Genomic DNA, 40,752 nt, shown 5'->3' on the forward strand with positions numbered 1-40,752 from the left:
CGGGTCCTAAGGGGTGAGCGACGGCTCCACAGGTTGTTGCGTTTTTTTCGCCCCCCCCCCCCCCCCCCCCCCCCCGGCTGAGCTGCTCGTAAAGGCGCTTCGCTGCCTACGCGCCTTTCAGCGGGCACTGGCGGCCAAGCCCGAGGGACTTTCCGCTTTCGCAACAAACCTGAGGAGCTAGTCGTGGCCGATTCAACCAGTGACGTCCCACAAACTCTCATCAAGCTTGAGCAGTTGCGGATCCGTAGCGATATCCATTTCGCAGTTCGCCGCGCTCTGAGCGAGCGGAGTCGCGACCTCAGCGCTCACCGGAAGGAAATCGAGCAGCAAGTGCAGATCGAGGCAGAAAGCTCCAGTGGCCGCGAGGCACACATCGGCCAAGGTCGCGCCACTGGTGGCAAGACCTTAGACCAGCACCGGGAGAATCGGCTTACCGAGCTGAGGCGCCATCTGGCCGCCATTGATGCCGTGAATGCCGTCGTGGCCGCCGCGCATGAGGAATTCGAACTCACAAGCGGTGACGTGGTGGCGTTCAAGTCCGCTGAAGCTCACCTACAGAAGACGCTGTGATCCGGGCCCGCCTCTACGACGAAGTTAAGGCGCTCTATCAGGGCGTCCTCACCGTGGCGGACGAGGACGCCAGGAAAGAGCTCGAAGCGCGCCTGCTTGAGTTGGAGCGCCAGGAAGAAGCGTACATCCGCCAAGTCGCTGCCGAGGGAAAGAGCATCCCTCGCCGCGCTGACGCGAATCCGGCGGTGCTGCTGGCCGATTAGCCAGAAGGGAGGGACCAGCAGGCGGTGTCCCCAACAACACCTGCAGCCCGGACCGGCACCAGGCGGATCCGCAACCTCATGCCGGTGACCGGCGCACCGCGTTGCCCAAAGAAACAGTGCATGACGCGCGATATTTAGACCATCGCGTCACACCGAGACTGGCAAAGGCTGCAGGACAGCCAATTACATCCTATATGGGCTGCCAATTGCCCCGATGATCAGACGTCAGCGATCAACTGAGCGGGTAGCGGCAATCCGATCCTTGTGCAGCATAGAGCCAGGAGGGGTGAGACGGACCCAGAGATCATGCTCAGCTTCGAATAGTCTTCATTTGTACGAAGCGCCGCAGCCAATTGACGCTGGACGGCCGTCAAGCCAGTCCCGTATTCAATAAGCACCGCTTTACCATGGTTGTCCAACTCTTGGAGCAAACCATCTTCGCTCGACGTGTCGGCCATCCACAGCTGCAACGAGACCTTTGGCCAATGCTTTCCAATGATCTCTGATAGCATGCCAAGCTCAGCAGCAAGCCCCTTGGCACGGCAGAACAAGGCGACCAAGGGGACTAGAGTGCTGCCGCCGCCGGCCCGTTCAAAGTACCTGTCGTCCTTGCCCTTCGGATGCATTGCAAGGTCACTGTATGAAGTAAACACAGTTGGGTATCGCGTTCGAGTGACGAGGGCAAAATTCAACCGCGCTATCATCTCTCCGACAATGGCAGCTAGTCGCGAATCTTCGTTCCTGCATGCAGCCGAAAGCAGCATTACGCTACCGACGCTACCAGACTGGAAGTCTGCAATTGGAAGTACGAGAACGGGGTTCCGCTCCCAGATATCCACGGCATCTGCAAGGTAACTCGCTGCATTGCGGAACCCGGCAACCGAGCGACCCTCATCCTCCAGCCAGCGGCGCCAGAGCCCAGCTATCGCGCACCTTCCTAATAGACGATATCCAATTAGGCTGCCGTCCACAGGGCTTCTCGAACCGACTGCTCTAGCCAACCAGTCCGGCGAGCTCATCACAGGTCGGATACGGTCCTCGAAGAAAGTTTCAAAGACCTGAAGATGCATTTCCACGGATCTAGAAAAGGATTGCCTCATCTTGGCTTTAACGGGCCCACCCTCAGCCTTGCAGGCAAGTGACCACAATGTGATCAGCGAGACCTCACTAGCACGAAGCGCAGACTCCATATTACCGGCCTGTCTGCACCATGCGTAGATCATCCAGGCACACACGTTTATCTGCAGGGCGGCGCGAATTAAGCCGGCATCGTCATCGGCCGCATTCTTGATAAGTGATGCAAGTTCCTTGAAATGTTGTTCTGAGATGTCCGGGAAATCCACCATCGCGATAGACTTCTGAAGCGGACTACGGAGCGCCCTAACGATTATCGACTCACCATGATTGCCACTCATCAGCATGCCGGCCAGTCGTTCGCCATTCCACTCACTGAACTCCACACGCGCATTGCGATGCATCCGGCAGAAACCGGTAAACATTTCGCGAACCGTCTCACTCATCGCACCTCCGATGACAATGCAGACAACTACCGGATCATTCCGGTATTCGTCAGGCAGACGATTGGGGATGTAGACTTCTAAAATTTCCTCCAATGATTGCCTTACGGCCTGCGTGGACGCATTCCAGTCGGATCTCGTGAGGTCGCCGGGCTTGATGGTGAACAAGTACACTACCCGCCCCGACTCTTCTACGCGGGTTGCTCCTACGTCTACGCCTCGCTGGGCCCCTCCACGGCCTGGCCTGGAAAAAACCTCAAACCCGTGCTCAGCCAAAAGGTCAGGAAAAATTGCATCCAGCTCGTCGCGTTCGCGCAGAGACGAGAGATAGTCAAGTAGAAGAACCTTCATTGGAGCCCCCTTTTCCTACATTTCAACAGAATCATGTCCAACTTTAGAGGATCTAGGGTCAACATCCTTGGCCGCTCAAATTGAATGCTGAAAGTGTTCATCGCTATCTCCCGGTAGCCGGGATCCCCATCAAGCTGATTGAAAGACGATATGACCGACGTTCCGTAAAGAATTTGGGTCGTTGGGAAGATAGCCATTAAGGCCGAAGGCTCAACGGCATCACCGGCGGCTTGGAATGATCGCTCATCAATTTCGCGACGAATGAAGTTCATCTGCTCAGAGGGTTGCAACTCCGGCAAGTCAAGACTTTCCAAGTTCTTGAGGCGTTCTCTTTCTCCCAGGACCACCTCAGACAAGCCCATAGCTTGAGTGTCCGCCTCATCCAACCCGCAGAGCATTTCGAACACCCCACCGTAGTTCTTCAGAAACACATCGTCGAGCAGAGCCTTCGGAAGCGATTTTTCTTCTGCAGTGACCGAGTGTTTAAGCATCCATAGGAGGCAGTTGACTGCCACGAACTGATTCGTGAACAGCCATCCTGCTGCAGCATACGCTGCACGGTTCCACCGATCAGACGGGATCTCACTGAAATCCACCTTGAGCGCCGTTGCGGGTGTCTCCTCGATTCCGATGACTTCGCTCAGAGTAGAAAGAATGGCGATATCGCCATACGCGAGCCAGTCAGCGATTACACGCGGCGCATGATCTCTATTAGCCACGATGCTTGCGACGATCGACTTAAACGCAGGACGAACCTCTTCCGGGACTCCCATCGACGACAGTCGCCGGATTGACTCCCCAGCAATAGCTACAGATTTGGTGGTGGCCAGGTGAGTGAATGCCGACAGCACGGCAGGCAGGCCTGCAGGGTGGTTAGAGACAGCTGCTTCGATCACCCCGATTAGCTGTCGAGTGTGCGCGACACCTCCTCGTCGTGCATAACGCGATAGCGCTTCAGTTGCAGAGTAAAGGTCTGCGAGCGAGCCGCCCGCTTCATAGGCAGCTAGAAGCTCCGAAAGACCACTCTCGTGAGGACCTGAATGCACCGACACAGCGGCCGGGAGCAGCCTGCGCGCAATCCCATCCTCTTCCCTGCGTGAGGTTAAGGCGAGCAGCCGCCCAGCGATTTCGCCTCTAGTGCACTCAGACGGCTCCTTCCAACTAAGCGCGAGCAGGGCTCCGGTAACGACTCTATTGTCGGTCGATTGAAGCAGCCTTGCGACCAACGCGTCATCATTTGACGCGTTGATCAGCTGCGGCAGGAGCTCCAAGGCACCCGCATCGCCACCGCGCGCCATATTGATGAGTGTATCGAGGTGGCCTTGCCTTTTCGCCGCCCACTTTCCGAATGCATCTAGGACACTACTCACCACCAGGTCCGGACTTGCCTTCGAATGGAGCCCCAGAACGGCATCTTTGACAGCGTTCTGATCTGCATCTATTGATGGAAGAAACGAAGAAATTAAATGAAGGGCAAAGAAAAACTCTTGCCCCTCAAGCGCGATAGCGTCTGCCGACAGGCTCACCAGATCAAGCATTGACGCGTTATGCAACGCAGCCAGTGATTTTGCCGTCTCCGGATCCAAGAGGGATCGCCTGTCTGTCTGATCCAGCAAGGCGCGCCAGAAGTTGGGCTCTAACGCGGCGTGAAGAATCTCATCGTCACTGACTTTGCTCACATCGCTGCCTCCTTGGCCATGGTTCTAGCGAAGACGATGCGCTACTGGCGGGCCGGATGCAAATGACGGGCGTCGGTGTATTTCCGGTGTAAGGCTGCCGGAAATTCGGCGCAAATATACGCAATTTAACGATGCTAGGCCGCAGGGCAAAATTCGGAAAAACACAGCTTTTGAGCGTGTTTTCCTAGGTTAGGCAACAATTTGCAACGACATGACGCTGGATTATGAGTCCTCTGCTCTAACCGTTGAGCTATAGGCCCTTGCGGCCGCACAGTGTAGTAGAGCCGCGCCCGGCCCTGCCACTGCCTGCGGGCATGCCCCGCGACGCCACACCCCCCTCAGCCGAAGCGGTGGCGCATCGCGTCGACCTGCCGTGCATTCTCCGCTGCCAGCGCGAGCGAGGCGGGCGAGCGCAGCAGTGACGAGGCCGTCAGCCGCTGCCAGTAATCCAGCGCCACCGGCGCGGCCCATTGCAGGTGCGCGAGCTGGCCACTGCGCTCTGGCGCAACCGGCCCGAGCGGTGCGGCCGCGCGCAGCACGCCGGTGCGCGAGGGAGCCAGCGACATGGGCAGCATGTCGTAGACGGGCGCCAGCGGCAGCGGGCCGCGGTCGGCCAGATGGAAGCCGAGGTTGCCGTGGTGCATGTCGCTGTTGCCGATGAGGCGCCCGAAGGCATGCAGTCGGGCCATATGGGTGGCGGTGGCGGCCGTCACCCAGCCCTGCGCCTGCAGCTGCTCGCCCGCGCGTGCCCAGTCCTGCGTGACGTCTCCCACGAACGCCGCCGTCAGCGACATCAGGGACACGAAGCCGCGCCGGCCAAGCACGTCCGGCGTGCGGTCGAAGCGCTGCACCTCGAGGAAGGTGTGCGTGCTGGTCTGGAGCAGTTCGGAAACGGCCGCATCCACGCCCGCATCGCGCAGGCACTGCAGCGCGAGGTGCTCGCACACGAGCAGGTCGGCCCAGCGCTCGGCAGCCTCACCGGCGGTGGGCTGGGCGAACTTCACCAGCACTGCCTGGCGGTGACCGTTGTGCGTCACGGTGGCGGTGAACTTGGGCTGCTCGCCACCGGGCGAGGAGCCGACGTCTTCGCCTTCCAGCACGGCCGCCGCGCGCGCGGGATAGTCGCGGGCGCGATGGTCGGCCTGGACGCTGTCCGGCGGCGCGTCCAGTTCGGCCAGTGCCGCAGCGACGGCGTCGCCCCCCAGCAGCAGGTCGCCGACGCCGGTGCCCCCGGCGCGCACCAGCGCCTGCAGGATGTCGCCCTGCTGCCAGCGGTTGAGATCGTCGGGCACGCCGAGAGCCCGGGCGCGTCGATGGGCGAAGGTGCGGCCGAGGAACCCCTGCGGGCGCAGGTCGTCCAGGAACCACGGGATATCGGGGAACCAGCCATCGACGGTGCCGTCCGGTGCGCGGCTGAGGTTGGGCCGCGCGGTACCGACGTCCAGGTGGAAGGCATCGCCGCTGACGGCGACGAGCGTTCCCAGCTCTTCGAGGCTCGCGTCGGGGCGCAGGCGGAACAGTGGCCATTCGCTGCCGGCGCCGGTGACACGACGGGCGGCATAGGCCGTGGCGCGGCCTCGCCCCAGGCGGACCACGCGGTCACCTGCGTCGGCCACCAGGCGGCTCAATGTCATCCGGGTGGCGCCGAGGCGCTCGGCCAGCGCGGCGGCCGCCACCACCTCGCCGGCAGGAAGGTGGTCGAGCAGCGCCTGGACGGTGTGGCGGGTGGGACGGGCCATGCGGGGCATTCGGGCGAATTATGTTACGAATATATAGACGTAAATATGGCCACTCGCAAGTGGAGCCGTTTCTATCTGTTTGATATCACGGCTACTTTACTTTTGCTGCCCGCCTGCCAGTCCATTTTTATGTTACGAATTACGTTACGAACCCGCAGGGCGGTTGCCATGCTGCGCTGCGCACGCGCAGCCGACCAACGGTCGGCTCTACCGGCAGGCCGCCCATAAAAAAACCCCGCCGAAGCGGGGTTTTTTCATCTACGCACCAACGCAGACATCAATCGATGTCCAGGAAGCTGCGCAGCTGCTCGGAGCGGCTCGGGTGACGCAGCTTGCGCAGCGCCTTGGCTTCGATCTGGCGGATGCGCTCGCGGGTGACGTCGAACTGCTTGCCGACTTCCTCGAGGGTGTGGTCGGTGTTCATGTCGATGCCGAAGCGCATGCGCAGCACCTTGGCTTCCCTCGGGGTGAGGCCGGCCAACACGTCGCGCACGGTTTCAGACAGATTGATGTTGGTGGTGTTCTCGATCGGGGACTCCACATTGGTGTCCTCGATGAAGTCGCCCAGATGGGAATCCTCGTCGTCGCCGATCGGGGTTTCCATCGAGATCGGCTCCTTGGCGATCTTCATCACCTTGCGGATCTTGTCTTCCGGCATGTCCATTTCCTTGGCCAGCTCCTCCGGCGTGGCCTCGCGGCCGTACTGCTGGAGCATCTGGCGGGAAATGCGGTTCAACTTGTTGATCGTTTCGATCATGTGCACCGGAATACGGATGGTGCGCGCCTGATCAGCGATCGAACGGGTGATGGCCTGGCGGATCCACCAGGTCGCATACGTGGAGAACTTGTAGCCGCGGCGGTACTCGAACTTGTCCACGGCCTTCATCAGGCCGATGTTGCCTTCCTGGATCAGGTCGAGGAACTGCAGGCCGCGGTTGGTGTACTTCTTGGCGATGGAGATCACCAGGCGCAGGTTGGCCTCGACCATTTCCTTCTTGGCCTTGCGCGCCTTGGCTTCACCGTAGGCCATCGCCCGGCTGATTTCCTTCAGCTCTTCCAGTTCCAGCCAGGTGGTCTTCTCGATATCGATCGTGGCCTGCTGCTCGGCGATGATCTGATCCTTCACATCACGCAGGGCCGAGGACCACTTCTGCTTGCGCTTGAGGGCGTCTTCCACCCATTCCAGGTTGGTCTGGTTGCCTTCCCAGGAACGGATGAAGTCCTTGCGCGGCATGCGCGCGGTCACGGTCGCCAGGTTCAGCACGCGGCGCTCGTGGGACTTGATGTCGGCCATCACGTCGCGCAGCTGCTTGACCAGCACATCGGTCAGCGGCAACGGCAGCTTCAGGGTCACGAACACGGCAGCCATGTCGTCGCGCAGCTTGGCCAGCGGCTTGCGGTCGCCCTTGGCGGCGGCCTTCTTGAACGCGGCGTAGGCATCGCTCAGCGCCTGCATGCGGCGCGCGACTTCTTCCGGATCCGGGCCGGTCGGGCCGGCGTCTTCCTCGGCGTCGACGTCGTCGTCGTCGTCCTCGTCGGCGTCGTCGTCGGCGTCATCGCTGGTGTCTTCGGCCACGGCCGGGGCCGGAACTTCCTCGACCAGGTCGTTGAAGCCGACGATCACTTCGGCCAGGCGCTTCTTGCCATCCTTGTGCGCGTCGTAATCGGCGAGCAGGGTTTCGACCGACACCGGGAAGGTGCCGAGCGCGGCCTGGACCTGGCCCAGACCTTCTTCGATACGCTTGGCGATGGCGATTTCGCCTTCGCGGGTCAGCAGCTCGACGGTACCCATTTCGCGCATGTACATGCGCACCGGGTCGGTGGTGCGGCCACCTTCGGTGTCGAGCGCGCTCAGCGCAGCGGCGGCTTCTTCGGCCGCGGTGTCATCGACTTCGCGGTTGCCGGTGTTGCCATCGTTGAGCAACAGGGTTTCGGCATCGGGCGCAACTTCATGGACATCAATGCCCATGCCGTTGATCATGCCGATGATATCTTCGATCTGCTCCGGGTCGACGATGTCGTCGGGCAGGTGGTCATTGACTTCGGCGTAGGTCAGGTAGCCCTGTTCCAGGCCCTTGCTGATCAGAAGCTTGATGTCGTTTTGCTGGGCAGGACGTTCGTTGGCCATGTAGTGCTCGCGCCACCGGCTGGGAGAGGGAATAGAACCTAGCATTATACCAGCCCGGCGCCCCGGCTTCCCGGGCGGTGGTCCCGGGGCTAGGGTCTGAGCAGGAAGGTCACGGGACCGTCATTGACCAGGCTGACAACCATATGGGCACCGAAACGCCCGGTTTCCACCCCTGGGGCGTGCTTTTGACGGCATGTTTCGACCAACCGGTTGAATCCACGTTCAGCCTCCGCAGGCGCGGCAGCGGTACTGAAGCCCGGCCGCATGCCGCTGGCGGTGTCTGCCGCCAGGGTGAACTGGCTGACCAGCAGCAGGCCACCCCCGGTATCGAGCAGCGACCGGTTCATTTTTCCGCCCTCATCGCCAAAGACACGGTAACCAAGGAGACGATCGGCCATCCGCCGGATCTGCGCGTCGGTGTCGCCCGGCTCCATGCCGACCAGGGCCAGCAGGCCCGGCCCGATCTGCCCGACCACGGCATCGTCGACACGGACACTGGCTTCGCTGACGCGCTGGATCAGGACAAGCATGGCAAGGCTTCCGTGGCAGGGGGCGGACTACCTTAGAGCCTGGATGGGCGGTTGGCGATCCGGACCGCGGGCGCCCTGCGGGTGCCCGCGCATCGCCCAGCGGCTAGACTTCCACGTGATGAAACCGCATACCACCGCCCGCCTGGCCTATCGCGCCGCTGCCCTGTTCACCCGCCTGCCCTGGTCCTGGCTGCGCGGGTTCGCCGCCGCCCTGGCGTGGCTGTGGATCCGCCTCAACGCCCGCGAGAGCCGGGTGACCCGGCGCAACCTGGAACTGGCCTACCCCGCGCTGGCGCCGGCCGACCGGGCCGTGCTGCACAAGGCGGTGCTGCGCTCGACCGCGATGCAGGCCATCGAAACGCTGCGGCTGTGGACCCAGCCCCGCGAGCGCAACCTGGCCTGCCTGACCGAGCGCCACGGCGAGGCCCTGTACGACGCCGCGCTGGCCTCGGGCAAGGGCGTGATCGTGGCCGCCCCGCATTACGGCAACTGGGAGCTGCTGAACCAGTGGCTGGCCTCGCGCGGGCCCATTGCCATCGTCTACAAGGCGCCCGATGCAGCGGTGGGCGACGCCTTCCTGCAGCTGGTGCGTGGCGGCGACAACGTGCAGCAGGTCCGTGCGGAAGGCCCGGCCGTGCGCCAGCTGTTCAAGGTGCTCAAGGACGGCGGGGCCACCGGCATTCTGCCCGACCAGCAGCCCAAGGCCGGCGACGGCGTGTTCGCGCCCTTCTTCGGCATCGAGGCGTTGACCATGACCCTGGTCAACCGGCTGGCCGAGCGCACCGGCGCGACCGTGCTATACGGCTGGTGCGAACGGACCGGCCCGGACATGCAGTTCGCGCTGCACATCGAGGCGGCCCCGCCCACGGTGGCCGACCCGGACCCGCGCACCGCCGCCGGCGCGCTCAATGCCGGCATCGAACGGATCGCCCGCCGCGACCCCAGCCAGTACCAGTGGACCTACAAGCGCTACACGCTGCGGCCGCCGGAAAGCGGCGAAGTGGACCCCTACGCCACCGAGGAACATCCGCACTGAATGCGACGCTGTGTCGCGCCTGGGCGCGATTGGAATCGTCGCCCTCCGTCCCCACTGTGGAACCCACGATGTCCCCCACGGCCCCTGCCATGTCTGATGCTGCTTCTTCCCTGTTCGGCGATCCGGCCGCGATCCGCTGCGAACGCGCGGTGGCCGAGCTGCGCGCCGGCCGCCCGGTGGTGATCGATGACAGCCACGGCCAACGCCTGGCGTTCATCGCCCTGGACAGCAGCACCCGCAGCAGCTTCGGTGCGTTTGCCGAGGCCGCGGCCGGCCACCACTACCTGTTCCTCACCGCCACCCGCGCACGGGTGCTGGGCGTGGCCGCCGAGCACGGCGCGCGCGTGCCGCTGGCCGGGATCGATTTCGATGCGCTGCCGTCGCTGGGCTACCTGCGCGAACCGGAGGCGATGCCGCCGGGCTGGAGCGCCGGCCAGGCCCTGGACGACGGTGCGATCGAAGTGGCGCGACTGGGCCTGTTGCTGCCGGCCACGGTCGGCGTGCTGCTGGACCCGGCCGATACCCGCTTCGACGGCTGCGCGCAGGTCTCGCTGTGCGACCTGCACCAGGGCGCCGAGCAGGCCGCGCACGCCTACGAGCTGGTGGCGCGCTCGCCGGTGCCGCTGCGCGAGGTGGGCATGACCGAGTTCGCGGTGTTTCGCGGCGGCGTCGCCCAGCGCGACCAGGTGGCGATCATCGTCGGCACCCCGGACCTGTCCGGCGTGGTGCCGGTACGCGTGCACTCGTCCTGCCTGACCGGGGATCTGTTCGGCTCGCTCAAGTGCGACTGCGGCGATCAGCTGCGACGCGGCCTGCGCAAGCTCAAGGACCTCGGCGGCGGCGTGCTGCTGTACCTGGACCAGGAAGGGCGCGGCACCGGTATCGCCGCCAAGATGCGCGCGTACGGTTACCAGCACGATGGCCTGGACACCATCGACGCCGATGCGCAGCTCGGCTTCGGCGCCGACGAGCGCCGCTACGGCAGCGCGGTGGCGATGCTGCAGGGCCTGGGAGTGTCGCGGGTGCAGCTGCTGAGCAACAACCCGACCAAGGCCCAGCGCCTGCGCCATGCCGGTATCGAGGTGGTGGAGTGTGTGCCGGTCACCGGCGACATCACCGTCGAGAACGAACACTACCTGCGCACCAAGGCCGAACGTGCGGGCCACCTGCTCGATGTGGACGCGCTGATCCAGGCCGCGCAGTAACCGGGCAACCTGCTACCGTCTGCGCCACGGGCGCCGGTTGCTGACGCGGGCGTCCGGCCCTGTCCACGCCGAGCGCCCTGCCTTGACCGAGTCCATCGAACCCGTCGCGCCGCCTGCGCTGCCGCTTCCGGCAGCCTGGCAGCCGTTGCCGCTGCGCGCGGCCTCCCTTGCCGCAGCCAGCGGCGCGCTGACCGGGGCCCTGCTGCTCGGCGGCGCGCTCGGCGCCGGCTGGTTCCTGCTGGCACTGCCCGGGCGCTGGTGGGGGGTGGCCGCGATGGTGCTGCTGGGCGCACTGATCGGCGCGGTGCTCGGCTACCGCCGCCAGCGCCGCACGTCGTGGCGCCTGGATGCACGCGGGCTGGGCCTGCGTCGCGAGCTGCTGTGGCAGCAGGAAACCCACGTACCGATCTCACGCGTGCAGCACCTGGACCTGCGTCGCGGACCGATCGAGCGTAGCGCGGGGCTGGCCACGCTGGTGGTGCACACCGCCGGCAGCCGCATGAGCGCGGTCTCGATCAGCGGCCTGGACCAGGCCGATGCCGAGCGCCTGCGCGACACCCTCGCCCACCAGCTCGACCAGGACGACGACGCACTGTGAGCACCTCGCCGCCCGAGATTCCCGCACCCGAACAACGCCTGCATCCGTGGTCGTGGCTGTTCGTGCTGCTGATGCAGCTGCGCCAGTCGCTGCTGCCGCTGGTAGCGCTGGTGGTATTCGGCAACCGCGGCGACCGCAGTGAGCTGTGGCTGACGCTGGGCCCGCTGATCGTCGTGGTGGGGCTGGTGGCGTACTCCCTGCTGCAGTTCCTGACCTATCGCTACCGCATCGGGCGCGATGCCATCACCGTGCGCAGCGGCGTGATCTCGCGCAACCGCCGCGAGATCCCGTTCGCACGCATCCACAACGTGGTGGTGCACCAGAACCCGCTGCACCGGCTGTTCGGCGTGGCCGAGCTGAAGCTGGAATCGGCCGGCGGCAACCGGCCGGAAGCGGAGATGCGCGTGCTGCGGCTGGACCAGGCGCTCGCACTGGAAGCACTGGTGCGCCAGCGCGGGCAGCCGACGGTGGCCGCCACCGTGACTGGCGCGACCGAACCGCCCCCGCTCCCTGCGGACCCGGTGCTGCTGCGGCTGGGCACACGCGACGTGCTGCGCATCGGGCTGCTGTCCGACCGTGGCTGGGTCGTGGTGCTGGCCGCCGTGGGCGCCGTGATGCAGTTCGTGCCGAGCGGCACGGTCTCCGATGTACTCGACAACGGCGGGCGGCAGGCGTTTGGCTACGCCAGTCACCTGCATCCGAGCACGTGGATGTGGGTCGCGGCAGGCGCGTTCGCGCTGCTGGCGTTCTGGCTGCTGTTGCGGGTGTTGTCGGTGACGCTGGCCTTCCTGCGTTACCACGGCTTCCAGTTGAGCGAGCAGGACCGCCGCCTCACCGTATCCAGTGGCCTGCTGACCCGCCTGCGCGCGAGCGTGGCACGCCGCCGCATCCAGGCCTGGACCCTGCGCGAGAGCCCGCTGCAGCGCCTGTTCGGGCGCCGCCACCTGGGCATCGACATCGCCGCCAGCACCCCCGGCGGTGGCGAACGCCGCGACCTGCGCGAGCTGGCGCCGCTGGCCACGCCGGCCGCCTGCGATGCGCTGGTGCAGCACCTGCTGCCGCACGCGCAGTGGCCGCCGGCCACGTGGCAGCCGGTGGAACGGCGCAGCTGGTGGCGACTGTGCCTGCCGGCGCTGGTGATCGTGCCGCTGCTGGCCGCCGGCGCCCTGTGGGAAGACCAGCCGTGGGGCCTGCTGGTACTGCTGTGGCTGCCGTGGTCGGCGTTCAGCGCGCGGCGCCATGTGGCGCGCATGGGCTACTACATGGACGACACGCTGGTGGCCGTCCGCGGCGGCTGGTGGCACCGCTGGTGGCGGTTCGCCGAGGTGGACAAGGTGCAGGCGCTGCGCCTGTCACGCTCGCCGCTGGACCGCTGGCTGGGCACGGCCAGTCTGTGGCTGGACACCGCCGGTGCCGGCGGCAGCGTGGCGCTGTGCCTGCGCTACCTGCCCGAGGCCGAGGCCCGCGCGGTGCAGGCGCGGCTGGGCGACGCGTTGGCCAGGCGCCGGCTGCGCTGGTAATCGCGGCCGCGCGCAGGTGCGCGCAGGCCCAACGTCACCGTCTGGCCGGCCCCCAATAGCCCAGGTCGCGGCGGATCTGCAGGCCCCGCGTCCAGGCGCCGAACGGCTTGCGCGTGAGACGGCCCAGCGTGCCCGCGAGGAAGTCCTCGGTGGCCGCGATCACCCGCTCGCTGGACCGGCCATCGCGATAGGGATGGATGGCATCGGCGTAGCGGCGGATCTCGGCCATCAGGGCCGGCTCCGGGGCGAGCGCGCGGTCCAGCAGGGTCGGCAGCTGCGCCGCATCGTCGAAGTCGATCATGTGCGGCTGCGGCACGCGGTTGCGGAAGGTCACCACCGGTTTGTGCTGCACCACGAACTCGGACACGATCGATGAGGTGTCCGACACCAGCACATCGGCCGCCCGCTGCGCGGCCATCACCTGTTCGGGCTCGATGAAGGCGGCGTTGGTGCCGGCCAGCGCGCGGTAGCGGTCGAACAGCTCAGGCGGGCATTTGGGGTGCAGGGTCAGCAGCCAGTAGCGGTCGCCACGGGCGATGTCGGCGGCGATCGGGTCGTACAGGTGCGGTGCCGCGCTCAACCGTTCGGTGAAGGTCGAGCCGAACAGGATTACCGGACGTCCCTGCGCGGGCGCGCGCAGCGCCGCCGACAGACCGCCATCGTCGCGGAACAGCGGGTCCAGCTTGGGCCAGCCGGTTTCGGCAACGGCGAAGTGGCCGTCGCGCGCGGCCAGGTCGCGGAACGGGGTGGTGGTGGCCGGCCCCTGCGTGCAATACAGGTCGAACAGCCCGCGCACCCGGAAGTGGCCGCGCGCGCTGTCGCGCTTCTGCACGTTGAAACCGTGGAAGACCTGCACCTTGGCCCCGGCAATGAACGGCGGCACCCAGTTGGCGGCGCTGAACACCGCGCGCGGACGCAGCGCCAGCGCCTGCTTGAGGTCCACCCCGGGCACGCCCGGCAGCGTCGCGCCGGCCGCGCCGTCAACGAACCAGGTCGACACCGATTGCCCGGATGCGTGCAACGCCTCGGCCAGTGGAGCGAGAATAGGCAACGCATAGCGTTCCGTCGCAAACAGCAGGTACTCGGCCATCATGTCCTCCACGACCGCTCCCGTTGAACGGCCTCGCATCTCGGCCTGCATTATCGCGTTCAATGAAGCCGACCGCATCGGCGACTGCCTGGCCTCGCTGGCCTTCTGCGACGAGATCATCGTCGTGGACTCCCATTCCACCGATGCCACTGTGGCCATCGCCAGCGCCGCCGGGGCCCGCGTGCTGCAGCGCGCGTTCGACGGCTTCCGCAGCCAGAAGGCCTTCTGCGTCGCGCAGGCCAGCCACGACTGGGTGCTGTGCCTGGACGCCGACGAGCGCATCGACGACACCTTGCGCGCCTCGATCCAGGCCGCGCAGGCCGGGGGGTTCGCCGGCCACCACGGTTACCGGTTCGCGCGGCTGTCGGCCTACTTCGGCAAGTTCCTGCGCCACGGCAACGCCTATCCGGACCGGGTGATGCGGCTGTTCGACCGCCGCCACGGCGGCTGGCGCGGCAAGCGCGAGATCCACGAGGCGGCCAGTGTGGACGGGACCGTCGGCACCCTGCGTGGCGACCTGATCCACTACCCCTACCGCTCGCTGGAGCAGCAGCTCAACAAGACCCAGCGCTATGCGCGGATGATGGCCGAACACGAGTTCGCCCGCGGCAAGCGCGCCACCCTGGGCAAGCTGGTGCTGGCCCCGGCGTGGCGCTTCTGGCGCGGCTGGCTGTTCCGCGGCGGGTTCCGCGATGGCTGGCATGGGCTGGTGTACGCCTATGTGCGCGCCAACTACGTGCGCCAGAAGACCATCATGCTGTGGATGCTGCAGATCGGTCAGCCGGTGGCCGACCCGCCCCGTGATCCGCCGCCGGCCTGACCCCGGCGCTGGCGGTGGGCCTGCCCCTGCAGGACCGACAGGCCGGCCAGCAGGGCGACGATGGTGACGTAGAAGCTCGCGGTGATCTGGTGGGCGAACATCGACTGGGTCAGGCCACACAGGGCGTAGGCCACCACGATCATGATCCCGGCCGCGGCCGGGCCACGGAAGCTGATCTGGCCACTGCGCCGGTGCAGCCCGGCGAACACCAGCAGCGGCACGCCATACACGGCCAGCAGCAGCAACAGCCCGGGCACGCCCTGGGTGGCCGACCACTCGGCCAGGTCGTTGTGCGCATGGCCCAGGTGGCAGCGCGGCTCATCCGGGTCCTCACGGCATACCGGCAGGCGCAGCATGGCGCTGTCGAAATGGCCGATCCCCACCCCGATCAGGGGGTGGTCGAAGAAGGTCTCATAGGCCACCTGCAGGCGCTCGACGCGGGCGCCGGCCGAGGAGTCGCTGTCGCCGCGCTCCATCCGCACCACGTCGTGCTGCAGTTCGGTCAGGCGCACCTGCTCGCGCAGGCTGGGGATGGTCAACGCGAGCGTGCCGCCGATCGCCATCAGGGCCAGCAGCACCGACAGCCGCGCCCGGCCGGTCCGCCAGCGCAGGCTCATCGCCATCACTACCAGCAGGGCCAGCAGCGCCGGCCATACCCCACGGCTGCCGCTCAACACGATTGTCGCGCAGCCGGCGATCATGCCCACGATCACCCACGGCCAGCGATGGTGCGGGCGACAGAACACCAGCAGCACCATCAGCATCAGCACGATGTCGGCCAGCACGATCGCATTGGTGCTCAGCTCGGCGCGGGGCGCCCCGCCCATCACCTGCACCACCGACAGCACCAGCACCGCCAGCAGCCCCACCAGCGACCCGGCCCACAGCCAGTGCAGCGCCGGGCGCAGCGCGCAGACCCACAGGATGATCCAGGGAATCACCACGAACCGCGAGCGGTTGTCGATGTCGCGCAGGCCCTGGTCGAACAGCACCATCGACATCAGCGACAGCGCGATCACCGCCAGCATCAGCCAGCCCAGCACCACCAGCGGACGACCGGCGATGGCCCGCGCACGCCACAGCTCAAGCGGCGCCAGCAGGCTGCCCAGCAACAGCAGCAGGCCGTACGGCAGCAGATTCTGCGGCACGCTCAGGATCAGCGCCGGCAGGCAGAACAGGCCGATGTTGGCCACCCAATGCGCCACGCCAAGGCGGCCCTGCAAGGGCGGGAATGACACCACGTCGATCGTGCTGGACGCGCCTTGCTGCTTCATTGCCAACCTCGAGTACCACGCCCAGGCCGCAAGGCCCACTGACACGACCGGCGCGACCGGCGCCCACGGAGCGGATCACGGACCTGGACGGCCCGGCGACCCCGGCTATCTTCACTCATCGCCATCGATTCTGTGCAACTCGCGTTCGCGCTTCTGTTCAGCCGGCGTGGCCGTACAGGGACCGCGGATATCGCTGGCCTGCACCAACCACCAACGACGCCGATTGGCCACCCCGGCCAGCGCGGCGCTGTCGCGGTCAACGCAGCCCAGCAGCGCGTCCTCCTGCACCAGCAGCCAGCGCTGCGCAGGCGCCTGCGCCTGCCACTGCACGCCGTCGCGCAACTGGTTGTCCCAGCGCCGGTTGAAGCCGAAGGTGGTAGCCGCGCGGTCGGCCATCAGCAGGTTCTGTTCCTTCCAGGCCACCAGGCCCAGTTCCGCATCCGGCCCGATGCGCTGGCCAACCTGCTGCATCAGCCCGCGTGCGGAACTGGAATCGTTGAACAGCGGGTAGCCGATCAGCCCGTAGGCCACCCAGGCCATCGCCAGCGTGGCGATGGCCGCCAGGTGGAACCGGCGGCGCCCGCTGAACACCAGGCTCATCACCGCGCCACAGCCCAGGGCGATGCCGATCCAGGCCAGGCCGCGGGTCACGGTGGTGTCGATGCCGCGCTTGATGATGAGGCTGCGTTCGAAGCCCGGCTCGCCTCCCAGCATGGCGATGCCCGCGCCCAGCAGGGCCAGCGCCAGCACGGCGGTGAAGGCGCCCATCACCCACTGCACGTCGCGCCGCCGCAGCAGCCCGGGCAGCAGCGGCGCCAGCGCCAGACAGAACATCGGCAACGCCGGCAGGATGTAGACATCGCGCTTGCCGTGCGGGATCGAGAAGAACAGCACGATCAGCAGCCACCAGCCCAGCAGCACCAGGTAACGCGGATCGCGCCGCCGCAGCCGCCGCCACCAGGCCGGAACCGCCCACGGCAGGACCAGGAAGGCAGGCAGCCACATCGACGGCATGGTGGCCAGGAAGTACCACCACGGCTGGTGATGATCCCAGGACTGCGCGTAACGCTTGGCGGTCTGGCGGAACAGGATGTCGTCCAGGTAGGCGCGGTACTCGGCCGAACCGCTGCCCAGCGCGGTCAACACCATCGGCACGAACCACATCCCGATGGCCAGCACGAACGCCAGCGGTGCCAGCCAGAAGCGGACATCGCGCACGTGCAGCCGGACCCGCGGCCACCCGAGCAGCGACGCCACTGCCGCCGGCGCGATCATCAGCAGCGCGAGCACGCCCACGCCCTTGGTGATCACCCCCAGCCCGGCCGCGAACCAGCCCAGCCACCACCATCGCCATGCAGGCCCGCACAGCAGATGCCGCAGCAAGCCGTAGTTGGCCAGGGTGATGAAGAACACCACCAGCGGATCGATCTGCGCCTTCTTGGCCTGGAAGGTGAAATGCACCGCGAACAGCAGCGCCCACGCCGCGTACAGCCCTACCCGCCGCGTCCACAGGCGACGCCCGAGATCGTAGACGCACGCCAGCGTGCCCAGCGCCGCCAGCAGCGACGGCAGCAGGAACGCGATGCGCCAGTCGCCGATCAGGCGGTACAGGCTCGCCTGCGACCACATCAGCATCGGCGGCTTGTCCGAGTACAGCTCGGTGCCACGGTGCGGGAACAGCCAGTCGCCACTGGTCACCATCTGTTTGGCGACCAGTGCGAAGCGGGGTTCATCGGAGGGCCACGGATCGCGCAGGCCAAGACCGGCCCCCAGCACAAGCAGGGCCATCAGGGCGAGCAACCAGAACTCTCGGGACGCGCGGGATTTCAGCATGGGGCGCGATTCTAGCGGTGTTGGCCTATCCCTTCTTTAGCAGACGCGCATAGAAGAAGCCGTCAGCACCGTTTTCACCCGGCAGGCGTTGGCGCCCGGCCCAGGAGTCGTGGCCGAATGCGTCACCCAGCGGCAGGAAGCCGGCGTTGCGCGTGCGCTGCAGGAAGGCCTCAACCTGGAACTGGTTTTCCTCGCGCAGGATCGAGCAGGTGGCATACAGCAACGTGCCGCCGGGTGCGAGCATCGTCCAGCAGGCGTCCAGCAGGCGGGCCTGCAGCGCCACCAGCGCCTCGATATCGGTCTCGCGCCGATGCAGCAGCACATCGGGCTGGCGGCGGATGATGCCGGTGGCCGAACACGGCGCGTCCAGCAGGATCGCGTCGAACGGCTGGCCATCCCACCACGCGGCCGGATCGGTCGCATCGCCGGCACGCACCTGCGCATGTTCGCCAACGCCGGTGCGCGCGAAGGTCTCGCCAATGCGCTTGAGCCGGCGCGGATCGATGTCCAGCGCGAGCAGCTGCAGGCTGGGGTCACGTTCGAGCAGGTGCGCGGACTTGCCGCCCGGCGCGGCACAGGCGTCCAGCACGCGGATACCCGGGCGCAGCGCCATCGCGTCGGCGACCTGCTGGGCCGACAGGTCCTGGACCGACAAGGCGCCTTCGGCGAAGCCCGGCAGGGCCGATACCGCCACCGGGGTTGGCAGGCGGATCGCGTCCGGCGCGATCGGCGAGGCCTCGGCCGCGATGCCGGCCGCCTCCAGCCGCTGCAGCATCGTGTCGCGGTCGCCGTGCTGGCGGTTGACCCGCAGCCACAACGGCGCCGGCTGCAGGCTGGCCTCGAACACGGCGTCGGCCTGGTCCGGCCAGTCCTGTTCGATCTTGCCGGCCATCCACAGCGGGAATGCCTCGCGGGCCGGCTGCGGGGGGATGCCCTCGCGCTGGGCGCGGCGCAGCAGCGCGTTGACCATGCCGGCCTGGCGTTCGCGCCCCAGCGCGCGCGCGGCGTCGACTGTGGCCGACAGCGCAGCGTGCGCCGGCAGTTCCAATGCATCGAGCTGGGCGAACCCGACCAGCAGCAGCGCGCGCAGTTCGTCTTCGCGCACGCTCAGCGGGCGCTGCATCCACTGCGCCAGCGCCGCGTCGTACGCGTTTCGCCGGCGCAGCACCGCAAAGCACAGCGCTTCGAGCAGCGCACGGTCGCGGCTGTCATCGAGCGTGGGCAAGGCGGTGGCGAGCTCGGCCTTGAGCGAGCGGCCACGGCCGATCACCTGGGCCAGCACCTTGGCGGCCAGCACGCGGGTGGGCACGCCGGGTGCCATCGCAGCGCGCTGCGGGGCCTGTTTTTCCTGCCGGGGATGGGCCATCTCAGGCGCCCACGGTCAGGTCGCGGCGGGCATTGAGGTAGTCCGCCGCGGTGATTGCCTTGCCGCCCTCACGCTGCAGCACGCGCAGGCGCAGCGCGCCCTGGCCGCAGGCGATGTCGATGCCTTCGCGGGCCGCCGCCAGCAGGGTGCCGGGGGCCTTGCCCTGGTTGTCGGGCAGCGCCACCGCGCCGTGGATGCGCACGCGCTCGCCGGCCAGCTGCGCTTCGGCAATCGGCCACGGATTGAAGGCACGCACGGTGCGTTCGAGCTGCTGGGCATCCTGTGCCCAGTCCAGCCGGGCCTCAGCCTTGTCCAGCTTGTGCGCGTAGGTCACGCCGGCCTCGGGCTGCGGCTGGGCGATCGGCTTGATGCCGGCACGCAGCAGGCCCAGGCCATCGGACAGCACCTGCGCACCGAGCTCGGCCAGGCGGTCGTGCAGCTGGCCACCCAGCTCGCCCGCGGCAATCGGCGTGTGCTGGCGCAGCAGCACCGGGCCGGTATCCAGGCCGGCCTCCATCTGCATCAGGCACACCCCGGTCTCGGCGTCGCCGGCCTGGATCGCGCGCTGGATCGGCGCGGCACCGCGCCAGCGCGGCAGCAGCGAGGCATGCACGTTCCAGCACCCGTGGGTGGGAATGGCGAGCACGGCCTTGGGCAGGATCAGGCCATAGGCCACCACCACCATCAGGTCCGGCTGCAGGTCGCGCAGCTGCTGCTGCGCTTCCGGGGTCTTCAGGCTTTCCGGCTGGAACACCGGGATGCCGCGCGCGATCGCCTCCAGCTTGACCGGCGAGGGCATCAGCCCACGGCCGCGGCCGGCCGGGCGATCCGGCTGGGTGTACACCGCAACCACCTCATGGTGGCGGGCGGCGGCCCGCAGCGACGAGACGGCGAACTCCGGCGTACCGGCAAAGACAATCCTCATGGCGACCCCACTTGCAGAAAGAAAAACGGCGCCGGTGGCCGGCGCCGCAACACCGGAAGCGGGACGCGGTCATGCCGCGTCACCGTTTCCGCGACCATCTCAGGCAACGTGCTTACGCTGCTTGGCCAGCTTCTTGCGGACCATCTCGCGCTTGAGCGGCGAGAGGTAATCGATGAACAGCTTGCCGTCCAGGTGGTCCATCTCGTGCTGGATGCACACGGCCAGCACGCCGTCGGTGGTCAGTTCCTGGGCCACGCCCTGGCGGTCCAGGAAGCGCACCGTGATCTGGTTGGCGCGGGTGACGTCGGCAAAGATGCCCGGGACCGACAGGCAGCCCTCCTGGTACACCTGGCCGCCTTCATTGGCGACGATCTCGGGGTTGATGAACACCCGCGGGGTGTCCTTCTCTTCACTGACGTCGATCACCATGAAGCGCTTGTGCACGTCCACCTGGCTGGCCGCCAGGCCGATGCCGGGGGCCTCGTACATGGTGTGGAACATGTTGTCGATGAGCTCCTGGAAGACAGGAGTGGTCACTTCGGCGGCTTCGATCAACGCAGCCTTGGTGCGCAGGCGCGGATCGGGAAACTCAAGAATAGGCAGGATGGCCATGACAAATACCGGTAGGGGGCGCCGCTGGGAACGCGTATGGGGCGATTCTATCGCCAACGCTTGCCCTGCGCCCCGGTTTCTGGACTATAGTGCGGGCACCTGTTGGGGAATCAGGCACCACACTCATGTTTGAACGTACTCGTACGGTCGTCGCCGTGGCGATGCTGACCGTCGCTACCTATGCTACCGCCGTTGAAATGAATGGCGGGCACCCGGATACCTATGTCGTGCGCAAAGGCGACACGTTGTGGGACATTTCCGCGCGTTTCCTGAAAAAACCGTGGCTCTGGCCGGAAATCTGGCAGGCCAACCCGCAGGTCAAGAACCCGCACCTGATCTATCCGGGCGACGTGCTGAGCCTGGCCTATCTGGATCGCGTTGTCGGCCAGCAGCCCGGCCCGCGCCAGGAGGCCCCGATCAATGCGATTCCGCTGGACCAGGTGGAGCCGTTCCTGAAGCAGCTGAGCGTGGTCGATGAGATCGACTCGCTGCCCTACGTGGTCAGCCTGGAAGACAACCGCCTGCGTGCCACCACCGGCCAGATCGCCTACGTGCGCGGCCTGGACCAGGCCCAGGTGGGCCAGCGCTGGGCCGTGGTCCGCCCGACCGTGCGCTATGCCCTGCCCAAGCCGACCGAAGACCTGAACGCCAATGGCGACGTCATGCCCGGCAGCGGCAACCTCTGGAAGGACTTCACCGTCCCGACCAAGCGCCAGGCAACGCTGGGCTATGAGCTGGCCCAGCTCAACGTGGGCACGGTGACGCGGCTGGCCACCGGCAACGTGGAAGTGACCACGCTGACCCTGCAGGGCCGGGTCGACGGCCGCGAAGTCCGTGCCGGCGACCGCCTGGTGCCGGTGGAAGCCAATCCGTACGACCTGCAGTTCTACCCGCATGTGCCCGCTGCCCAGATCGAGGGCCTGGACATCCGCATCCTGGCCGTCACCGACATGTTCTCGGCCGGTGGCCCGCGCGATGTGATCGCCCTGTCCGCCGGCCGCGCCGATGGCGTGGACAACGGCACGGTGGTCTCGCTGTGGCGGCAGGGTCGCCACGTCGCGCACCGCATGCAGTACCCGAACTCCTCGCGGATGGACGACGCGCTGAGCACGGGCGCCGGGCGCGTCACCCTGCCCGACGAGTATGCCGCCCATGCGATGGTGTTCCGCACCTTCGACAAGGTCAGCTACGCGCTGGTGATGCAGGGCGTCAAACCGGTCCATGTGGGCTACGCAGCCAAGCACCCGGACGCCCTGTAGGTACCGACCGTTGGTCGGTACGCTCTTCCGACCGCTGGTCGGTACGCTCTTCCGACCGCTGGTCGGTACGCGGAACATCCCTACGCAAGACTCCGACGGCGCCCCAGGGCGCCGTCGGCGCATCCGGCCTACGGTGGGCCGATGACTGCCCCCGCCTCCTCCTCGCTGCTCACGCTCGTACTGGCCGGTGGCCCGGCCAGCCCCCGCCGCCGCCTGCTTCATGACCACGGCGATGCCGAACGTGCCCTGGCCGCAGGCCCCTCGGCCTGGCGGGCCGCCGGCTGCAACCTCGCGCAATGCGGGCGGCTGCACACGCCCGATCCCGCCGCGCGCCTGCGGGCCCTGCGCTGGCTGGAGCACGACGGCCACCACCTGCTGGCCTGCACCGACGCCGACTACCCACCCCTGCTGCGGCAGATGCCCCAGGCGCCGCTGGCGCTGTTCGTCCAGGGCCAGCCGGGGCGGCTGTGGCACCCTGGCGTGGCAGTGGTCGGCAGCCGCACCCCCAGCCCTGCGGGCGGTGAGCTGGCCGCCGAATTTGCCGGGGGCCTGGCCCGGCAGGGACTGTCGGTGATCAGCGGGCTCGCCGCCGGCGTCGATGCCCGGGCGCACGCGGCGGCGCTGGACCAGCCCGGTGGCTGCACCGTGGCCGTGGTCGCCACCGGCCTGGACCGCACCTACCCACCGCGACACGCGGCCCTGCAGGCGCGGATCGCGATGGAGGGCGCGGTGGTCAGCGAGTACCCGCCAGGCACCTCCGCCCACGCGGGCCAGTTCCCCGCCCGCAACCGCATCATTGCCGGGCTGGCCCTGGCCACACTGGTGATCGAGGCAGCCGAGCGCTCCGGGGCGCTGATCACCGCCCGGCTGGCAGCCGAGGCCGGGCGCGAGGTGTTTGCCCTGCCCGGCTCGGTGCGCAACCCACGCGCGCGCGGCTGCCATCGCCTGATCCGCCAGGGGGCCGCGCTGGTGGAAACCGTGGACGAAGTGGTCGCGGGCCTGAATCCCCTGGCCCAGACCCTCGCCCAGGCCTTGCGAACGCGCCTGGGCACCCCCACTGAACAGGCACGGGCAGGCCGCGTGAGCGCCGCCCCCTCCTCCGACCCCGACTACCAGTGCTTGTGGCAGGCACTGGACCATGACCCAACAGGTATGGATTCCTTGATCCAACGCAGCGGATTGACGGCGGCCCGGCTGTCGGCCATGCTGCTGGTCATGGAACTGGACGGAAAGGTAATGGCCATGCATGGCCGCTACTGTCGAAAACCCTAGTTTCTTCACCTCCACAGCGTCATGGACGCAGGCCGAGGGGCAATGAAAGAGAGCATTCTGGATGTCCTGCTGTACCTGTTCGAACACTACTTCAGCGAAGACGCGGACCTTGTGCGCGATCGCGACACCCTCCAGAACAGCCTGATACAGGCGGGCTTCAGCCCCGCAGAGATCAACAAAGCCTTCGATTGGCTCGACGCCCTGGCCGAACAGCGCCCGGCCGTGGCCCAGCCGCGTGTGGACGGTCCGGTCCGGATCTACCACGGCCCGGAACTGGACAAGCTGGATGTGGAATGCCGCGGTTTCGTGCTGTTTCTGGAGCAGCACGGCATCCTTGATGCCGGCCAGCGCGAGCTGGTGCTCGACCGTGCGATGGCCCTGGACCAGGACGAACTGGACCTGGACGACCTCAAGTGGGTGGTGCTGATGGTGCTGTTCAACCAGCCCGGTGCCGAGGCGGCCTACGCCTGGATGGAAACCCAGATGTTCATCGACGAACCGGAACCGCTCCACTGACCGTACACTGAGCGCCTTGCGCATTCAGGAGCGGACCGTGAGCGAGTGGTTCTATGCAGAAGGAAATCGTCAGCAGCGCGGGCCGCTGACGTCTGATGAGTTGATCGCGCTGTTCCAGTCCAGCCGCATCGCGCTGGATACGCTGGTCTGGCGCGATGGCATGCCGCAGTGGCAGGCCCTGCGCACCGTGGCCGACGAGATCGGCCTGGTGCAGGCGCCGAGCCCCGCGCCGACCGCGGTCGACACCGACATCCCGGCCGCCCAGCTCCCCCCGCAGATTCCGGCCGGCCCCTATGCCAGCCAGCCGCCGCCGGCACAGCCGGTGGCCGTGCCGCAGAAGAGCCTGTCCGGCTGCGCCATCGCCGGCATCGTCGCGGCCGTCCTCGGCGTGGGCGGACTGGTGCTCATCGCCATTCTGGCGGCGATCGCCCTGCCGGCCTACCAGGACTACACCCACCGCGCGAAGGCCAGCGCCGCCTACGTTGCACTGGCGCCGATCAAGACCCAGGTGGAAGAGTTCGTCGCTGCCAACGGCCAATGCCCGGTCAACGACGATGAGGGCTTCCTGCCGGCCGATGGCTACGCGCTGGACGGCATCGCCGCGCTGCGCATCGGCCGCTTCGACAACAACCATTGCGGCATCGAGGCCGAACTGTCGATTCCCGGCAGCACCGGCCTGGACGGCACGCTGCTGTGGCTGGACTACGACGGCGACAGCCGGCATTGGGAATGCACCGGCGGCGCGGACGACAAGTATCTGCCGACGGTCTGCCGCGGCTGAGCAACGCCTTACTTCTTCCACGGACGAGAGCAACAGGGGACACATGCAATGACCGAGTGGTATTTCGCCGACGGCGCACAACGCCAGGGGCCGCTGCCCGCCGAAGACCTGCGCCTGCGTTTCCAGCGCGGCGAGATCAGCCTCACCACGCTGGTGTGGCGCGAAGGCTTCGACCAATGGAAGGCGCTGGGCGATGTGACTGAAGAACTGCAGCTGCAGAACCTGACCAACGCCACCGAGAACCTCGGCAGCGGGTTCGACCTGCGCGGCGATTACACCGCCATCGAGAACGGCACCGCCCCGCTGCCGGGCACCGGCGGCGGCACCTACTCGCCGTACAGCGCGCCGGCCAGTACCGGCGCCTATGCCGGTGCAGGCGTGGTGCACGGCGGCGAGGTGGTCTATGCCGGCTTCTGGAAGCGGTATGCGGCCTACTTCATCGACTACGTGGTGCTCACCCTCTGCGGCGCGGTGATCGGCGGCATCGTCGGCGCCATCTTCGGCCTGGCCATCGGTGCGATGGCGGGGGCGGACGCCGGGTCGAGCACCTCGGACATCGTCGGCGGCCTGCTCGGCATCGTGATCTCGCTGGTGTACTACGCCGAGTTCCACGCCTCGGCCGGCGGCGCCACGCTGGGCAAGATGGCGGTGGGCATCAAGGTGGTGCGCAGCGATGGCCAGCGCCTGACCCGCGGCCGCGCGGTGGGCCGCTACTTCGCGACCTTCGTCAGCACCCTGACCCTGATGATCGGCTACCTGATGGCCGCCTTCACCGAACGCAAGCAGGCGCTGCACGACCTGATGTGCGACACGGTGGTGGTCGACAAGTGGGCGTTCACCGAGAACGCGCACCTGCAAAACCGTGAACTGGGTACCGTCACGATCGTGATCCTGGTGCTGGCTGGCCTGTCCACGCTGGTCCTGATCATCGCCGCCGTGGCGATGGTCGGGGTGCTGGCCGCAATGGCCTGACAGGCCCGCCCTCACACCGGGCCGCTTGACACGGGCGGCTCCGGCGTGATTCCTCTAATAGGCAGGAAAGCTGAACGCCCGGCGCATACCCGGGCGTTCAGTTTATGGATATCGCCCGCTGCCCTTCACTAATGCGGCCATTTGCTCCACCCTAGCGCCCTCCCCGGGCTGCTGCCCATAGAAATAGACGCCATGCCCAAGCACCTGCTCATCGTCGAATCGCCTGCCAAGGCCAAGACGATCAACAAATACCTCGGCAAGGACTTCACCGTCCTGGCCTCGTATGGGCATGTGCGCGATCTGGTCCCGAAGGAAGGCGCGGTCGATCCCGACAACAACTTCGCGATGCGCTACGACCTGATCGAGAAGAACGAGAAGCATGTCGATGCGATTGCCAAGGCGGCCAAGGGCGCCGACGACATCTTTCTGGCGACCGATCCGGATCGCGAGGGTGAAGCGATCAGCTGGCACATCGCCGAGATCCTGAAGGAACGCGGGCTGGTCAAGGACAAGCCGATGCAGCGCGTGGTCTTCACCGAGATCACCCCGCGCGCCATCAAGGAAGCCATGAGCCAGCCGCGCGCGATCGCCGGCGACCTGGTCGATGCCCAGCAGGCGCGCCGCGCGCTGGACTACCTGGTGGGCTTCAACCTCTCTCCGGTGCTGTGGCGCAAGGTGCAGCGCGGCCTGTCCGCCGGCCGCGTGCAGAGCCCGGCGCTGCGCATGATCGTCGAGCGCGAGGAAGAGATCGAAGCCTTCATCGCCCGCGAGTACTGGAGCATCGATGCCGAGTGCGCGCACCCGTCGCAGCACTTCAATGCACGCCTGATCAAGCTCGACGGCAAGAAGTTCGAACAGTTCACGGTGACCGACGGCGACACCGCAGAGGACGCGCGGATGCGCATCCAGCAGGCCGCGCAGGGCGCGCTGCACGTCACCGATGTGGCCAGCAAGGAGCGCAAGCGCCGTCCGGCGCCGCCGTTCACCACCTCCACGCTGCAGCAGGAAGCCTCGCGCAAGCTCGGTTTCACCACGCGCAAGACCATGCAGGTGGCGCAGAAGCTGTACGAAGGCGTGGCCATCGGCGATGAAGGCACGGTCGGCCTGATCTCGTACATGCGTACCGACTCGGTGAATCTGTCGCAGGATGCGCTGGCCGAAATCCGCGACGTGATCGCGCGTGATTACGGCATTGCCGCGCTGCCGGACAAGCCCAACACCTACCAGACCAAGTCCAAGAACGCCCAGGAAGCGCACGAAGCGGTGCGCCCGACCTCGGCACTGCGGACCCCGGCCCAGGTCTCGCGCTACCTCACCGACGACGAGCGCAAGCTCTACGAGCTGATCTGGAAGCGTGCGGTGGCCTGCCAGATGATCCCGGCCACCCTCAACACGGTCAGCGTGGATCTCTCGGCCGGCAGCGAACACGTGTTCCGCGCCAGCGGCACCACCGTGGTGGTGCCCGGCTTCCTGGCCGTGTACGAGGAAGGCAAGGACAACAAGAGCGCCGAGGACGACGATGAAGGCCGCAAGCTGCCGTCGATGAAGCCCGGCGACCGCGTGCCGCTCGAACGCATCCTGGCCGAACAGCACTTCACCCAGCCGCCGCCGCGCTTCACCGAAGCGGCGCTGGTCAAGGCGCTGGAAGAGTACGGCATCGGCCGTCCGTCGACCTACGCCTCGATCATTCAGACGCTGCTGTTCCGCAAGTACGTTGAAATGGAAGGCCGCAGCTTCCGTCCGTCGGACGTGGGCCGCGCCGTGTCCAAGTTCCTGTCCAGCCACTTCACCCAGTACGTGGACTACGACTTCACCGCCAAGCTCGAGGACGAGCTCGATGCGGTGTCGCGTGGCGAAGAGGACTGGATCCCGTTGATGGCCCGTTTCTGGGAACCGTTCAACAAGCTGGTCGAAGAGAAGAAGGAATCGGTGGACCGCGCCGAGGCCAGCGGTGCCCGCGAGCTGGGCACCGATCCCAAGACCGGCAAGCCGGTCAGCGTGCGCCTGGGCCGTTTCGGGCCGTACGCGGCGATCGGCAGCACCGCCGAAGATGCCGAGGACAAGCCGAAGTTCGCCTCGCTGCGCCCCGGCCAGTCGATGCACACCATTTCGCTGGAAGACGCGCTGGAACTGTTCCTGATGCCGCGTGCGCTGGGCCAGGACAACGGCGAGGACGTCAGCGTCGGCATCGGTCGCTTCGGGCCGTTCGCCAAGCGTGGCAGCACCTATGCCTCGCTGAAGAAGGAAGATGACCCCTATACGATCGACCTGGCCCGTGCGGTGTTCCTGATCGAAGAGAAGGAAGAGATCGCGCGCAACCGGATCATCAAGGAGTTCGAGGGCAGCGAGATCCAGGTGCTGAACGGTCGTTTCGGCCCGTACCTCAGCGACGGCAAGATGAACGGCAAGATTCCCAAGGATCGCGAGCCCGCCTCGTTGACCCTGGCCGAAGTCCAGCAGCTGATGGAAGAAACCGGCAAGCCGGTGCGCAAGGGCTTCGGCAAGAAGGCCGCCAAGAAGGTCGTGGCCAAGAAGGCGGCGGTCAAGAAAGAGGCCGCGCCGAAGAAGGCGGCGGTGAAGAAGACGGCGACCAAGAAGGCCGCCACCAAGAAGGCCGCCACCAAAAAGACGGCTGCCAAGAAGGCCGCCAAGAAGACGGTGGCCAAGAAGGCCGTCGCCAAGAAGGCCTGACCCCCCGGTAGCGCCTGATGAACGTACTCACCCCGGACACCGCCCTGCCTGCGCTGCGCGCTGGCGGGGTGATCGCCTACCCCACCGAAGCGGTGTGGGGCCTGGGCTGCGATCCCGGCCACGAAGCCGCGGTGATGACACTGCTGGAAATCAAGCAGCGCCCGGTCGAGAAGGGCATGATCCTGGTCGCGGCCGAGACCGCGCAGCTCGAGGGCTGGGTGGACCTGCAGGCGCTGCCCGCCGCGCGTCTGGCCGAGGTGCTGGCCAGCTGGCCGGGCGCCAACACCTGGATCGTACCGGCCGGTCCGCGCGCACCACGCTGGATCACCGGCGAGCACACCGGCATCGCCGTGCGGATCAGTGCCCACCCGCTGGTGGCCGCGCTGTGCCGCGCCTGGGGCGGGCCGCTGGTATCCACCAGTGCCAACCTCGCCGGCCAGCCACCGGCACGCCAGCGCAGCGAGCTGGACCCGGCCCTGCTGCCCCTGCTGGCGGGCATCGTGGAGGGCGACACCGGTGGCCTGGCCCAGCCGACCCCGATCCGCGACGCACTCAGCGGCCAGGTACTGCGCAGCTGAGCCCCCCGCCCGCGGCGGGTTTTGCGCGGACCGCGGCAAAGCCGCACACTGTGGCCATGCGCCCCCGCCCTGCCCTGTGGTTGCCGTTGTTCCTGCTGCTCGGCCCCGGCCCGGCCGGTGCCCAGCAGGATGCCAGTGTGCGCATCTACCGCTGCGTAGGCAGCAATGGCGCGGTGTCGCTGCAGGATGCGCCGTGCAGCACCGGCAAGCAGGAAGTGCGCGACATGCAGCGCCCGCGCGACCCGGCCCCGCGCGTGGTCCGCAGCGACGCCGATCCGGCCACGCCGGCGGCCACCCGCGCGCCCGAGCGCGAGGTGCGCCACGTGTACGTGAAGCCACCGCAGCCGATGTACGAATGCGTCACCAGCGACGGCGACCGCTACGTCAGCGACAGCAACGAAGGCAACCCGCGCTGGGTGCCGGTGTGGACCAGCGTGTATCTGCCCTACCCGCCGGGCCGTCCCGGGCCGCGTCCGCCGGGTGGCGGCCGGCCGCCGCGTCCGCTGCCGCCGGTGGTTCCGATGGACAGCGGCTCGGTGACCGCCAGCGGCGGATCGGTGTCGATCTCCGGAAAGGGTTCGCATGTCGGCGGCCGTCTGGAGTTCGGCGGCGGCAGTTCGCAGTGGGAGGGCAACGGCTATCCGCGGCCCGGCTACGGTGGAGTGGAGATGCCGGCCGGCAACGTGCTGGTGCGCGATACCTGCCACCCGCTGCCGCAGCAGGACGTATGCTCACGCCTGAACGACCGGCGCTGGGAACTGCAGCGCCGCTACAACAGCGCCCTGCAGAGCGAACGCGACGCGATCAACCGCGAACAGCGCAGCATCGATGCGCGGCTGGACCGCGACTGCAACTGACCCGCTTCGCTCTGGACCTCCCCATTCCACCACGTGTGAACCCGACCGCATGACGTTTTTCCCTGTGCGCGCGCTGCGCGCCTGCGCGCTGGCCGGGCTGGCACTGACGCTGCCGGCAATGGCCGAGGACGCGGTGTTCTACCGCTGCACGGCCGCCGACGGCGGCCTGACCATCCAGAACACCGCCTGCCCGCCCGGCAGCCAGCAGCGCATCCAGCGCATCGCGATGCCGGCCCGTACGGCTCCTGTCGCCACGCCTGCGCCTGCGCCTGCATCAGCGGCGTCGCCGGTGCCTCGCGATGCCACCGTGCCGGTACCGCTGCCGCTGGTGCCGGCGCCGGGCGCGCTGCCGGTGTTGCAGGCCGCGCCGGCCGACGACAGCGACAACGGCATCCTCGACAGCGACACCCTGCGCCGGGACACGGCCACGGCGGCCAACGACGCCACCGAGGCAGCAGCGCCCAAGGCGCCACTGCCACCGATCTACCGCTGCGAGTCCACCGAGCGTGGCACCTACCTGCATGAGCTGGAGCCGGCACCGCCGATCTGCCTGCTGATGTCGGTGACCGGGCTGGGCGGCGGCAACACGCCGGTCAACGCGGCCGGTTGCGAGGTGGTGCGCGACGCCTGCGAGGCGGTGCCGGACACGCAACGCTGCGCCAGCTGGCAGCAGCGCTTCCGCGACGCCCGCGGGCGCGAACGCTTCGCCACGGCCGACAATCAGGCGGCCGCCGCGGCCGAGCGCGAGCGCCTGCATGCCGTGCTGGCCGCCAGCGATTGCGCCGTACCGGATTGATGCTGGCGCGCTAGAACCCGTAGCGCAGGAAGCCGCCATCCACGGCGATGCATTCGCCGGTGATGTAGCTGGCGGCGGGCAGGCACAGGAACCCCACGGCGGCGGCCACTTCGTCGGGCTCGCCGATCCGGCGCATCGGCGTGCGCTCGATCACCTGGTCGTAATAGTCCGGATCGGACAGCGGGCCGGAGGTGCGGCGGGTACGGATGTACCACGGCGCCACCGCGTTGACGCGGATGCCGTCCTCGGCCCATTCCACCGCGAGGTTGCGGGTCATCTGGTGCATCGCCGCCTTGGTCATGCCGTACACCGCGCCGCTGCGGACGTGGGTCAGGCCGGACACGCTGCCGACATTGACGATCGCCGACGACGCGTGCCGGGTCAGCAGCGGGTGGGCGTAGCGCGACAGTTCGAACGCCGAGAACAGGTTGGTCTCGAAGATGCCCCGCCATTCGTCCTCGGTGTACTCGATGGCCGGCTTGGTGACGTTGCCGCCGGCGTTGTTGACCAGCAGGTGCAGGCCATCGGCGTGGTCTTCCACCCAGTCGAGGATCTCGCGGCGGTCCTCGTCGTCGGAGACATCGGCGGCCAGGCCGTGGATCTCGCGGTCGGGGAAGGCATCGGCCAGCTCATCGCGCGCCATCTCCAGCGCATCGGCGTCGCGGCCCACGATCAGCAGGTCGGCACCGAACCCGAGCAGCTCCCGCGCGATCGCCAGGCCGATGCCGGCACTGGCGCCGGTGATCAATGCGGTCTGTCCATCCAATCGCCAACGTTGCGTGCTCACGGTGTTCTCCTGCCGGTGGCCGCGCGGCGGCCGTGGAATCGTCTGTGCGGGCACCACACACGGTGCCCCGGGCAACAGGATAACGCGCACGCGCATCCTCACACAGGCCGCGCCAAGCGGTGCGACACTGCCGTCTCCGTCCGTGTGTGTTGCGAGGTTGCCATGTCCCTGCGAACCCTCCTGTTGCTGCCGGCGCTGGTCCTGCTGGGCGCCTGCAATCGCCCGGTGCCACCGGCCCCGGACACCCCGCCCGAGCCCCAGGCCACGCAGATGCGCGATGCGATCCATCAGCCACTGGACCGCGCCAAGGCCGCGGGAGCGATGCTGGAAAAGGCGCCCGACCTGGACGCCGCCGAACGTGCCGCCACCTATACCTCGGCTACGCCGGCGCCGCGCTGACCGGCGTGGTGGCGCAAAAAAAAAGCCCGGCATCTGCCGGGCTTTTTTGATGTCGCGGTGACGCGGTCAGAAGCCGCAGAAGCAGTACGCCAGTGCCTTGACCGGTGCGCTGCCGCGCGGGTCGCGCGCCGCGTCTTCGACGAAGCGCAGCTGGGTATCCAGTTCCGGCATCGAACGGGCCAGCATCATGCGCGCCATGCCCGATTCGCTGAGCATGTAACCGCCCATGCGGCTGCCGGCGAACCCGCTGACGAACTGCGCGAACGGCGTGGCGCCCTTCTCGATGTAGCGCACGCGGTACGCATCGCTCTTGCCGAGCTTGGCACGCCCGGCCGCATCGGCGACCGCCGTCTTGAGCCCACCGAACGCATCGACCAGCCCGCGCTCCTTGGCCTGAGCGCCGCTCCACACACGGCCACGGGCCACCTCATCGACGGCTTCGACCGGCTTGCTGCGGGCCTCGGCAACCTTGCCGGTGAAGTCGGCGTAGCCCTTGTTGATCACCGACTGGATGACCTGGCCCACGGCCGGGTCCATCGGGCGGGTGATGTCGTAGGCACCGGCGAAGCGCGTGGTACCCACGCCGTCGGTGTGCACGCCGATCTTGTCCAGCGAACGGCTGACATTGGGGATCATGCCGAAGATGCCGATCGACCCGGTGATGGTCGAGGCGTCGGCATAGATGCGATCGGCATTCATGCTGATCCAGTAACCACCGGAGGCAGCCAGGTCACCCATCGACACCACCACCGGCTTGCCGGCGGCCTTCAGTGCGACCACTTCGCGACGGATCTGCTCGGAGGCGAACACTTCACCGCCCGGCGAATCCACGCGCAGCACCACGGCCTTCACGTCCTTGTCGTCGCGCGCTTCGCGCAGCAGCGCGGCGGTGGACTCGCCACCGATGCGGCCTGCCGGCTGGTCGCCGCCGGAGATCTCGCCGGCCGCCACCACCACGGCCACCTGCGGACGCGCATCCACCGGCGAGCGGCGGGTGTCGAGCAGCGCCAGGTAGGCGTCCATGTTGACGTTGCGGTAGCCGCCGTCGGCGTCGCCATCGGCCACGCCCCGGTCGGCCAGCAGGTCGTCCACTTCCTCACGGGTCTTCAGGCCGTCGACCAGCTTCTGCTGCAGGGCGAACTTGGCCAGGTCGCCACCGGCGGCGGCCACGCCTTCAGGCATGGTGTCGATACCGGCGGCCAGCTGCGCGGCGTCCAGCTTGCGGGCCTTGGCGATGTCGCCGAGGTAGCGCTGCCACACGTCGTTCATCCAGAACAGGTCCGCTTCCTTGGCCTGCGGCGACGCGGCGTCGAGCACGTACGGCTCGGCGGCGGACTTGAACTCGCCCACCTTGAACAGGTGCACGTCCACGCCCAGCTTGTCCTGCAGGCCGGTGCGGAAGTACTGGCGGTAACGGCCGAGGCCTTCCAGCACCACCGAGCCCATCGGATCGAGGTAGACCTCATCGGCCTGCGAGGCCAGCAGGTACTGCGACTGGCTCATGTTCTCGCTGAAGGCCACGACCTGCTTCTTGGCCGCGCGCAGCTCCTGCAGCGCTGCGACCACTTCGCGCATCGAGGCGAAACCGCTCGGCTGCAGCTTGTCCAGCTGCAGCACCACCCGCTCGATCTTCTTGTCGTCGCGGGCCGCTTCGATGGCGCGGATCAGGTCGCGCAGCTGCACTTCCTCGGCGCTGTTGTCGCCCACGGCCCGGGCCAGCGCGCGGCTGACCGGATCGGCGCTGAACTGCTCCACCAGGCGGCCTTCCGGCGCGATCACCAGCGTGGTGCGGTCCTGCAACGGCTTGCTGGCGCCGGCGCCCTTGCCCATCGCGACGATGAACACGATCAGCAGCAGGAACAACAGACCGAAGAACAGCAGGTTGAGGATCAGCCTGCGGGTAAAGTTCATCACATCCCACAGCCCGATGAAGAAGCTGGCGACGGGATTGCGACGCGCGGGTTGGTTCATGGAAAACTCCAGGTTGGCTTCTTGCCGTACTGCCAGAATAGCCGGTGCCGGTCGATCCGGCATCGGACACAAGTCAGGGTGACGCGTGGGCGAGCCCGATGCGGCGACTGCTGACGCGAAGACGCCAGGCCATCAGGATCGCCGCCGCGGTCAGGCCCAGGATCAGGCCGAGCCACATGCCCTGCGGCCCCATGCCCAGCCACAGGCCCAGCCCGGCGCCGAGCGGCATGCCCAGCCCCCAGTACGAGAACATGGCGATGAACATCGGCACCCGGGTGTCTTTGAGGCCGCGCAGCGCGCCGGCCGACAGCACCTGGATGCCGTCCGGGAACTGGAAGGCGGCCGCGTACAGCAGCAGCGTGGAGGCCAGGGCGGCCACGCCCAGGTCGGCGGTGTAGACCCCGACGATGGCATCGTGGCCGAACAGCAGCGCCAGCGCCGACAGCGTCTGCGTGCCCAGGATGATCACCAGGCCGGCATTGGCTGCGCGCCGCACGCCCAGCCCGTTGCCGCTGCCGACCGCGTGACCCACACGCACGGTGGTGGCCTCGGCCACCCCCATCGGGATCATGAAGCACAGCTGGGCCACGTTGATCGCAATCTGGTGGGACGCCGCTTCGGTGGCACCGAGGCGGCCGATCAGCAGCGCGGTCACGATGAACAGGCCGCCTTCCATCAGCACGGTAATGCCGATCGGCAGGCCCGTACGCAGCAGGTCCCAGATTGCGGACCAGCGCGGCAGCTCGAGGTGCGAGAACAGCTGCAGGTGGGCGAAGCGTTTGGTTTTCCACAGGTAGCCGGCAAAGCACGCCGCCTGGAGCCACATCATGGTCGCCGAGGCGATACCCAGCCCCTCCGCGCCCATTTCAGGGAAACCCAGCTTGCCGTAGCACAGCACATAGCCCAGCGGCGCCAGCACCAGCAGGCCGCCGAAGCCCAGGATCATGGTCGGCAGCGTCCAGTGCATTCCCTCGCTGAGGTAGCGCATGCAGAAGTACAGCGTCAGCGCCGGGCCACCCCAGCGCACGGCATGCAGGAACGCGGTCGCGCCGGGCACGATGTCCGGCGCGATGCCGAACGCCGGCAGCAGCGGCGGCACCACCGTGAGGAAGGCGAACATGATCAGGCCCAGCCCCAGCGCCAGCCACAGCGCCTGGCGGAACAGCGGGCCGATCTCACGCTCGCGGCCGGCACCGTGCAGCTGCGACACCGAGGCGGTGAGCGAGATCAGCGTGCCGATCGGAATCAGCATCGGCAGCCACAGCAGCGCGGTGCCGATGGTGACCGCAGCGAGGGTCTGCGTGCCGTGGTGGCCGGCGATGACGTTGTCGACGAACGAGATCAGGCCGGTGGAGACGTGGCCGAGCACCAGCGGCAACGCAAGCAGGCCGGTGGCGCGCACTTCCTGGGAAAGGCGCGGCGTGGGGGTAGCGATGGACATGGGGATCACAGACGGCAACTACGGTCGCGCGCGGAGGGCACAGGCACCGGGTTGCGGCCCGCCATCTTACGCGCGTGGCATGACAAAACCCACGATGCCGGGTAAACGGCGCCTCGGCGTCAGTGACCGACGTGCTGCTTCAGCCACGCATCACGCGCGCCCGGTGCCAGCGCGAGGAACTGGCTGCGCACCTGCTCGCGCTCCTGCGGCGGCGTGCGCTGGGCGATCAGGCTGAGCTGGGCAAGCTGGTCCACATTGAGCTGGCGCAGGATGGCCAGCGCCGGTTCGCGCTGCTCGGCCGGCAGGTAGCCGAACAGGCCCTGCAGCTTTGGAAACCACTGGCCAAGCTGCGGTCCGAGCAGCCAGCCGTCGCGGAAGCGCTGGTCCTGCTGGGCGAATCGCTCGCGCAGGGCCTGCTGCTGGGCCGGTGACAGGGCTGCGATACGGCGTGCCCCGTCGCGCACGCGGGCACGTTCGGACTCGGGCAGCGACTGCCACACGGCGTAGCGGCCACGCAGATCGGCCAGCTGGGCCGGGTCCAGCGCGGTGGCGGTGGTCGGAATGGCGGTGCGGGTAGCCGGCACCGGCGCAGCCTCGGACGGCACCGGCAGCGGCAGCGGTACCGACGTCGCCGCTGCGGGCACGGACAGGGTCGCGGCCAGGCAGGCCAGCAGCAGAATCGGCTTATTCATCGGCGCCTGCCGTCTCCAGGCCGGCGGTTGCGGGTTCGGGGCGGCTGGGTTGCGGCTGCGACTCATCCACCGGCACCGGGCCGCCCGCGGCGAACCACGCATACAGATCGGCATCGCGCGCCACCGCCAGGTCCGGATCGGCGAGCATCGCCGCATCGCTGGCCGCATGGGGGGCGGCGGCCGGTGCGGTGGTCGGCGGATCGGCCTCGGGCAGGGCTTCGGTGCTGACCGGGTTGTCCACGGCCACCGCACCTTCGGGCACGCTGGCGGCCGGATCGACCGCCGAACGGCTGTGCTTCCACCACGTGGCACCGCCCAGCAGCGCCGCCACCGTTCCCGCCACGATCACCAGGCCGCGCCACGGCACACGGCGTCCCTGGCGGCGGGCCCGGGCGCGTGGCGCGGGTGCGGCGTCGGTTTTGACCGGGGTCCGCCACGATGCCGCATCGGTGGGGGCGGCCGGCGCTGCCACCGGCTGCTGCAGACGCTGCAGGCGCGCGGCCGGCACATCGCGCAGGCGCTGCTGGACCTGTTCGGCCAGCGCGCGCCAGCCGGCCGCATCCGGGTGGCCCTGGGCATCGCGCGGGCAGGCCTCGGCGAGCGCCTGCTGGTAGTCGGCGACCGGCAGATCCAGGATCTGCGCGGCGGCCGCCTCGTCCAGGCCGCCGCCGACACGCAGCAGCAGCGCCAGCCGGGCCGGCGGTGCCAGCGCCGGCAGATGGCCCAGCTCGGGCGGCCATTGGCCCCCCGCTGCGGGCAGGCGGATCGGGTTGCGGTGCGCCAGCAGGATCCAGAACCGGTCCGGCCATTGGGCCATCGGCACATCGCTGGCGATGCCGGCAAAGGCGCGCATCACCGCCACCAGGGCCTGCTCGGCCACGGTGGGGTCGCCGCACTGGAGCTCGGCCACCACCAGGGCACGGCGTTCGACGCCGCGGAGAAACGCCGACAGCGCACCGGCTGCAGTAGAAGAAACGGGGGCGGTCGCAGCCGTCATAGCAACTCCATCAAGTGGGCAAATGATAGCGATTGCGCCGGCAGTCCGGCATGCCGATGTAGTTGACATGTGAAGGTGATGGCCTCCTTCCCTGCCTGGAACACGCGCAGGTTGTGCACAGCACCAACGATTTCGGCATAAGCAACCCCGCAGTCAGGCCGCCCCACCATGTTTCAGCTTTGTTTCACAGCTATCCATTTGTTTTTATTGACTATTGTTATGTGGCTATTTTTTGACCAACCTAACTGGAAGGTCGGAACTCCCTTACCCAACGTCCCAAGATCGGCAGTCGCACACAGACTTATCCACAGAAGATGTGGATAAGCCTGAATCTCCAATCCACACCGATATTTAGGTGCGATTTATCCTTCTCGCCACGTTGCGAGACTGTCTTGATGGGGGGCCGACCGGTCCGGCCGGGCCGCTACACTGCACCGATGCCCAACCCCGTTCTGCCCGTTCCGGTGCCTGCCCTGCCCGATCCGATCCCGTCTTTCCCGACCCTGCGCGTGGCCCTGCCGGTGCCGTTGCCGCAGGTGTTCGACTACGCCCCGCCGCCGGGGACGACCGCCGGGTCCGGCCAGGTCGGCTGCCGGGTGCGGGTGCCGTTCGGTGCGCGCGAGCTGGTCGGCATGGTCGCCGCCATCGGGGCGGTGGAGCGCCCGGACAGCCTGCGCGAGGCCCTGGCGTGGATCGATCCGCAGCCGCTGCTGGGCGGCGAGCTCTGGGCCTCGCTGCAGTGGCTGGCACGCTATACCCATGCCCCGCTCGGCGAGGTGGTGAGTACCGCGCTGCCGGCGCCGTTGCGGCGGGGCGATCCGGTGCCGGACACCCATCCGTGGGGCTGGCAGCTCACCGCCGAGGGCACCCGGCAGCGTGAGCGGCTGCGTGCCGGCACGCGCCCACAGCGCCTGGCGACCTGCCTGGCCGACGGGCCGGTGGACGAGGACCGGCTGGATGACCTCATGGACGACTGGCGCAGCGCCGCGCGTTCGCTGGCCAAGCGCGGGCTGGTGGAGCGGGTGGCACTGTCGCATTCGGCACCGCCGGTCAGCGTGCGCGCCGCGCCCACCCCCAATCCCGAACAGGCCGCGGCCATCGCCGCGATCACCGCTGCGACAGGTTTCGCGCCGTTTCTGCTCGATGGCGTGACCGGCAGCGGCAAGACCGAGGTGTATCTGCAGGCCATCGCCACCTGCCTGGCGCAGGGCCGGCAGGCACTGGTGCTGGTCCCCGAGATCGGCCTCACGCCGCAGACGCTGTCACGCTTCCGCACCCGTTTCGGCATTCCGGTACACGCCCTGCATTCGGGCCTGAACGACAACGAGCGCGCGCGGGTATGGGCCGCTGCCGCCCGGGGCGAGGCGCAGATCATCGTCGGCACGCGCTCGGCGGTGTTCACCCCGTTGCCCAATGCCGGGTTGATCGTGGTCGATGAAGAGCACGATGGCAGCTACAAGCAGCAGGACGGCATCCGCTACCACGCCCGCGATTTCGCCCTGGTGCGCGCCAAGGCGCTGGATGTGCCGGTGGTGCTGGGCAGCGCCACGCCGTCGCTGGAATCGCTGCACAACGCGCAGGCCGGGCGCTACACGCACCTGCGCCTGAAACAGCGGGCCGGCGAGGCGCGGCCGCCGCGCGTGCGGGTGCTGGACGTGCGCAAGCGCCCGCTGCGCGACGGGCTGTCACCGGAGGTGCTGGACGGCATCGCCCAGCATGTGCAGGCCGGGCACCAGGTGCTGGTGTTCAAGAACCGTCGCGGCTACGCGCCGGTGCTGCTGTGCCATGACTGCGGCTGGACCGCCCCCTGCCAGCGCTGCGATGCGCCGATGACCGTGCATGCCGGCGGGCGCCGGCTGCAATGCCATCACTGCGGCGCGCGCCAGTCGGCGCCGTTGGCCTGCCCGGACTGCGGCAGCCTGGCCCTGCAGCCGCAGGGCATCGGCACCGAGCGGCTGGAAGAGCATCTGGTCGAGGCGTTCCCCGACGTACCGGTGATCCGCATCGATCGCGGCACCACCGGCAAACGCGATGCGCTGGAGACCCAGCTGGCCATACTCGGTGACCAGGCCGGCATCCTGGTCGGCACTCAGATCCTGGCCAAGGGCCACGACCTGCCCAAGCTCACGCTGGTGGTGGTGGTGGGCATCGACGAAGGCCTGTTCTCGGCCGACTTCCGCGCCAGCGAGAAGCTGGCCCAGCAGCTGATCCAGGTGGCCGGTCGGGCCGGACGTGCCGAGCATCCCGGCGAGGTCTGGCTGCAGACCCACCACCCCGGGCACCCGCTGCTGGAAACCCTGGTCAATGGCGGCTACCACGCCTTTGCCGCCGCCGAGCTGCAGCAGCGTGAGGCCGCCGGCTTCCCGCCGTTCGCGCACCTGGCCCTGCTGCGCGCCGAAGCGCAGCAGGTGGAGCAGGCCAACGCCATGCTGATGGCGGTGCGCGCGCTGGTGCCCGATGACGCCGTGATCGAACGCTACGGCCCGATGCCGGCCCCGATGCCGCGCCGCGCCGGCTACCAGCGCGTGCAGCTGCTGCTGTCAGCGCCCGCGCGCGGACCGCTGCACCGTGCACTGGACCAGGTCACCCCGCAGATCCACGCGCTGCCGCAGGCACGCCGCGTGCGCTGGTCGCTGGATGTGGACCCGACAGACCTCTATTGAGCGCGCCGCGTTGGTCGAGCCGACCGCTGGTCGGCTGCTATTGAACGCGCCGCCCCGGTAACGCCACGCGGGTAGAGCCGACCGTTGGTCGGCTGCGCTGCCCCTCGCGCGAAAATGCGATCTCAGCGCTGCAGCGCGGCCAGCGATCGCGCGTCGGCGTTGGCGCGTCCGTCGCTGAAACCCGTGACCAGCTCCGGGACCGCACCGCTGGCCAGCAACACCAGCGCGGCCGCGACCAGCATGTTGCGGCGGTTGCGGCGATAGCCCACCACCAGCAACACCGCACCCAGCGCGATAAGGCCCACTTCCATGACGTACATCCCCATCCGATTCGCTCCTTGAAGGTGACCGCGACGCGGTCGATCGGCGTATCGTAGCCGCACCGCGCGGCCACGTGGCGCGCATTCCATTCAAACGGGAAGCCTGACCATGCTGAAGATCTGGGGCCGTCGCAATTCCAGCAACGTGCGCAAGGTGCTGTGGTGCGCCGAGGAAATCGGCGCGCCGTACGAGTCGATCGAGGTCGGCGGCGCGTTTGGCGGCACGCAGTCGCCGGAGTACCGTGCGATGAATCCCAACGGACTGGTGCCGGTGATCGAAGACCACGGGCTGCCGCTGTGGGAGTCCAACACCATCGTGCGCTACCTGGCCGCGCGCTACGCGCTGGGCACGCTGTACCCGGAAGATGTGGTCGAGCGTGCGCAGTCGGAGAAGTGGATGGACTGGACCACCTCCACGTTTTCCGGCGCGTTCCGCGATCTGTTCTGGGGCACCCTGCGCACCGCGCCGGCCGACCGCGACGAAGCGCGCATCGCCACCGCACTGGTGCGCTCGGGCGAGTTGCTGGCGATGGCCGACGACGCGTTGTCGCGCCAGCCGTGGTTGTCAGGGGAGCGTTTCGCGATGGGCGACATTCCGTTGGGCGCCTTTGCCTACGCCTGGTTCGAAATGCCGATCCAACGCCCCGCGCTGCCGCACCTGGCCGATTGGTACGAACGCCTGAAACAGCGCCCGGCCTACCAGCGCGGCGTAATGACGGCGTTGACCTGAGCCGGGACCGTCCCCGGTAGAGGCGACCGTTGGT

At 67.9% G+C, this 40,752-nt stretch carries 36 protein-coding genes; 19 read left to right on the forward strand and 17 right to left on the reverse strand.

What is annotated here, in order from left to right:
- Nucleotides 1-183: 183 nt before the first annotated feature.
- Nucleotides 184-570: a hypothetical protein gene (locus ACO6VK_RS11450; RefSeq protein ID WP_422507240.1), complete on the forward strand. Its 387-nt coding sequence runs from the start codon at nt 184-186 to the stop codon at nt 568-570.
- Nucleotides 567-773: a hypothetical protein gene (locus ACO6VK_RS11455; protein WP_422507242.1), complete on the forward strand. Its 207-nt coding sequence runs from the start codon at nt 567-569 to the stop codon at nt 771-773. Before ACO6VK_RS11450 ends, ACO6VK_RS11455 begins: the two co-directional genes overlap by 4 nt.
- A 218-nt stretch (nt 774-991) precedes the next feature.
- Here the strand turns inward: ACO6VK_RS11455 and ACO6VK_RS11460 are convergent, their stop codons facing one another.
- From ACO6VK_RS11460 to dtd, 5 genes are all read right to left on the reverse strand, one after another.
- On the reverse strand, nt 992-2,458 hold the full coding sequence (locus ACO6VK_RS11460) for a hypothetical protein (RefSeq protein ID WP_422507244.1): 1,467 nt from the start codon (nt 2,456-2,458) through the stop codon (nt 992-994).
- 179 nt (nt 2,459-2,637) lie between these two features.
- Entirely contained in the window at nt 2,638-4,320 is a 1,683-nt protein-coding gene (locus tag ACO6VK_RS11465; RefSeq protein ID WP_422507246.1) for a hypothetical protein, read from the reverse strand.
- Between the two features lie 338 nt (nt 4,321-4,658).
- Nucleotides 4,659-6,059 (reverse strand): type II toxin-antitoxin system HipA family toxin YjjJ, encoded by a 1,401-nt coding sequence (gene yjjJ / locus ACO6VK_RS11470; RefSeq protein ID WP_422507248.1) that lies wholly within the window; start codon nt 6,057-6,059, stop codon nt 4,659-4,661.
- Between the two features lie 277 nt (nt 6,060-6,336).
- Entirely contained in the window at nt 6,337-8,187 is a 1,851-nt protein-coding gene (gene rpoD / locus ACO6VK_RS11475; RefSeq protein WP_422507250.1) for an RNA polymerase sigma factor RpoD, read from the reverse strand.
- An 89-nt stretch (nt 8,188-8,276) separates the two neighbouring features.
- On the reverse strand, nt 8,277-8,717 hold the full coding sequence (dtd, locus tag ACO6VK_RS11480) for a D-aminoacyl-tRNA deacylase (RefSeq protein WP_422507252.1): 441 nt from the start codon (nt 8,715-8,717) through the stop codon (nt 8,277-8,279).
- A gap of 118 nt (nt 8,718-8,835) precedes the next feature.
- Between dtd and ACO6VK_RS11485 the strand changes: the two genes are divergently transcribed.
- The 4 genes from ACO6VK_RS11485 (at nt 8,836) to ACO6VK_RS11500 (ending at nt 13,076) form a co-directional block, all read left to right on the forward strand.
- The gene (locus ACO6VK_RS11485) at nt 8,836-9,753 is read left to right on the forward strand and encodes a lauroyl acyltransferase (RefSeq protein WP_422507254.1); all 918 of its coding nucleotides are present in this window, start codon (nt 8,836-8,838) and stop codon (nt 9,751-9,753) included.
- Between the two features lie 68 nt (nt 9,754-9,821).
- A complete protein-coding gene (gene ribA / locus ACO6VK_RS11490; protein WP_422507256.1) occupies nt 9,822-10,958 on the forward strand; it encodes a GTP cyclohydrolase II RibA in 1,137 nt (378 codons plus the stop codon).
- Nucleotides 10,959-11,040: 82 nt separating this feature from the next.
- Entirely contained in the window at nt 11,041-11,556 is a 516-nt protein-coding gene (locus ACO6VK_RS11495; RefSeq protein ID WP_422507258.1) for a PH domain-containing protein, read from the forward strand.
- Nucleotides 11,553-13,076: a PH domain-containing protein gene (locus tag ACO6VK_RS11500; RefSeq protein WP_422507260.1), complete on the forward strand. Its 1,524-nt coding sequence runs from the start codon at nt 11,553-11,555 to the stop codon at nt 13,074-13,076. Before ACO6VK_RS11495 ends, ACO6VK_RS11500 begins: the two co-directional genes overlap by 4 nt.
- A 34-nt stretch (nt 13,077-13,110) precedes the next feature.
- On the opposite strand, the gene ACO6VK_RS11505 is transcribed toward ACO6VK_RS11500, so the two are convergent.
- Nucleotides 13,111-14,169, reverse strand: coding sequence for a CDP-glycerol glycerophosphotransferase family protein (locus tag ACO6VK_RS11505; protein WP_422507307.1), 1,059 nt, complete (start codon nt 14,167-14,169; stop codon nt 13,111-13,113).
- Between ACO6VK_RS11505 and ACO6VK_RS11510 the strand changes: the two genes are divergently transcribed.
- Entirely contained in the window at nt 14,168-14,986 is an 819-nt protein-coding gene (locus ACO6VK_RS11510) for a glycosyltransferase family 2 protein (protein WP_422507262.1), read from the forward strand. The genes ACO6VK_RS11505 and ACO6VK_RS11510 overlap by 2 nt on opposite strands.
- On the opposite strand, the gene ACO6VK_RS11515 is transcribed toward ACO6VK_RS11510, so the two are convergent.
- From ACO6VK_RS11515 to def, 5 genes are all read right to left on the reverse strand, one after another.
- A complete protein-coding gene (locus tag ACO6VK_RS11515; RefSeq protein WP_422507264.1) occupies nt 14,944-16,260 on the reverse strand; it encodes an O-antigen ligase family protein in 1,317 nt (438 codons plus the stop codon). The two genes, ACO6VK_RS11510 and ACO6VK_RS11515, sit on opposite strands and share 43 nt — an antisense overlap.
- Before the next feature lie 111 nt (nt 16,261-16,371).
- A complete protein-coding gene (locus ACO6VK_RS11520; RefSeq protein WP_422507266.1) occupies nt 16,372-18,093 on the reverse strand; it encodes an ArnT family glycosyltransferase in 1,722 nt (573 codons plus the stop codon).
- A 25-nt stretch (nt 18,094-18,118) separates the two neighbouring features.
- Complete coding sequence (rsmB, locus tag ACO6VK_RS11525; RefSeq protein WP_422507268.1) at nt 18,119-19,459, reverse strand: 16S rRNA (cytosine(967)-C(5))-methyltransferase RsmB; 1,341 nt, start codon at nt 19,457-19,459, stop codon at nt 18,119-18,121.
- A 1-nt stretch (nt 19,460) separates the two neighbouring features.
- Complete coding sequence (gene fmt, locus ACO6VK_RS11530; protein WP_422507270.1) at nt 19,461-20,384, reverse strand: methionyl-tRNA formyltransferase; 924 nt, start codon at nt 20,382-20,384, stop codon at nt 19,461-19,463.
- Between the two features lie 99 nt (nt 20,385-20,483).
- On the reverse strand, nt 20,484-20,996 hold the full coding sequence (gene def, locus ACO6VK_RS11535) for a peptide deformylase (protein WP_422507272.1): 513 nt from the start codon (nt 20,994-20,996) through the stop codon (nt 20,484-20,486).
- 125 nt (nt 20,997-21,121) lie between these two features.
- Here def and ACO6VK_RS11540 point away from each other — a divergent pair, with 125 nt between their 5' ends.
- The 9 genes from ACO6VK_RS11540 (at nt 21,122) to ACO6VK_RS11580 (ending at nt 30,718) form a co-directional block, all read left to right on the forward strand.
- A complete protein-coding gene (locus tag ACO6VK_RS11540) occupies nt 21,122-22,255 on the forward strand; it encodes a LysM peptidoglycan-binding domain-containing protein (protein ID WP_422507274.1) in 1,134 nt (377 codons plus the stop codon).
- Between the two features lie 141 nt (nt 22,256-22,396).
- Nucleotides 22,397-23,527, forward strand: coding sequence for a DNA-processing protein DprA (gene dprA, locus ACO6VK_RS11545; protein ID WP_422507276.1), 1,131 nt, complete (start codon nt 22,397-22,399; stop codon nt 23,525-23,527).
- A 42-nt stretch (nt 23,528-23,569) separates the two neighbouring features.
- Nucleotides 23,570-24,043 (forward strand): DUF494 family protein, encoded by a 474-nt coding sequence (locus ACO6VK_RS11550; protein WP_136004468.1) that lies wholly within the window; start codon nt 23,570-23,572, stop codon nt 24,041-24,043.
- 37 nt (nt 24,044-24,080) lie between these two features.
- Complete coding sequence (locus tag ACO6VK_RS11555; RefSeq protein ID WP_422507279.1) at nt 24,081-24,824, forward strand: GYF domain-containing protein; 744 nt, start codon at nt 24,081-24,083, stop codon at nt 24,822-24,824.
- Nucleotides 24,825-24,872: 48 nt separating this feature from the next.
- Nucleotides 24,873-25,796 carry an RDD family protein gene (locus ACO6VK_RS11560; protein WP_422507281.1) on the forward strand — a complete coding sequence of 308 codons (924 nt, stop codon included), beginning with the start codon at nt 24,873-24,875 and terminating at the stop codon, nt 25,794-25,796.
- Nucleotides 25,797-25,988: 192 nt separating this feature from the next.
- Entirely contained in the window at nt 25,989-28,487 is a 2,499-nt protein-coding gene (locus tag ACO6VK_RS11565; RefSeq protein ID WP_422507283.1) for a DNA topoisomerase I, read from the forward strand.
- A gap of 17 nt (nt 28,488-28,504) precedes the next feature.
- The gene (locus ACO6VK_RS11570) at nt 28,505-29,065 is read left to right on the forward strand and encodes a Sua5/YciO/YrdC/YwlC family protein (RefSeq protein WP_422507285.1); all 561 of its coding nucleotides are present in this window, start codon (nt 28,505-28,507) and stop codon (nt 29,063-29,065) included.
- A gap of 56 nt (nt 29,066-29,121) precedes the next feature.
- Nucleotides 29,122-29,922: a DUF4124 domain-containing protein gene (locus ACO6VK_RS11575; protein ID WP_422507287.1), complete on the forward strand. Its 801-nt coding sequence runs from the start codon at nt 29,122-29,124 to the stop codon at nt 29,920-29,922.
- Between the two features lie 49 nt (nt 29,923-29,971).
- On the forward strand, nt 29,972-30,718 hold the full coding sequence (locus tag ACO6VK_RS11580; RefSeq protein WP_422507289.1) for a DUF4124 domain-containing protein: 747 nt from the start codon (nt 29,972-29,974) through the stop codon (nt 30,716-30,718).
- A gap of 10 nt (nt 30,719-30,728) precedes the next feature.
- Here the strand turns inward: ACO6VK_RS11580 and ACO6VK_RS11585 are convergent, their stop codons facing one another.
- Complete coding sequence (locus ACO6VK_RS11585) at nt 30,729-31,505, reverse strand: SDR family oxidoreductase (RefSeq protein ID WP_422507291.1); 777 nt, start codon at nt 31,503-31,505, stop codon at nt 30,729-30,731.
- Nucleotides 31,506-31,667: 162 nt separating this feature from the next.
- On the opposite strand from ACO6VK_RS11585, the gene ACO6VK_RS11590 reads away from it, so the two are divergent.
- Entirely contained in the window at nt 31,668-31,904 is a 237-nt protein-coding gene (locus tag ACO6VK_RS11590; protein WP_422507293.1) for a hypothetical protein, read from the forward strand.
- Nucleotides 31,905-31,970: 66 nt separating this feature from the next.
- Here ACO6VK_RS11590 and sppA read toward each other — a convergent pair whose 3' ends face one another.
- The 4 genes from sppA to ACO6VK_RS11610 form a co-directional block, all read right to left on the reverse strand.
- Complete coding sequence (sppA, locus tag ACO6VK_RS11595; protein WP_422507295.1) at nt 31,971-33,875, reverse strand: signal peptide peptidase SppA; 1,905 nt, start codon at nt 33,873-33,875, stop codon at nt 31,971-31,973.
- 73 nt (nt 33,876-33,948) lie between these two features.
- Nucleotides 33,949-35,316: an MATE family efflux transporter gene (locus ACO6VK_RS11600; RefSeq protein ID WP_422507297.1), complete on the reverse strand. Its 1,368-nt coding sequence runs from the start codon at nt 35,314-35,316 to the stop codon at nt 33,949-33,951.
- A gap of 119 nt (nt 35,317-35,435) precedes the next feature.
- A complete protein-coding gene (locus ACO6VK_RS11605) occupies nt 35,436-36,008 on the reverse strand; it encodes a DUF3106 domain-containing protein (protein ID WP_422507299.1) in 573 nt (190 codons plus the stop codon).
- On the reverse strand, nt 36,001-37,005 hold the full coding sequence (locus tag ACO6VK_RS11610) for a hypothetical protein (RefSeq protein ID WP_422507301.1): 1,005 nt from the start codon (nt 37,003-37,005) through the stop codon (nt 36,001-36,003). Before ACO6VK_RS11610 ends, ACO6VK_RS11605 begins: the two co-directional genes overlap by 8 nt.
- A gap of 485 nt (nt 37,006-37,490) precedes the next feature.
- Here ACO6VK_RS11610 and ACO6VK_RS11615 point away from each other — a divergent pair, with 485 nt between their 5' ends.
- Entirely contained in the window at nt 37,491-39,668 is a 2,178-nt protein-coding gene (locus ACO6VK_RS11615; RefSeq protein WP_422507309.1) for a primosomal protein N', read from the forward strand.
- A gap of 122 nt (nt 39,669-39,790) precedes the next feature.
- Here the strand turns inward: ACO6VK_RS11615 and ACO6VK_RS11620 are convergent, their stop codons facing one another.
- Nucleotides 39,791-39,994: a hypothetical protein gene (locus ACO6VK_RS11620; RefSeq protein ID WP_422507303.1), complete on the reverse strand. Its 204-nt coding sequence runs from the start codon at nt 39,992-39,994 to the stop codon at nt 39,791-39,793.
- Between the two features lie 103 nt (nt 39,995-40,097).
- On the opposite strand from ACO6VK_RS11620, the gene ACO6VK_RS11625 reads away from it, so the two are divergent.
- The gene (locus ACO6VK_RS11625) at nt 40,098-40,718 is read left to right on the forward strand and encodes a glutathione S-transferase family protein (protein ID WP_422507305.1); all 621 of its coding nucleotides are present in this window, start codon (nt 40,098-40,100) and stop codon (nt 40,716-40,718) included.
- Nucleotides 40,719-40,752 lie beyond the last annotated feature (34 nt).

Source organism: Stenotrophomonas sp. GZD-301, assembly GCF_049310345.1.
In the GTDB taxonomy this organism is placed as follows: domain Bacteria; phylum Pseudomonadota; class Gammaproteobacteria; order Xanthomonadales; family Xanthomonadaceae; genus Stenotrophomonas.

Excerpts from the sequence above, each read along its gene's own strand:
- yjjJ (WP_422507248.1), bottom strand. The coding sequence starts at position 6,059 with ATGGCCCGTCCCACCCGCCACACCGTCCAGGCGCTGCTCGACCACCTT.
- rpoD (WP_422507250.1), bottom strand. The coding sequence starts at position 8,187 with ATGGCCAACGAACGTCCTGCCCAGCAAAACGACATCAAGCTTCTGATC.
- dtd (WP_422507252.1), bottom strand. The coding sequence starts at position 8,717 with ATGCTTGTCCTGATCCAGCGCGTCAGCGAAGCCAGTGTCCGTGTCGAC.
- ACO6VK_RS11485 (WP_422507254.1), top strand. The coding sequence starts at position 8,836 with ATGAAACCGCATACCACCGCCCGCCTGGCCTATCGCGCCGCTGCCCTG.
- ribA (WP_422507256.1), top strand. The coding sequence starts at position 9,822 with ATGTCCCCCACGGCCCCTGCCATGTCTGATGCTGCTTCTTCCCTGTTC.
- ACO6VK_RS11510 (WP_422507262.1), top strand. The coding sequence starts at position 14,168 with ATGTCCTCCACGACCGCTCCCGTTGAACGGCCTCGCATCTCGGCCTGC.
- ACO6VK_RS11505 (WP_422507307.1), bottom strand. The coding sequence starts at position 14,169 with ATGATGGCCGAGTACCTGCTGTTTGCGACGGAACGCTATGCGTTGCCT.
- ACO6VK_RS11515 (WP_422507264.1), bottom strand. The coding sequence starts at position 16,260 with ATGAAGCAGCAAGGCGCGTCCAGCACGATCGACGTGGTGTCATTCCCG.
- ACO6VK_RS11520 (WP_422507266.1), bottom strand. The coding sequence starts at position 18,093 with ATGCTGAAATCCCGCGCGTCCCGAGAGTTCTGGTTGCTCGCCCTGATG.
- rsmB (WP_422507268.1), bottom strand. The coding sequence starts at position 19,459 with ATGGCCCATCCCCGGCAGGAAAAACAGGCCCCGCAGCGCGCTGCGATG.
- fmt (WP_422507270.1), bottom strand. The coding sequence starts at position 20,384 with ATGAGGATTGTCTTTGCCGGTACGCCGGAGTTCGCCGTCTCGTCGCTG.
- def (WP_422507272.1), bottom strand. The coding sequence starts at position 20,996 with ATGGCCATCCTGCCTATTCTTGAGTTTCCCGATCCGCGCCTGCGCACC.
- ACO6VK_RS11540 (WP_422507274.1), top strand. The coding sequence starts at position 21,122 with ATGTTTGAACGTACTCGTACGGTCGTCGCCGTGGCGATGCTGACCGTC.
- dprA (WP_422507276.1), top strand. The coding sequence starts at position 22,397 with ATGACTGCCCCCGCCTCCTCCTCGCTGCTCACGCTCGTACTGGCCGGT.
- ACO6VK_RS11550 (WP_136004468.1), top strand. The coding sequence starts at position 23,570 with ATGAAAGAGAGCATTCTGGATGTCCTGCTGTACCTGTTCGAACACTAC.
- ACO6VK_RS11560 (WP_422507281.1), top strand. The coding sequence starts at position 24,873 with ATGACCGAGTGGTATTTCGCCGACGGCGCACAACGCCAGGGGCCGCTG.
- ACO6VK_RS11565 (WP_422507283.1), top strand. The coding sequence starts at position 25,989 with ATGCCCAAGCACCTGCTCATCGTCGAATCGCCTGCCAAGGCCAAGACG.
- ACO6VK_RS11570 (WP_422507285.1), top strand. The coding sequence starts at position 28,505 with ATGAACGTACTCACCCCGGACACCGCCCTGCCTGCGCTGCGCGCTGGC.
- ACO6VK_RS11575 (WP_422507287.1), top strand. The coding sequence starts at position 29,122 with ATGCGCCCCCGCCCTGCCCTGTGGTTGCCGTTGTTCCTGCTGCTCGGC.
- ACO6VK_RS11580 (WP_422507289.1), top strand. The coding sequence starts at position 29,972 with ATGACGTTTTTCCCTGTGCGCGCGCTGCGCGCCTGCGCGCTGGCCGGG.
- ACO6VK_RS11590 (WP_422507293.1), top strand. The coding sequence starts at position 31,668 with ATGTCCCTGCGAACCCTCCTGTTGCTGCCGGCGCTGGTCCTGCTGGGC.
- sppA (WP_422507295.1), bottom strand. The coding sequence starts at position 33,875 with ATGAACCAACCCGCGCGTCGCAATCCCGTCGCCAGCTTCTTCATCGGG.
- ACO6VK_RS11600 (WP_422507297.1), bottom strand. The coding sequence starts at position 35,316 with ATGTCCATCGCTACCCCCACGCCGCGCCTTTCCCAGGAAGTGCGCGCC.
- ACO6VK_RS11605 (WP_422507299.1), bottom strand. The coding sequence starts at position 36,008 with ATGAATAAGCCGATTCTGCTGCTGGCCTGCCTGGCCGCGACCCTGTCC.
- ACO6VK_RS11610 (WP_422507301.1), bottom strand. The coding sequence starts at position 37,005 with ATGACGGCTGCGACCGCCCCCGTTTCTTCTACTGCAGCCGGTGCGCTG.
- ACO6VK_RS11620 (WP_422507303.1), bottom strand. The coding sequence starts at position 39,994 with ATGGGGATGTACGTCATGGAAGTGGGCCTTATCGCGCTGGGTGCGGTG.
- ACO6VK_RS11625 (WP_422507305.1), top strand. The coding sequence starts at position 40,098 with ATGCTGAAGATCTGGGGCCGTCGCAATTCCAGCAACGTGCGCAAGGTG.